50 protein-coding genes, 5 pseudogenes and 1 other annotated feature (1 of these 56 running past the window's edge) are annotated in these 57,671 nt (G+C 41.3%); of the genes and pseudogenes, 19 read left to right on the forward strand and 36 right to left on the reverse strand.

Going from position 1 to position 57,671, the window contains the following annotated elements:
• Positions 1-140: pseudogene (locus M5F03_RS14560) on the forward strand (IS5/IS1182 family transposase); the annotation flags it as partial.
• A gap of 555 nt (positions 141-695) precedes the next feature.
• Here the strand turns inward: M5F03_RS14560 and M5F03_RS14565 are convergent.
• Entirely contained in the window at positions 696-1,868 is a 1,173-nt protein-coding gene (locus M5F03_RS14565; protein ID WP_111885196.1) for a hypothetical protein, read from the reverse strand.
• A 129-nt stretch (positions 1,869-1,997) separates the two neighbouring features.
• Entirely contained in the window at positions 1,998-2,849 is an 852-nt protein-coding gene (locus M5F03_RS14570; protein ID WP_111885197.1) for an ABC transporter substrate-binding protein, read from the reverse strand.
• 168 nt (positions 2,850-3,017) lie between these two features.
• On the opposite strand from M5F03_RS14570, the gene M5F03_RS14575 reads away from it, so the two are divergent.
• On the forward strand, positions 3,018-3,746 hold the full coding sequence (locus M5F03_RS14575; RefSeq protein ID WP_249682337.1) for a class II aldolase and adducin N-terminal domain-containing protein: 729 nt from the start codon (positions 3,018-3,020) through the stop codon (positions 3,744-3,746).
• A gap of 65 nt (positions 3,747-3,811) precedes the next feature.
• Here M5F03_RS14575 and M5F03_RS14580 read toward each other — a convergent pair whose 3' ends face one another.
• The 7 genes from M5F03_RS14580 to M5F03_RS14615 form a co-directional block, all read right to left on the reverse strand.
• Positions 3,812-4,681, reverse strand: coding sequence for a phytanoyl-CoA dioxygenase family protein (locus tag M5F03_RS14580; RefSeq protein WP_111885198.1), 870 nt, complete (start codon positions 4,679-4,681; stop codon positions 3,812-3,814).
• A gap of 19 nt (positions 4,682-4,700) precedes the next feature.
• Positions 4,701-5,546: a transporter substrate-binding domain-containing protein gene (locus tag M5F03_RS14585; RefSeq protein WP_111885234.1), complete on the reverse strand. Its 846-nt coding sequence runs from the start codon at positions 5,544-5,546 to the stop codon at positions 4,701-4,703.
• Between the two features lie 200 nt (positions 5,547-5,746).
• Complete coding sequence (locus tag M5F03_RS16655; protein ID WP_283773903.1) at positions 5,747-7,255, reverse strand: amino acid ABC transporter permease/ATP-binding protein; 1,509 nt, start codon at positions 7,253-7,255, stop codon at positions 5,747-5,749.
• Between the two features lie 258 nt (positions 7,256-7,513).
• Positions 7,514-8,650 (reverse strand): acetylornithine deacetylase, encoded by a 1,137-nt coding sequence (gene argE / locus M5F03_RS14600; RefSeq protein ID WP_171319262.1) that lies wholly within the window; start codon positions 8,648-8,650, stop codon positions 7,514-7,516.
• A gap of 3 nt (positions 8,651-8,653) precedes the next feature.
• A complete protein-coding gene (locus M5F03_RS14605) occupies positions 8,654-9,634 on the reverse strand; it encodes a LysR family transcriptional regulator (RefSeq protein ID WP_111885201.1) in 981 nt (326 codons plus the stop codon).
• A gap of 30 nt (positions 9,635-9,664) precedes the next feature.
• Positions 9,665-10,336, reverse strand: coding sequence for a DUF1028 domain-containing protein (locus tag M5F03_RS14610; RefSeq protein ID WP_078190011.1), 672 nt, complete (start codon positions 10,334-10,336; stop codon positions 9,665-9,667).
• 21 nt (positions 10,337-10,357) lie between these two features.
• Positions 10,358-10,771, reverse strand: a complete 414-nt coding sequence (locus M5F03_RS14615) for a RidA family protein (RefSeq protein WP_249708753.1) — start codon at positions 10,769-10,771, stop codon at positions 10,358-10,360.
• Between the two features lie 575 nt (positions 10,772-11,346).
• On the opposite strand from M5F03_RS14615, the gene M5F03_RS14620 reads away from it, so the two are divergent.
• Positions 11,347-12,078, forward strand: a complete 732-nt coding sequence (locus M5F03_RS14620) for a Fic family protein (protein WP_249682331.1) — start codon at positions 11,347-11,349, stop codon at positions 12,076-12,078.
• A 121-nt stretch (positions 12,079-12,199) separates the two neighbouring features.
• Here M5F03_RS14620 and codA read toward each other — a convergent pair whose 3' ends face one another.
• The 3 genes from codA to codB are packed head-to-tail and all read right to left on the reverse strand — an operon-like array spanning position 12,200 to position 15,976.
• The gene (gene codA, locus M5F03_RS14625) at positions 12,200-13,465 is read right to left on the reverse strand and encodes a cytosine deaminase (protein ID WP_249708754.1); all 1,266 of its coding nucleotides are present in this window, start codon (positions 13,463-13,465) and stop codon (positions 12,200-12,202) included.
• A 20-nt stretch (positions 13,466-13,485) separates the two neighbouring features.
• On the reverse strand, positions 13,486-14,697 hold the full coding sequence (locus tag M5F03_RS14630) for a PucR family transcriptional regulator (protein WP_249708755.1): 1,212 nt from the start codon (positions 14,695-14,697) through the stop codon (positions 13,486-13,488).
• A gap of 4 nt (positions 14,698-14,701) precedes the next feature.
• Complete coding sequence (gene codB / locus M5F03_RS14635; RefSeq protein WP_249708756.1) at positions 14,702-15,976, reverse strand: cytosine permease; 1,275 nt, start codon at positions 15,974-15,976, stop codon at positions 14,702-14,704.
• Positions 15,977-16,285: 309 nt separating this feature from the next.
• Between codB and M5F03_RS14640 the strand changes: the two are divergent.
• Positions 16,286-17,285, forward strand: a pseudogene (locus M5F03_RS14640) (IS3 family transposase).
• A 249-nt stretch (positions 17,286-17,534) separates the two neighbouring features.
• Here M5F03_RS14640 and M5F03_RS14645 read toward each other — a convergent pair.
• Genes M5F03_RS14645 through M5F03_RS14660 form a run of 4 tightly spaced genes read right to left on the reverse strand, consistent with a single transcriptional unit; the run spans position 17,535 to position 23,722 of the window.
• The gene (locus M5F03_RS14645; RefSeq protein ID WP_249708758.1) at positions 17,535-20,675 is read right to left on the reverse strand and encodes an efflux RND transporter permease subunit; all 3,141 of its coding nucleotides are present in this window, start codon (positions 20,673-20,675) and stop codon (positions 17,535-17,537) included.
• The gene (locus tag M5F03_RS14650; protein ID WP_372491157.1) at positions 20,665-21,915 is read right to left on the reverse strand and encodes an efflux RND transporter periplasmic adaptor subunit; all 1,251 of its coding nucleotides are present in this window, start codon (positions 21,913-21,915) and stop codon (positions 20,665-20,667) included. Before M5F03_RS14650 ends, M5F03_RS14645 begins: the two co-directional genes overlap by 11 nt.
• Positions 21,899-23,227, reverse strand: coding sequence for a TolC family protein (locus M5F03_RS14655; protein ID WP_249708760.1), 1,329 nt, complete (start codon positions 23,225-23,227; stop codon positions 21,899-21,901). The genes M5F03_RS14650 and M5F03_RS14655 overlap by 17 nt, the downstream gene beginning before the upstream one ends.
• Positions 23,228-23,275: 48 nt before the next feature.
• The gene (locus tag M5F03_RS14660) at positions 23,276-23,722 is read right to left on the reverse strand and encodes a cation efflux protein, CzcI-like (RefSeq protein ID WP_249682306.1); all 447 of its coding nucleotides are present in this window, start codon (positions 23,720-23,722) and stop codon (positions 23,276-23,278) included.
• 203 nt (positions 23,723-23,925) lie between these two features.
• On the opposite strand from M5F03_RS14660, the pseudogene M5F03_RS14665 reads away from it, so the two are divergent.
• Positions 23,926-25,090 (forward strand): annotated as a pseudogene (locus M5F03_RS14665) (IS3 family transposase).
• Positions 24,214-24,330, forward strand: a sequence feature (AL1L pseudoknot). Its footprint overlaps the pseudogene before it by 117 nt.
• Before the next feature lie 72 nt (positions 25,091-25,162).
• Here the strand turns inward: M5F03_RS14665 and pdxR are convergent.
• Positions 25,163-26,656, reverse strand: a complete 1,494-nt coding sequence (gene pdxR / locus M5F03_RS14670) for a MocR-like pyridoxine biosynthesis transcription factor PdxR (protein WP_249708761.1) — start codon at positions 26,654-26,656, stop codon at positions 25,163-25,165.
• Positions 26,657-26,945: 289 nt separating this feature from the next.
• On the opposite strand from pdxR, the gene M5F03_RS14675 reads away from it, so the two are divergent.
• The 5 genes and pseudogenes from M5F03_RS14675 to M5F03_RS14695 all read left to right on the forward strand — a co-directional run bounded on the left by M5F03_RS14675 (position 26,946) and on the right by M5F03_RS14695 (position 32,152).
• Positions 26,946-27,341, forward strand: a complete 396-nt coding sequence (locus tag M5F03_RS14675) for a nuclear transport factor 2 family protein (protein ID WP_249682302.1) — start codon at positions 26,946-26,948, stop codon at positions 27,339-27,341.
• 11 nt (positions 27,342-27,352) lie between these two features.
• Complete coding sequence (locus tag M5F03_RS14680) at positions 27,353-28,789, forward strand: NAD(P)/FAD-dependent oxidoreductase (protein ID WP_249708762.1); 1,437 nt, start codon at positions 27,353-27,355, stop codon at positions 28,787-28,789.
• Between the two features lie 57 nt (positions 28,790-28,846).
• Entirely contained in the window at positions 28,847-30,286 is a 1,440-nt protein-coding gene (locus tag M5F03_RS14685; RefSeq protein ID WP_249682298.1) for an amino acid permease, read from the forward strand.
• A 59-nt stretch (positions 30,287-30,345) separates the two neighbouring features.
• The gene (locus M5F03_RS14690) at positions 30,346-31,242 is read left to right on the forward strand and encodes an EamA family transporter (RefSeq protein WP_249708763.1); all 897 of its coding nucleotides are present in this window, start codon (positions 30,346-30,348) and stop codon (positions 31,240-31,242) included.
• A 232-nt stretch (positions 31,243-31,474) separates the two neighbouring features.
• Positions 31,475-32,152 (forward strand): annotated as a pseudogene (locus M5F03_RS14695) (IS1595 family transposase).
• Between the two features lie 12 nt (positions 32,153-32,164).
• Here the strand turns inward: M5F03_RS14695 and trpA are convergent.
• Both trpA and trpB read right to left on the reverse strand, forming a co-directional pair.
• Positions 32,165-32,950: a tryptophan synthase subunit alpha gene (trpA, locus tag M5F03_RS14700; protein WP_249708764.1), complete on the reverse strand. Its 786-nt coding sequence runs from the start codon at positions 32,948-32,950 to the stop codon at positions 32,165-32,167.
• Positions 32,947-34,158 (reverse strand): tryptophan synthase subunit beta, encoded by a 1,212-nt coding sequence (gene trpB / locus M5F03_RS14705; RefSeq protein WP_249708765.1) that lies wholly within the window; start codon positions 34,156-34,158, stop codon positions 32,947-32,949. Before trpB ends, trpA begins: the two co-directional genes overlap by 4 nt.
• A gap of 102 nt (positions 34,159-34,260) precedes the next feature.
• Between trpB and M5F03_RS14710 the strand changes: the two genes are divergently transcribed.
• From M5F03_RS14710 to M5F03_RS14725, 4 genes are all read left to right on the forward strand, one after another.
• Entirely contained in the window at positions 34,261-35,142 is an 882-nt protein-coding gene (locus M5F03_RS14710) for a LysR family transcriptional regulator (protein ID WP_004976964.1), read from the forward strand.
• 118 nt (positions 35,143-35,260) lie between these two features.
• Positions 35,261-35,833: a nuclear transport factor 2 family protein gene (locus M5F03_RS14715; RefSeq protein ID WP_249708809.1), complete on the forward strand. Its 573-nt coding sequence runs from the start codon at positions 35,261-35,263 to the stop codon at positions 35,831-35,833.
• Positions 35,809-36,309, forward strand: a complete 501-nt coding sequence (locus M5F03_RS14720; RefSeq protein ID WP_168369528.1) for a chalcone isomerase family protein — start codon at positions 35,809-35,811, stop codon at positions 36,307-36,309. The genes M5F03_RS14715 and M5F03_RS14720 overlap by 25 nt, the downstream gene beginning before the upstream one ends.
• Positions 36,310-36,320: 11 nt before the next feature.
• Complete coding sequence (locus M5F03_RS14725; RefSeq protein WP_005177281.1) at positions 36,321-37,013, forward strand: response regulator transcription factor; 693 nt, start codon at positions 36,321-36,323, stop codon at positions 37,011-37,013.
• On the opposite strand, the gene M5F03_RS14730 is transcribed toward M5F03_RS14725, so the two are convergent.
• The 9 genes from M5F03_RS14730 to nudC form a co-directional block, all read right to left on the reverse strand.
• Positions 37,010-38,332 carry a sensor histidine kinase gene (locus tag M5F03_RS14730; protein ID WP_372491158.1) on the reverse strand — a complete coding sequence of 441 codons (1,323 nt, stop codon included), beginning with the start codon at positions 38,330-38,332 and terminating at the stop codon, positions 37,010-37,012. The genes M5F03_RS14725 and M5F03_RS14730 overlap by 4 nt on opposite strands.
• Before the next feature lie 39 nt (positions 38,333-38,371).
• Positions 38,372-39,421 carry an SAM-dependent methyltransferase gene (locus tag M5F03_RS14735; RefSeq protein WP_249708766.1) on the reverse strand — a complete coding sequence of 350 codons (1,050 nt, stop codon included), beginning with the start codon at positions 39,419-39,421 and terminating at the stop codon, positions 38,372-38,374.
• 8 nt (positions 39,422-39,429) lie between these two features.
• Entirely contained in the window at positions 39,430-40,209 is a 780-nt protein-coding gene (locus tag M5F03_RS14740; RefSeq protein WP_249708768.1) for a DUF1295 domain-containing protein, read from the reverse strand.
• 25 nt (positions 40,210-40,234) lie between these two features.
• Positions 40,235-41,431 (reverse strand): SAM-dependent methyltransferase, encoded by a 1,197-nt coding sequence (locus tag M5F03_RS14745; protein ID WP_249708769.1) that lies wholly within the window; start codon positions 41,429-41,431, stop codon positions 40,235-40,237.
• Entirely contained in the window at positions 41,428-42,222 is a 795-nt protein-coding gene (locus tag M5F03_RS14750; protein ID WP_180024909.1) for a DUF1365 domain-containing protein, read from the reverse strand. The genes M5F03_RS14745 and M5F03_RS14750 overlap by 4 nt, the downstream gene beginning before the upstream one ends.
• 9 nt (positions 42,223-42,231) lie before the next feature.
• Positions 42,232-43,515 (reverse strand): NAD(P)/FAD-dependent oxidoreductase, encoded by a 1,284-nt coding sequence (locus tag M5F03_RS14755; RefSeq protein ID WP_180102710.1) that lies wholly within the window; start codon positions 43,513-43,515, stop codon positions 42,232-42,234.
• Entirely contained in the window at positions 43,512-44,498 is a 987-nt protein-coding gene (locus M5F03_RS14760) for an acyl-CoA desaturase (protein WP_249708770.1), read from the reverse strand. The genes M5F03_RS14755 and M5F03_RS14760 overlap by 4 nt, the downstream gene beginning before the upstream one ends.
• A gap of 136 nt (positions 44,499-44,634) precedes the next feature.
• A complete protein-coding gene (locus M5F03_RS14765) occupies positions 44,635-45,183 on the reverse strand; it encodes a lipocalin family protein (protein WP_249708771.1) in 549 nt (182 codons plus the stop codon).
• A 169-nt stretch (positions 45,184-45,352) separates the two neighbouring features.
• Complete coding sequence (gene nudC, locus M5F03_RS14770) at positions 45,353-46,126, reverse strand: NAD(+) diphosphatase (protein ID WP_249708772.1); 774 nt, start codon at positions 46,124-46,126, stop codon at positions 45,353-45,355.
• A 383-nt stretch (positions 46,127-46,509) separates the two neighbouring features.
• Between nudC and M5F03_RS14775 the strand changes: the two genes are divergently transcribed.
• Together M5F03_RS14775 and M5F03_RS14780 are read left to right on the forward strand one after the other, a co-directional pair.
• Entirely contained in the window at positions 46,510-48,033 is a 1,524-nt protein-coding gene (locus M5F03_RS14775) for a cryptochrome/photolyase family protein (RefSeq protein ID WP_249708773.1), read from the forward strand.
• Positions 48,034-48,036: 3 nt separating this feature from the next.
• Positions 48,037-48,189 (forward strand): DUF2256 domain-containing protein, encoded by a 153-nt coding sequence (locus M5F03_RS14780; RefSeq protein WP_160241406.1) that lies wholly within the window; start codon positions 48,037-48,039, stop codon positions 48,187-48,189.
• Here the strand turns inward: M5F03_RS14780 and M5F03_RS14785 are convergent.
• The 3 genes from M5F03_RS14785 to M5F03_RS14795 all read right to left on the reverse strand — a co-directional run bounded on the left by M5F03_RS14785 (position 48,186) and on the right by M5F03_RS14795 (position 49,499).
• Positions 48,186-48,440, reverse strand: a complete 255-nt coding sequence (locus M5F03_RS14785; RefSeq protein WP_249708774.1) for a TIGR03643 family protein — start codon at positions 48,438-48,440, stop codon at positions 48,186-48,188. The two genes, M5F03_RS14780 and M5F03_RS14785, sit on opposite strands and share 4 nt — an antisense overlap.
• A 158-nt stretch (positions 48,441-48,598) precedes the next feature.
• Complete coding sequence (gene uraH, locus M5F03_RS14790) at positions 48,599-49,000, reverse strand: hydroxyisourate hydrolase (RefSeq protein ID WP_249708775.1); 402 nt, start codon at positions 48,998-49,000, stop codon at positions 48,599-48,601.
• A gap of 10 nt (positions 49,001-49,010) precedes the next feature.
• Positions 49,011-49,499: a GlcG/HbpS family heme-binding protein gene (locus M5F03_RS14795; protein ID WP_249682190.1), complete on the reverse strand. Its 489-nt coding sequence runs from the start codon at positions 49,497-49,499 to the stop codon at positions 49,011-49,013.
• 105 nt (positions 49,500-49,604) lie between these two features.
• On the opposite strand from M5F03_RS14795, the gene M5F03_RS14800 reads away from it, so the two are divergent.
• Together M5F03_RS14800 and M5F03_RS14805 are read left to right on the forward strand one after the other, a co-directional pair.
• Entirely contained in the window at positions 49,605-50,276 is a 672-nt protein-coding gene (locus M5F03_RS14800; RefSeq protein ID WP_180153294.1) for a heavy metal response regulator transcription factor, read from the forward strand.
• On the forward strand, positions 50,273-51,655 hold the full coding sequence (locus tag M5F03_RS14805; protein ID WP_249682376.1) for a heavy metal sensor histidine kinase: 1,383 nt from the start codon (positions 50,273-50,275) through the stop codon (positions 51,653-51,655). The genes M5F03_RS14800 and M5F03_RS14805 overlap by 4 nt, the downstream gene beginning before the upstream one ends.
• A gap of 18 nt (positions 51,656-51,673) precedes the next feature.
• Here M5F03_RS14805 and M5F03_RS14810 read toward each other — a convergent pair.
• The 5 genes and pseudogenes from M5F03_RS14810 to M5F03_RS14830 form a co-directional block, all read right to left on the reverse strand.
• Positions 51,674-51,778, reverse strand: a pseudogene (locus M5F03_RS14810) (ABC transporter ATP-binding protein); the annotation flags it as partial.
• A gap of 138 nt (positions 51,779-51,916) precedes the next feature.
• Positions 51,917-52,153, reverse strand: a complete 237-nt coding sequence (locus tag M5F03_RS14815; RefSeq protein ID WP_249708776.1) for a helix-turn-helix transcriptional regulator — start codon at positions 52,151-52,153, stop codon at positions 51,917-51,919.
• A gap of 78 nt (positions 52,154-52,231) precedes the next feature.
• On the reverse strand, positions 52,232-54,142 hold the full coding sequence (locus M5F03_RS14820; protein ID WP_249708777.1) for a DNA/RNA helicase domain-containing protein: 1,911 nt from the start codon (positions 54,140-54,142) through the stop codon (positions 52,232-52,234).
• Between the two features lie 89 nt (positions 54,143-54,231).
• Positions 54,232-54,645 carry a (deoxy)nucleoside triphosphate pyrophosphohydrolase gene (locus tag M5F03_RS14825; protein WP_249708779.1) on the reverse strand — a complete coding sequence of 138 codons (414 nt, stop codon included), beginning with the start codon at positions 54,643-54,645 and terminating at the stop codon, positions 54,232-54,234.
• A gap of 5 nt (positions 54,646-54,650) precedes the next feature.
• On the reverse strand, positions 54,651-55,490 hold the full coding sequence (locus M5F03_RS14830; protein ID WP_249708781.1) for an HNH endonuclease: 840 nt from the start codon (positions 55,488-55,490) through the stop codon (positions 54,651-54,653).
• Between the two features lie 164 nt (positions 55,491-55,654).
• On the opposite strand from M5F03_RS14830, the gene M5F03_RS14835 reads away from it, so the two are divergent.
• Positions 55,655-57,671: the 5' portion of a Z1 domain-containing protein gene (locus M5F03_RS14835; protein ID WP_249708782.1), read on the forward strand. The gene runs 167 nt beyond the window's last position; 2,017 of the gene's 2,184 nt are visible here — the first part of the coding sequence; the start codon lies at positions 55,655-55,657; the stop codon falls past the right edge of the window.

Raw genomic sequence — 57,671 nt, forward strand, 5'->3', positions numbered from 1 at the left:
GAATTGGGGTTGAGCATGTATTTGGTAGTTTAAAAACTTTCAAAATCCTTGCCGAGCGATATCGTAATCGAGGAAAAAGACTGGGCTTAAGATTCAATTTAATTGCGGGAATCTATAATTTAGAGCTGAGCAAAAAATGAATTATGAAAGAAGTCTAGTTATTTCCCTAAAATAAACATAATACACGTTATAAGAAATCAATTTATTTTATCAATAAATTTCAAAACCTTACACAAATACAAAGAGCACTATTCTACTCAATGGTGCTTTTTCCATGGTTTTTACTGTTATAAGCCTAATTTTAATCAATATTCCACAGTTTTGTGTAATCCCATTCAAAGATAAAGCAAACAAAAGTGTCCAGATAAAATAGTAATCGATATCCAAGTAGTTATTGATATTGCAAACTCTCCCGAAACCATTTTAATTTGCGCAACAAAATTTAATGCAAATTTTCAGATAAAGTCTGATCCCGTACTTCGTGATATGAAGCTTTTCAAATACCTCCTGCTCATTTCTGCTTGTTCGTAATTCATCATCGAACTCAATATTCAGCGATTGAAACAAAATTCACCAAACTTGATACGTAAATTCCACATGTATCCTGAACAGCACTGCAAAAACTAAATTTCAGGCAGATAAAAACACCGTATAAATTGCTTTATACGGTGTGAGTTTAATCGAAAGTATCTGACTTAGAAATTGTAATAGAACTGCAGATTCAACAGTTCATGCGTATCATCATCGCCGCCTTGCGCATACGAGCTACTCGGGCCGCCAATCAGGAAGTCATTTTTACCCATAATATATTCAGCCACAAAGCTCATGTTTTTATAATAAGCCGCTACTCCCAGTAAATTACGCGATGAATCGTCATAACCGTCTTCAGACTTCACATAACTGCTGTACATGGCATACGGCATAACCGCATCCAGTTTGCCTACATTCTTAAACTTATAGCTGACATCTGCGGTATAGAACATCCCCTCATTTGCCACCATAAAATTATCATCAAATGAACCCATTAAAGATGTTTTGGGCGTCAGCGGATCTTTGTTATCCATTTCATTTTTACCCAGTGTTAAGCCAAACCCCAGATTGTTATAGCTCACATTGCCAAATACCGCCCATGCTTGACGGTCACCCGTTTGGCCATTGGTTTTGTTTTCAATATCCGACTGCCAATACGATGCACCAATGTTCCCTTTCATCGGTTCCGGCAGACTTCGGATTTCCTGCTTTACACGGCCAATAAACATATTTTGTTCATCTAAATGTGTCAGGCTTGAATCTTCAGGTTTAACGAAGTTTGTAGTGTAACGGCTGGCATCTTCTGAATAAGGGCCGCTGTAGCTGCCGCCATCTCCAGTAAAGTAAGCCAATTCCACTTGCGTGCCTGTATCAAACTTGCCTTGGTATTTCAGCCCGACATTATGTACGTCTTCTAAGCCAATCTGTGTAATGACACCGCCATAATAGTTGCTTTCCCAAAAGCGCCCCGGCCCAAACGGCACAGGCTGCAAACCTGCTTGAATCAAATGACTGTCGTTAATGTTATAACCTACATAAGCATCGACCAATGTGGAAAAATCGCACAGCTTATTATATTGATAGCAGCGATACTCTAAATGACCAAAAATTTTCGGTGAAGTATAGTCCAAGTTGATACGCGCTGCATCGAAGGTCAACTTATGATCATTTTCCGTCCAGCTTTTGTCTTGGTATTTCACTCTTAAAAAACCTGAGAGTTTTAATTCCCCTAAGTCAGTTTTTGGATCCCCAATGGATAAATCTGCAGCTATAGCAGGTGTAGCCGCACACCCCAACAGCAACAATGAAACACAATAATTTAAAGCTTTCTTTTGCATTATTTAAATCTCTATACCTGTTGTTAAGTCAAGTGTGTACTGCGGGCTTTTTTGCAAAAGCCCCTGCAGCGCTTCGCTTTAAACGAAGCTAGGAAAATATGAGAATGAAAATAGAGGATCGATCTATGCCTATTTCGGCATGTATTTCGCAATTTCTTCAGCGCTAGGCGCTTGCAAGTTGTACTTCACCAGCAGCTTGTCAAATTCACCAGACTGTTTCATGGCATCCAAACCTTGGGTGACTTTTTCCAGCATGGCTGTATCTCCCTTACGGATCGCAATACCGCCTAGAACTGGGAAAAATTGCTCTGTCGAACTGATTTGAACACGGCCTTTCAGCTTTTCTGCAGTGCTCATCGCTACACTGGTATCGTCATAATGCGCATCCACTGCTTTAGACAGCAGCGCCTGCACTGACTCAGGCGAGGTATCAAACTCACGTATGGTGATGGCCGCTTTACCCTTCGCTACACAGCTTTCTGCAGACATTTGGCGCAGCTGCTCAGGGAACATTGAGCCTTTTTGCGCAGAAATTGTTTTACCGCATAAATCATCACGGGTTTTCGGCTGATATTCAGAATCCGCCAATGCGAGCAAAGCCTCTGTCGTCATGTAATACGGAACCATATCCACTTTTTCTAAACGCTCTTTGGTGATGTATAAACCTGACATCACTAAATCAAATTTTTTCGCTTCCAAACCCGTAATCAAGTTAGAAAAACGGCTGTCGATAAAATTTGCTTGAGCATTTGAATGTGCAAAGATTTGATTGGCTACATCAATGTCAAAACCAGCAGGTTTGTCATTTTCCATATATTCAAATGGCGGGAATGTCATATCACTGCCTATCTGATAGGTCTGGCCTGCAGCTGCCGCATCAGAAGCCGATGCCGCTGATGATGCCGTATCCGCACTTTTACTGCATGCAGTTAAACCCCAAACCAAACATGCCGCTGCTACTAATGGTTTCACTTTTAACATTACACTCACTGCAATACTCCTTGAGTACTTTATGTACGTTTTAGAACTGTTATACGTGAGATTTTTCGAGATTGTAATTTTGAAATTCCTACGCAATACTCCAAAAAAAGCGATGCAAGCTTTTGATTAAACAGTAATAGACTTTTCTCATATTCTAAGCAGAGCAATATGATGAAAACAGAACAGCAAATTCGTATAGACCTCGCAGCAGCACTGCGTTTGAGTGCAAAATTAGGCATGCATGAGGCAGTCGCCAACCACTTCAGTGCCGCTGTTTCAGAGGACGGAAAATCTTTTTTACTAAATCCGAAATGGGTACATTTTTCTAAGGTAAAGGCCAGTGATTTAATCTTGGTCCATGCTGATGATGCAGGCAGTTTTGAAAAAGGCAAAATAGACTCAACCGCATGGGCCATTCATGGCCAAATTCATAAGCTGCGCCCTGATATTAAAGTCATCATGCATTTACACCCGATTTATGCAACTGCGCTTTCCTGCCTAAAAAATCCGACCTTGCTGCCGATTGAGCAAAACAGCGCACGCTACTTTAACCGTGTTTCTTATGATTCACATTATTCAGGCATGGCAGATCAGATCGCTGAAGGTCAGCGTCTTGCTCAGCTGCTGCAGACCAATACCCGACTGCTGATGGGCAACCACGGTGTACTGATCGGCTCACATGATATCGGCCTTGCTTTTGATGATATGTATACCTTTGAGCGCTCAAGTCAAATCCTGATTCATGCCTATTCCACTGGCCAAACCTTAAATATTTTGGATGATGCTGTGGCAGAAAAAACAGCGCAGGATTGGGAAAAAATTGAAGATTTCAGCATCGCACATTTCGAAGAAATGAAAGAAATTTTGGCAGCTGAAGATCCAAGCTTTATGGACTAAGAAAACTTAAACAATAAAAAAGAGCTTCAATTGAAGCTCTTTTTTTCACTCTCGTTCTAAATTCGTTAAGCCATTTCTAAACCGGCTTGTTGTACAAAGAAAGAGGCCCCCTTGGGCTTTTGCGGCATTTTCAAATGATTCGCTGTCATACGTACTTGCCCGCTTTCTTGTCCATAAACCAATTGCCCTTGGTGCACGCTTGGCAGCGGGTTATCTGACAATGCAACCGCATCTTCTGCTGCATATACCGTAATGAATAAATAACGCGGCAACTCAGTATTATTTGCACCAGATGCATGCAGCAAACGGGTATGCATGAAACAGACTGAGCCTGCAGGGCCTGTGCAAGACACAAATTTTTGGCACTGCTCCGCCTCGACTTCATCTTCCACTTTGCCTGTGAAACGGCCATCTTGCCAATGGTTATACAACTCGCCCTTTTGGCTGCCCGGAATCACCTGCAGCGGGCCATTGTCTTCTGTCACCTCACCCACCATCAATAACGCTGTGATCATGTCATCATTAGTATGCGGCGTGAATGGAAAATCTTGATGCCATTTCACAGTGGTCGCTGTATGCGGCAGTTTAGCATTTACTTTACTGTGGTGAAAACGGGTGCCGCTGCCTCCAATGAGCTCTCCAGCCATTTGCGCCATATTAGAATGAATGGCTGTTTCAAAATATGCATCTGAAATTTCCGTCGGAGAACTAACACGACGCAGTGCAGGATGTTCTGAGCTGTGATCCGCAGGATCGACATCAAAGCGCGAGCGTCCATCAATGGTTTCTCCATAAGCTTCTGCAAAGCCTCGGCTTTCGTCAATCCATGCTTCCAACTGCTGACGTAGACCCTGTAATTCCGCAGCATCTACGACATTTTCGACAACTAAAAAACCGTCACGGTGAAATTGTTCAATTTGGTTTTGATTTAACATTTGCTCATCCTATTCGCTTTTATTTATTCATGACTGCTGCAATGTCTTCTTCAGTCGGTGCTTTTAAGCCATATGCAGTCAAAATTTCTTCATATTCGCCTGAGGCTTTAATACGATTCAAACCTTCCTCAACGAGCTTATACGTTTCGGTATCACCTTTACGGATGCCAATACCTCCTACTGTCGGGAAGAATTGTTCTGTCGACGTAATCTTCACTTTGCCAGCTAAGCTAGTTTCAGCCGCTTTCATGACTGCGGCATCGTCATATTGGATTTCTACAGCATGCGCTAATAGCGCCTGCGTGGTTTGCGGCGATGTTTCAAACTCACGGATCATCAGCGCTTTCTTACCATTTGCTACACAATTTTTCGCTGAAATTTCATGTGCCTGAGTTGAGAACGCAGTACCTTTCATTACGCCCACTACAGCACCGCACAAATCATTTGGCCCTTTAGGTGCAAGCTTGGAATCATGACGCACCAGCAATGAAATATCTGTTTTGTAGTAAGGGATCATATCAATCTGTTCAAGACGCTCAGGCGTGATGTACATAGATGAAAATAAAATATCGTACTTTTCGCCTTTCAAACCAGGGATCAGATTCGCCCAGCGTGTATCCACCCAGTCGGCCTTATAGCTACCGTCAACTTCAGCAATCTTTTCCATGATTTCAACGCTGACACCGCTTGGCACGCCATCTTTCAAATACTCGTATGGAGGGAAAGTCAGGTCTGAACCTACAGTGACCAAACGTTTTTCTGCTACCGGCGCTGCCGAATCTGCAGTTGGTTCTGACTGTTTCGAGCAGCCAGCCAATAGTAAACCGCCAACGATAGCCCCAATGAACATTGATTTATTTTTCATACCCCATCCACCCAACTCTTTATGTTTATCTGTCATTTGAAGATAGAACAAACATATACAGAATCCGATTTGGATTTTTTTATGCAAAGCTTTATAAAAATAGAATTTAAAATTTAGCGATTAAAATATGAAAAAAGCAGCCAATAATGACTGCTTTCTTTAATTTAAATAGAAATACTACTTAGAGGTTTTATAAAAAGTTAATCCTTGGCAATAAATTTTTGGAACCGCTCATTATCAGACTGCATTAATGCTTCTGGTGTATCATTTAATACCACATGACCGTTTTCCATAAACATTACACGATCAGATACTTGAAAAGCAAAGCGCATTTCATGGGTCACAATAATCATGGTTAAGCCTTCTTGTGCCAATTCTTCAATCACTTTCAGCACTTCATTGACCAATTCAGGGTCTAATGCTGAAGTTGGTTCATCAAACAGAATAATCGACGGCTGCATGGCTAGCGCACGGGCAATCGCCACACGCTGCTGCTGACCACCTGAAAGCTGGTGCGGAAACTTATTGGCATGCATTTTCATACCGACTTTTTCCAACATCGCTAAAGCCGTAATTTTGTTATCCAGCACCGTACCGCGCTTGTGATACAGCGGTGCAAGCATGACATTTTCCAAAATCGTTTTATGCGGAAACAGGTTAAAGCTTTGGAACACCATTCCGACATTTACAATTTGCTGTTTATATGCAGGCGATTCATCAGTTAATTCCTGATCTTTTAAGAAAGGCTGACCCAATAAATTGACTGTGCCTTTATTCAAGCTTTCTAAGCCATTTAAAGTACGGATAAATGTCGTTTTACCTGAACCCGATGGCCCAATAACGGAAATGACCTCACCCCATTTCACTTTTAAATCAATCCCTTTCAGGACTTCATGCTCACCATAGGCTTTATGAATATCAATAGCTTCCAATGCATATTCGCCATTGCGTTCAGTATTGATCTCTTTACGCGCACGCACAGAAGCTTGCGGCAGCTGCAGCAGCGGATCATTTTCTGCCAGCATCCCTGGTTTACGGTTCGTAATATCTATACGGCGTTCAAACCAGCCGAGCAACCAGCCAAAGACAGTCACGATCAGCACATAATAGAATGCTACGGCCAGCATGGTTTCCATCACCAAAAAGTTTTGGGTATATAAACGCTGACCGACCAATAAAATTTCAGTGAGTGAAATGACCGAAACCAAAGATGTGAGTTTTACAATGGAAACATATTCATTACCCAGTGCTGGAAGCGCAACACGAAAGGCTTGCGGAATCATCACTAAACGCTGAATGCCTGAATATTTCATGCCTAGCGCCTTACCCGCTTCAATTTGCCCCTTATGCACCGCTGTTAGACCGCCACGGTGAATCTCTGCAATATAAGCCGCTTCACTTAAAGTCATAGCAATCAGACCTGCAATAAATGGCGACGCCAAAAGCACACTCGAAGCTGGGAAAATTTGCGGCAGGTTATAAACAAAAACCAGCAGCACCAGCAGCGGTAAGCTTCTAAAGAACCAAATATAAAGATCACTCGACCATGCCAAAGGTTTGAATTTAGACTGTTTGCCCAACGCCAGTACAAAGCCCAATACAATGCCGACCACCCAAACCAATACGCTGAGTTCAATGACGGTCCAAGTTGCGGCCCAAAAGTTTTTATGTGAAAACAAACTGAATGTATAAGACCAATTAAAATCCATTCAATACCCCACTCGCATGATTCTGTTCTATTTCCTTTGTTATAGCGAACTTTGAGTGAATAAGTAATTTTGAAAAATTGAGGTCTTAATACAGAAATAATTAAGCAATAAAAAAGGCCAGATAACTGACCTTTTAAAAATTTGCACATCTACGGCATTTATAATAAACACTGTAGTTACCTTTTTATAATTATCTAAAAACAAATATAAATACAAGCTTCATTTTTAAATAACTTAAGCATTATAAATCAAAGCTGATTATACCCTTAAACTCATATAAAGCTTTTCTAAGAAAATATCACACTGCTGCAGCTGATCTATATCTACATATTCATTCGGTTTATGCGCTACAGCGATATCTCCCGGGCCACAAACCATCACAGGACAATGCAGCGCCCCTTGGAACAATCCGCCCTCAGTACCAAAGGAAATATTGCCTATAGAGGTTTCTTCTGGCAACAGGCTTTGAATAAACTGAACCGCCTCAATGGTTTTGGAGGTTTTCAACCCTGGATATTGGTTGACTTCTTCAACCTCAATGTGACTGCGGAAGTCATCCTGTATTTGACTTAATATCTGCTCTTGAATAAGACTGCTGCTGTCCTCCGCCAAATGACGGATTTCATAATCCACCACACAGCTGTTCGGTACAATATTCAGCGCTGTCCCACCATTAATCTTACCCACATGCACCGTGCTGTAAGGAATATCATAGCCAGCGTCCTTATGTCCTTGTTGACGGAGGTTCTGCTGAATGGTTTGCAAAGAAGTCACCAGCTGGCTGGCCACATGGATCGCATTGACATAATTAGGCGCTAAAGCCGAATGCCCCTCTTCACCGCAGCAGCGGGCGCGGAATACCGTTTTGCCTTTATGCGCCAATGCCAACTGCATCATGGTCGGCTCACCAATCACACATAAGATAGGGGAAATAATCGTGGAAGCCAGTTGATCTAAAATCCCACGTACACCAATACAGCCTATTTCCTCATCATAAGAAATACACAAATGCAGCGGACGTTTGAGCTCTAATTTTGAAGCTTTCAACATGGCGATGATGGCACATGCTAAAAAGCCTTTCATATCCGCTGTTCCGCGGCCAATAATTCTTCCGTCTTTATGCGTCGCTTCAAAGGCTGGCGAATCCCACTGCTGCCCCTCTACCGGCACAACATCTGAGTGGCCAGACAAAAGAATACCCGCCTGATCACGCGGTCCCACACTGGCCAATAAATTAGCCTTGCTCTGTTCTGCATTAAAATTCAGTTCTGTAAAAATACCGTTTTGCTCAAATAATTTTTGAACATAAAAAATAAACGCTAAATTGCTTTTATAAGATGTTGTATCAAAAGAAATAAATTTATCTAACAGCTGTATGCTGTTTACATCAGTCACTATTTATGCCTCTTCCAGTACAGGCTTTGTCTTAATATGCGGATCAAAGAAATGCGCATCGCCCATACCGGGTATGTATTGATTGGATAGGAATGCACGGCAGCGGCTGATGAATGCCTGCGACACCGTATTCAGATTTGCATTTTTTGCAGTCGCCAAACCAATTTTCATCGGACGGTTATCGCCTGCTATACGCAAGCGGACGAGTCGTTTGCCGTCTAATGAATAATTATTTTTCGGGCGCACATTTAAAATGGTATAGCCCAGATTATTGGCTACCATCGAACGGACGACATCCACATGGCGCGAAGTATGCGCCACCAACGGGCTTAACTTATGCTTACGGAACAATGAAATAAAGTAATCATTACTGAAAGGCATATCTAAAAGCACCATCGGCAGTTCTGCCAGTTCTTCTAAAGTCACCGCCACATTTTTTGCTAGAGGATGCGCTTCACTGACCAAAACATGCGGCGGCAGCACGGCCAAAGGTTCGAAATTAATCAGGTCATGATCAATATTTAAATCATAAGTCAATGCGACATCCAATTCATTACGCGCCAACTGGCTCAACAAAATCTGCTGATCATCCTCACTTAGCTCCAAAGTGACATTTTTATATAAATTGGCAAAGCCATGAATGATTTCTGCATAAATCATGGGTGAAAATGCAGTAAAGCAGCCGAGCTTTAAGGGCCCACGGATAGAACCTGAAAAGTCAGCAGCCAAAGCATATAAGCTGCTGGCCTGACTTAAAATGAATTTGCATTCCTGCATGACTTTTTCGCCAATGCTGGTCAGCATTAAGCCTTTTGCATGCTGGCGAATAAATAGCTGTACTTGCAATTCAGATTCTATGTGGGCTATCGCCGCTGAAATAGAAGGTGAAGAAACGTGAATTTTTTCAGATGCAATAATAATGCTGCCGCTTTCAGCTGTCGCAACAAAATATTGCATTTGACGTAAAGAAATTCGATTTAACAATGCCGCGTCCTTTTCAGCGCAGGCTAAGCATTATTCGTCGCCCGGTACACCATAACTTGGAGAGCTGGATGGATCTAAAGCCCGTGCAACATAATCCTCAACTTGCGGTTCATACACTTTCCAAAGCTGATACAAGTCCTCAATTGGAGTTTCAGACCAATCAACCCGAAGATTAATCACAGGCCATTCCAGTTTATCGACTACTAGAATACCTGCTGAATGAACTGGGCCAGCTTCGCCGCCTGCATCTAAACCAGCTTGCAGCGCTATAAGCAAACGCTCTGCCAAACTGCCGGATGCCTGATGAAAAGCGTCAACCATGGCCTGAGGAACATCTTCATTTGCAAGCAGATTTCCCGCACCAACAGCATGCTCCCCTACGCACTGAGAATGAACACCTAAGGTATATTTGCCGCTAAATGCAGCAGGCTTTTCATCAAAATTTAAAACCGTCAGCTGTCGATACTCAATAAAGTCGGTATTTTTGACCAATTCAGCAATCGCATCGTCTGGCGCCAGATCATATTTGGTCATATCTAGCAAAATATTTGCCAAGTATGGATCTGTAATGTTCTGAGATGTTGCAACACCCACACCGGCCTTGGCTTGAATGCACCGCGATGCAACAGCTGGAGAAGAAGAGCTGATCGCTCCTCCAAATTGCCCCGTTTTATGACAGCGGGCAATAATTGAAAATGTCATAGGCTGCGTTGCTCCTTTTACTTAGTCAGGAATAACTGCAGTTGCATCAATTTCAACCAGCCATTCAGGACGGGCAAGTGCCGAAACGACAATACCTGTTGAAACTGGGAACACGCCTTTTAGCCATTTGCCAACGACACGGTAAACATCTTCACGGTAGCGCGGATCAATAATATAGATTGTGATTTTGCAAATATCTTCAAGTTCACCGCCAGCTTCTTCGAGCAGCATCTTAATGTTATACATGGCTTGTTCTGCTTGGCCCGAAGCATCGCCAATGCATACGCTTTCAGATGTATCTAGGTTTTGTCCAATTTGACCGCGTAAGAACACTGTGCTGCCGCGTGCGACAACTGCTTGGCATAAGTCATTATCTAAATTTTGTTCTGGGTAAGTTGCTTTTGTATTAAAAGTTCTAATGCGTGTATGTTTCATCTGAAGTGTCCTCTGTTTACTACAGTTTCAGTATGAATCAATCACTTGTGAAGGCAATTTCCCTTTTCCGTGTTAGTGCTTCAAGTTTTCCTTACTAGATATATTTTATTAATTAGCCATATAAGATGTATTTTAAATCTTGAATATTTTTATTTTATAAAATTCACCACTGCATGAAATTTTTATTTTTTTATGTGATAGATGCAGTGATACAAGATGTAGTCTTTTAAGTCGTAAAGAATTTATAAACTGGCAATAAAAAAGCTTTAAATCAATAAGATTTAAGGCTTTTTTTAATTTTGGTGGGATGGCGTCAATTGAACTCAGCTCATAACCTATTCATTCTAAAGCTATTTTATTAAATAAAAAAAATCTTTGACCCAATTTTGACCCAAATTAGATTTAGTGCATTGAATCACTTTTAAAATCTTATTCAAATCCAAATTCAGGATTTGAAGTGGCGTACTGATTATACCAACATCGAACACGCCATAAAATGATATATTATAACATATCATTTCTTTGATTTTCTTTTTTGATGTATCATTCTTTTAGATATATTCAGGGATAAGGTAATGTTTGAAATTATTGATGATTTAAAAAATAAATTAGATCAGCATCGTCCCCTATCACCTGCGATAGTAAAAAATTTACAAGAAGACCTTATTGTACGATGGACTTATCATTCCAATGCTATTGAAGGCAATACACTTACTCTATTAGAAACCAAAGTTGTACTAGAAGGCATTACTGTCGGTGGAAAAGCTTTACGAGAGCACTTCGAGGCAATTAACCATAGAAATGCCATTTATTACGTTGAAGACATTATTAGAAAGGAAGAACCTTTTTCTGAATGGCAAATTCGCAATATCCATCAACTCATTTTAAAGAATATTGACGATGATAATGCTGGCCGATATCGCCAGCAAAACGTATTGATTTCAGGTGCTACAACTACACCACCCGACTATACCCTACTCAATGATAAAATGGCTCAATTGATTGATTGGTATAACAGTGAAGCACATGCACTTCACCCTATCGAACGTGCTGCAAAAGTACATGCTGACTTTGTTGGCATTCACCCATTTATCGATGGCAATGGACGTACCTCGCGCCTCTTAATGAATCTTGAATTATTAAAAGCTGGCTATCCACCTTGTGTCATTACTGTTGAAAATCGATTAGCTTATTATGAAGCTCTTGATCAATGGATGGCTTATGGGAAAACTGACGCATTTAACCACTTAGTTTCCGATGCGGTACTCGAAGGATTTAAACCGTATCAAGTTGTTTTAGGAATTTAGGGGGACTTTGTCTTTCAAAGCTTTGTGCAACAAAGCCCTTAGCTTTTAAAACTTTAGTAAATTAGCTCTATAAAATTAAAAAACCGATGTATAAACATCGGTTTTTTAATTTTTTATTTAGTTATGCAGGCGTAGCTAGATTTGCGACTTTAAGTAAGCTCACTTGGTCCTGTTGTCTTTGCATAATAATTTTACCATTACGCACACTTAAAATAGCTTTTACTTGATTAGCAACAACTTCATAATCATTTTTAGCCGGCATAATTATAAAACTGGCAGGACGTCCGACCTCAATCCCGTATTGATCCCCTAAACATAAAGTCTTGGCTGAATTATCTGAAACAAAATCCAAGCAACGTTGTAAGTCTTCGTAACCCAGCATATGACAGATATGTAAGCCAGCATCCAGAATACGAATAATATTACCGTTTCCTACTGGATACCAAGGATCACGAATTGAATCCTGAGCAAAACAAATATTCATGCCTGCACGGTCAATTTCTGGTACACGGGTCAAACCTCGGCGCTTTGGATAGCTATCAAATCTTCCTTGCAAATGAATACTTTCTGTAGGGCACGAAATAAAGTTAATTTTAGAACGTTTTAGTAAGCGGAATAACTTGTAACAATAGGCATTGTCATAAGATCCCATCGCTGTAGTATGGCTAGCTGTTACACGTTCCCCCATACCTCGTACGTGTGCTTCATCTGCCAAAACTTCCAAAAAGCGAGATGCTGGATCATCAATCTCATCACAGTGTACATCCACCAGACAGTTATATTTTTCAGCTAAATCCATCAAGAAATGAACTGAACTTACACCTTTTTCACGGGTATATTCAAAATGTGGAATGCCACCAACTACATCAGCACCAAGCTTTACGGCTTCCTCCATTAAAGTACGACCATTTTTAAATGACTCAATACCTTCTTGTGGAAATGCTACAATCTGCAAATTCACTTTATCTTTGATTTCTTCTTTAACTTCAAGCATAGCTCGCATTGCAGTTAAGCTTGGATCAGTGACATCGACATGTGTACGCACATGTTGAATACCATGCTCAATGAGCATATCTAGCGTTTTTAAAGCACGTAGTTTAGTATCTTCAAAAGTGATCGTGGCTTTACGTTGCCCCCAACGTTCAATCCCTTCAAAGAGTGTACCTGACATATTCCACTCAGGCTCACCCGCAGTGAGTACAGCATCTAAATGAATGTGTGGATCAACTAAAGGAGCCATGACTAATTGTTGTTGTGCATCGATAGTATCTACATCAACTGTTTGAATGAGACTAGCCTGTTTTTCAATGGCTTCAAAGATGCCATTGTTGTAAATAATACTAAATAGCCCTTCTTGTTGACGTAAAACTGCATTGATAATTTTCATGTTAGTTCCTTTTAAAATAATTAATGACTCATGTGCCAGATCAGTAATGCCATTGAAGCATTTAGACGGAAATTTGCCTCAGTTAAGACCTGATTTGTCAGTGATTCAATTTTTTGAATCCGTTGGTTTAAGGTGTTTCTATGGATACCAAGTCGTTTGGCTGTATCATTTAAGTTGCCATTTTCTTTAAGCCAGGCATCTAACGTTTCGAGTAGTACAAATGGATGCTTTTTATCGCTAATGAGAATACCCAAGGTTTCATGCATGAATTGCTGCAATACGCTTTTGTTCGGAATCGCTTTTAAAAGTTTTAGCACCCCCAAATCACGATATTGGCAAATACTATTTTTCATCTGCATTTCAAAAGCAATTTCCTGAGCTTGGGATGCTTCCCAAAATCCTCGTTGAAATGCCACTGCAGAATTCACTTCATTTGAGAACCCTGCAAAGACCTTAAGTTTATTATCAAGTTGACTCATTTGATCGATCACTTCTATGAGTGATTTTTTCCACGCATCGATATCATGATCATCAAGGTTGAGTACCAAACTAAACTGATCCCCCTGACGGATGACTGGAATTTTCTGCTTCCACTGTTTGGACCATTTTTCCAAGGCTTCATAACACTGTCGTTTAATTCTGAAAAAATAATTTTCATGCACAGCATTAGTATCGGTATGAAACAAGGCATGAATATTGTGTAAGCGCAGTACTGTAATCACATGACGTCCAAGTAAGTTAATTTTTAACTGTTTGGCACGAAGTTGAATTGTATCTACCGATGGAAAATCCCCTGTCAGTAATTGAGAGATTACATCTTCACTCGATTTTTTGACTTGAGAAAACTGAACTAGCTGTGTACCAATCGCATGCGTAACTTCAACCATCTTCAAACTGTAAGGTTGCTCAATTAACGGTAAACCAAGCTCATTTGCGCGTGAAATAAGTTTAGGTGGAATTTCATGGATATATTCCTGACCTGTCATAATGACAAGCGCAGCTACATTTCGTTCATATGCCTGTTCAAGTAAACCTAAGAGATTATTTTCATCACGGGTATAGTTGATTCCCGTAACAAATACAATCTCTCCACCCTCAATCCATTCAGCGATTCCTTCATTTTCTGCTACATAGAACCAGCGGACAGGCCGATGAATATTTTCTGTTCCACCACATAATTTTAGTGGATAAAGTGAAGGTAGATTCAGGATATCTTGAACGGTCATATTCATCGCATTACTCCACTGCATTTACTTTATTTAAGACAGATGATTCCTGACGTAATGGGAATAAATAATTCAACACACTATAAGTGGTACATGCCACCACAATACCCACAATAGGTGCAATCCATGGTGATACATAGGCAATAATTGCGCCTGTGAAATAAGCAATCAAACCAATCCAGTTAAAATTAGGAATATTTGCTTCAGCTAATAATGGATATTTTCCTTTATGACGAATCCAGTAATCCGCCATGATCACACCACCAAGTGGAGGAATAATTGCGCCAAGGAGTAATAAGAACGGAATCAATAGCTCATACATACCAGCAGCAGCTAAAATGATCCCCGCAACAGCAGCTACAAGCACCATGGTTTTACGGCGTTCACTTCTTACCATATGGCAAGCAGCAGTTGAAACACTATAGATTGCTGGGCCTTGGATCGTCCATAAGTTCAGGCAAAGCATCACTACTGCAGCAATAGATAACCCTTGTAAAACTAAGACCTCTACAATATCGGGTTGTTGATAAACGATTGCCATCCAAGCGCCAGCTAGGACCATTAGACCATTACCAATTACAAAGCTCACTAGACATGCCCAAATCGCGATTTTTCCGCTCTTGGACATGCGCGTCCAATTGGTAATTTGTGTTGCACCACTGGCAAAGGTACCAAATACCATGGTAATGGCTGTTGCGAATGTGAGTGTTTCTGTCGGTTGAACACTAGTTAAACCAGTCCATCCACCAATTTCTTTGGTCGCTAAGACAATAGAAGTAACGAGCAAAATAAACATTAAAGGAATCGATACACGGGATAGATATTCAAGTCCTTTAAAGCCGACAATTGCTGTAATGGAAAAACCGAGTCCAAATAGCACCATCAAAGGAATGAGTAAACTGTCAGAAAATCCTAATATTTTTCCAAGTGAAATCGCCAGAGTTGCTGTTCCCCAAGCAAACCAGCCTAATTCAGCAAAACCTAAAATAAAGTCTGATAGTTTACTGCCCCAGTTGCCAAAGCAGAAACGTCCCATTAGAACTGTATTTAAGCCACTACGTGCAGAAATAAATCCCAAGGTCGCGGCATAAGCTCCTAATAGCAAGTTGCCTATGGCTACAATCCACAAAATATCAGTGAACTCAAAAGCTACCCCAATTTTTCCACCAGCAAACATAGTTCCTGTGAAAAAAGTAAAACTAAATAACACTAAGGCTATTGGGAAAAAGCCTTTACGTTGGGAAAGTGGTGTTTCTGTTAAAGGCGACTCTGCATGCACGCTCATATTCAACACTCCTACTATTCAATTAAAATCCTTGAGCGCTGTATTGCAAGAGCTATGCCAATTTTTTAATGCTTAAATTTATGTAGGTTAAATTGTTAAATGTGGGCAATTTGCACATATTTTTACTTTTCATGCAGAGTAAATGGGTAAACTACTGTGCTTTAATAACATTCAGTGATTTTATTTTGTGCATTTTAGAAACTGTAAATATTACAGAACATGCCGATATTAACAGAGATGGATCCGGAAATTTGAACAACTCCTATAAGTGATATTCTGCTCCCCAAATGATGTTATAAACCTCAATATATGGAGTATTTTATGGCACGTAGACCAAAAAGAAATCATTCAAACGACTTTAAGGCTAAGGTAGCACTTGCTGCGATCAAAGCAGAAAAAACACTTGCTGAATTGAGTTCTGAGTTTGATGTTCATCAAAACCAAATTATTGACTGGAAAAATCAATTAATCTCAGCTTCCTCGCAAGCTTTCGATCAATCAAAAGCTCCATCAGCCCCCCCATTGATCTTAAAAAGTTACATGCAAAAATCGGTGAGCAGGCATTAGAAATTGATTTTTTAGAAGGTGTGTTGAAGAAACTGGGCCGCTTCAACCACAAAAGTTAATCGATCACTCACTTCAGATTTCAGTATCTAAACAAGCTAAGTTACTGAAAGTCTCTCGTGGTTGTTATTATTATCGCCAAAAACCTGTTAGCTCATCAGATCTCAAGCTGATGCGATGTATTGATGAATTACATATGCAATATCCTTTTGCAGGCAGTCGTATGATGCGTGATTTGTTGAATCGTCAAGGGCATCATATAGGACGACGTCATACACGTACTTTAATTAAGAAAATGGGTATTCAGGCGTTATATTGCAAACCAAATTTAAGCCAGGCTAATCAAGCTCACCGTAAATATCCATATCGACTCAAAGGATTGGCCATTCAGCGCAGTAATCAAGTGTGGTCTACGGATATAACGTATATCCCTATGGCAAAAGGCTTTGTTTATTTATGTGCTGTGATTGATTGGCATAGCCGCAAGGTACTTGCGCATAGGGTATCGATTAGTATGGATGGTAAAGGTCGATGGGTTGATAATGTGATGGTTGAACGATTATGGCGGAGCGTTAAATATGAAGAGGTGTATCTCAAAGCTTATAGCAGTGTCACAGATGCGAAAAAGCAATTGAGTGCATATTTTGAGTTTTATAATTTGAAACGACCTCATTCGACGCTGGACAAAATGACACCAAATGAATTTTACAATGATCAGCTACCCCAACAAAACAAGGTGGCTTAACTAGAGCGGAATATCACTTATAAATACGCTTTTAGTTGTTCAAACAAGTGGAACAACCTCTAACTCAACTGATGGCTCTAGTCCTCTTATTTGTCAAGTCAATTTCTTATCCGCGATTCAGGTTAAATAAGACTTAGATTATAAAGATGAAGTAATCTCTCCCTAAAAATTTCCTTATTCTATCTATGATTAGCAGAGACGCTTGAGATAGCCTCAATATCTCTGCTAAAAATTAATTAATCTAATGGATTAAGAAACTTTCTTTTCATTTACCCATCTATACAGTACTGGCAATAAAACTAAGGTAAGTAAAGTAGATGAAATAATCCCGCCAATCACTACGGTTGCTAGAGGCCGTTGAACCTCAGCGCCTGTTCCGGTTGCCAGTGCCATTGGTACAAAACCAAGTGAAGCGACACAAGCCGTCATCAGCACAGGACGTAGACGCAAAACTGCCCCTTTCCATACTGCTTCATCTAAGCTGTATTGATTTCGAAGCTCTTTGATAAATGTCAGCATCACCAGGCCATTCAAGACAGCAACACCTGATAGTGCAATAAAGCCAATCCCTGCTGACATGGATAAGGGAATACCACGTAGCCAAAGGAATAAAACACCACCCGTTAAAGCAAACGGTACGCCTGTAAATACCAAAAGACTCTCTTTAACATTATGAAATACTGCCATGAGTAAAATAAAGATAGTCAATAAGGCCAGTGGAATCACAATTTGCATACGTGATTGAGCTGAAGCTAAATTTTCAAATTGGCCACCATATTCAATCCAGTATCCACTTGGCAGATCATAGTCTTTTAACTGCTTTTGCAGTTCAGAAACATAAGAACCCAGATCACGCCCTTCAACATTCGTTGTCACAATAATACGACGTTTACCATTTTCACGGCTGACTTGGTTCACCCCTTCAATTAGACTGACTGTCGCAACATCGGCTAAGACAATTTGCCCTCCACTAGGAAGCTGAATCGGCAACTGAGCAACTGTTGATGTATTTCGATCTTGATCAGTTAATCTAATTTCAAAATCAAAACGTCGATCACCTTCTAAGATTTCACCCACATTTTGACCACCAATACTGGTTGCCACAAGGTCTTGAATTGAACGCACACTTAGCCCATATTGCGCAGCCAAAGCTTTATTTACCTCGACATTTAGTAATGGCAAACCTGAGGTCTGCTCGACTTTCACGGCACTGCTACCCGATATTTGCTGAATGATTTTGGAGATTTTAGTCGCTTCAGTATTGAGGACATCCATATCATCACCGAAGATTTTCACACCAACATCACTACGCACACCTGAGATCAATTCATTAAATCGGAGTTCAATCGGTTGTGAAAATTCACTATTATTGCCTGGAATCGTGGCTAAATACGTCACCATACGGCCACGTAATTCATCTAAACTTTCTTTAGGATTTGGCCATTCTGAACGAGGCTTTAACATGATATAGCCATCTGAAATATTGGGTGGCATGACATCTGTTGCAACCTCGGCTGTACCCGTTCTGGCAAATACTGCCTTAATTTCAGGGAAACTCTTTAAAAGAAGCTTTTCAGTATTCTCCTGAATACGTAAAGACTCTTCTAAGCCTGTACTTGGTGAACGCAACTGTTGTACCGCAAAGTCTCCTTCACTGAGCTGTGGTGCAAATTCACTGCCGAGTTTGGTACTGATGAATCCCGTAATCACTAATAAACACAGTGCAAAAGTCAGCACAACTGCTTTGTATTGGTACGCAATATCAAGAGTTTGCTGATATTTAGCTTTTAGCCATAACATCCAACGACTTTCTTTTTCTTGAATATCGCCTTTGACCCACAATGCCACCGCAGCAGGCACAAATGTGATCGATAAAATAATGGCTGCAACAAGGGCGAGTACCACTGTCAGTGCCATCGGATGGAACATTTTTGCTTCCACACCACTTAAAGCAAAAATCGGAAAATACACCACTAAAATGATCAATTGCCCAAAAATCAAGGGACGTCGAGCTTGGCGTGCGGCTAAAAAAACCTCTTTAAAACGCTCTTGTTGAGTTAATTGTCGCTTTAACTGTTGCTGAGTATGCGCCAAACGACGAATACAGTTTTCAACAATCACCACCGCCCCATCGACAATAATCCCAAAATCTAAAGCACCTAAACTCATGAGATTGGCACTGATATTTTTTTGCGCCATGCCTGTGAGTGTGAATAGCATCGACAATGGGATCACACAGGCTGTAATTAAGGCTGCACGAATATTCCCGAGAAATAAAAACAGAATGACGATGACCAAAATGGCGCCTTCAATCAGGTTTTTTTGTACCGTTTTAATCGCCTTTTCGACCAAACTGGTGCGGTCATAAACAGTTTCAATTTTAACCCCTTTGGGTAAGCTTTTCTGAACATCTTGGATCTTAGCATCTACCGATTTTGATACCGTACGGCTATTTTCGCCCATCGCCATCATGGCAATCCCAAGTACCGTTTCCACACCGTTATAGGTTGCACCACCTGTTCTTAATTCATGACCAATGGAGACTTGAGCAATATCACCCACACGGATTGGACTACCGTTCGGACTTGCAATCATGGTGTTTTCAATATCACTGATATTATTCAAGGTACCCGGCACACGAACCGTGAGTTGCTGACCATTTTCCTCAATGAACCCTGCACCACGATTTTCATTATTTAGTGTCAATGCTTGCTGTAATTGATCTAAACCAATATTCAACTGCTGCATGCGACTAAGATCGGGTGAAACGAGATAGGTTTTATTATAGCCACCAATACTATTAACCTCAGCAACACCTTTAACTCGTTGCAGTTGCGGTCGAACAATCCAATCCTGAATTTCTCTTAAATCCATCGCTGTATAAGTAGAACCATCTACTTTTTTCGCATTCGGTTCGGCTGTAAGCACCCACTGATAAATTTCACCTAAGCCAGTAGATACAGGTGACATTGTGGGTGAAACTTGTGCAGGTAAATCAGCTTGCGCTTCTTGTACACGCTGGTTAATTTGTTGACGTGCCCAATAGATATCAGTTCCATCTTTAAATACAACAGTGACTTGGGATAATCCATAGCGGGAGATTGAACGTGTTAGCTCCAAATCTGGAATACCTGCCATGGCATTTTCAATCGGATAGGTAATCCGTTGTTCTACTTCAAGTGCTGTAAAACCATTGGCTTGGGTATTGATCTGTACTTGGGTATTGGTAATGTCAGGAACAGCATCAATCGGCAACTTCTGATAACTATAAATACCCACTGCAATCCATGTGCAGACAAACAGCATCACCCAAATAGCATTTTGAATTGTAAACTGAATAATACGCTCAAATAATCCTTCAGGACGAGGTAAATCTTGATTAATGCTCATGACTGGCCTCATCTTTTTCTAATTCAGACTTTAATAGAAAACTGCCATCCGCAATGTATTTCTGCCCTTCAGTTAATCCAGAAATGACTTCTAGCCATTGCCCATCCTGACTGCTCACGCCCACTTCTATTAGCTGTGCTTTAAGATGAACCAGTCCCTTTTCTTCAGACTCAATCACAAATACCACAGGTTTTCCTTCAACCTGCTGTAAGGCTTTTTTCTGGACTCTTAACGCTGTTTTTGCTTGTGCATCAGTCACAAAAACATTTACCAAAACATTTGGACGCAGTACATCCGCTTGTGTGGTGACTTTGGCACGCACTTGTAAACGTCCAGTTTGTAAATCTGCCTGTGAATTCAGCGTTTGTACTTTTGCTTGGTAATTTTGATCAGAACCATTGGTTTTAAAGTTTAAAATTTGCCCTGCTTGAAGATGAATATTTGAGGTATTTGGTAGATTAAATTCCAACCAAAGGTCTTTTAGATTTTCAATCACAAAAAGCTGATCCGCCAGTTGGACATTTTCACCTACCACAATGTCTTTTTGACTGATCATGCCTGGAATGGGTGCGCGAATAACAAAACGTCCATTTTGCCCAGTTGAACCTAGAGCGTGTAGACGGGCTTGCTGAGATTGCACTGTAATTTGGGCTTGGCGATAGGTATTTTCAGCACGCTGCAAATCTTGTTTTGCCGAAATACCTTGTGACCAAAGCTGTTGTTCTCGTTGGTATTCTTGTTGTGCCAAACGCAAACTTGACTGCGCAATGCTCAAATTCGCTTGTTGATCAATTAATTCAGGGATGGAAAGTACTGCAAGCGTTTGACCACGTTCCACATACTGACCAAGAGCAACATTAACTTGCTCAACATGACCACTAAAATTCGGTGAAATATGCGCTTGTTGATCCGTATTCACCACCAATTTTCCAGGGAGTATTACAAAGCTGTTTACCTCCCCCTGTGTGACTGTTTCAACTTTAAGGCCATGTTCCACCATCTGTTGCGCTGTAAGCTCTATTTCGCCTTCTTCACTATGCTGATCGTCTTTACTTTCTTTAGCATGATCATCATGCTGTTCAGCTTCACTATCATGCCCATGCTCATCATTTTTTCCATTTTGATAACCCAACCAAATCCATACACTGATTAAAGCCGTTAAGCAGATCAATACACTGATTAAAATGAGTTGAGAGATTTTTCCAAATTGATATTTTTTCACCTTATTCTCCCTGACCATTCAGCAGATTTTGAGTTTCGACAAAGGCTTTTTTATTGAGTTGGCTATAAGCATTAGATTGGCTGATCTCTTCATAACTTGTGCCTAAGCTTAAAGCCTCAACACTGAGGCCGATCTGCCAAGCTTGTTTGAGTATTTGCAGTTGTACTAAACGTAAATTTTGCAACTGAAGAGATGTCTGGTGCATATCCGTGATAGAGAATTTGCCTGCCTGAAAACCCTGTAAAGTTCGAGAATGGACTTTCTCGGAAAGCTGTATTTGCGTATTGATAGCATCAAATTGTTGACGCAACCCTTTCAGCTCATTCAAACGATTAGCAATTTCAAGAATTTGTTGTTTCAATTCTCTTTGTTGGACTTGATTTAATAACTGCTGTTGGCGCTCTGCCATTGGAATCGTATATTGCTGACGATTAAAAATATTTAAAGGAATTTCGACACCCAATGCCAAAGTCTTTTCATCCAAAGATTGAGGTGATTTAGTCTGAGTCATGCCGAGATTCAACGTGGGTTGAGGAAGGTTTTTAATTCTTAAATTCTCTACTTTTTGCTGAGATTGTTGCTTATTCAAGGCATACAGTTTTTCGAGCCAACCTTGTTGGATATTTTTTTCAACTGAACGTTCAATCTCGCTTGGCCAAACCACTTTGTTTGATAGAACACTTAAGGAAGGTTGGGAGTCTCCCCATAAATTAGAAAGTTGTCGCTGCGACGCTTGCAGCTCAAGTAAAGCCTGTTGATATTGTCTTTGACTATCTAAATGTTCAATCTGAGTACGCTCATAATCTACCAAAGCAATACTACCCGCTTGATAACGCTTTTTAGCACTGTTTAAGTTGCTTTGGCTGAGCTTAAGTTGCTTTGCAAAGATAGTCGTTTCAGTTTCAGATAATAGATACTGTGCCCAAGCATACTTCACCACCAACTCACTCTGAGCTTGCCAAAGCTGTTCTTGTAAGTGAAGCTGCTGTTCTGAAATTAAGGCTATTTTTTGATTAATCTTACGTTGGCCAAAAACATCGAGTGGCTGGCTAATACCGATACTTAGTTCTTGTTCCTGATTGGAATCAAATCCATTTTGTTCAATGGAGAACACTGGATTTTGCCACAAACGGCTGTTTTGAATATTTAATGTCGCCAATTGTTGGCGCTGTATCTGCGATTCAGACTGTGATTGATATTGCTGAACTTTGACTAAAGCATCTTGAAAATTTGAAATTTCACTTGCATAGGTATAGCTATTTTGAATACCAACTAGCAAAAGCCCAATAGCGATGCATTGACTTGTAAAAGTCATATTTTGAAAAGACATGGATATTTCCCACTAAATTAAATTTGAAAGTGGTGGGAATATTTAAGGCTACCCCACCATTAGCGGGGAAATTTCGGGAGGCGGGCTTTGTGAACTTAAGTCAGGCGAACGGTAATCATTGTTCCAAAAATACTCTGGTCTAACAGTATATGAAAACAGTATTTGTATAAAAGAAACTTGACGTTGTTCTAAAATCAATTGGTTCATTGAGGGAAGATGATCCTGATGATCCTCACCCAAATCTAATGTATTTGCAATTGATTCTGAAACTTGATGATAATCATGTTGAACATCACTCACACATAAAACATTGTTATGGTGTCCAAAATGATAGTTTTGATTCAGGGGTATGCTTTCTTCATGGATACAGAAAGCAGCTGCCACATTCCAAAGGCTTTGGAACATGAACAAACTTACTAAAACGGTAATCCATGTTGATGAACGCATACGAAGAAAAGTAATAAATTTTAATGGTATTATAAAGTAAATAGCCATCAAAATTCTAGACGCATATAACCATATTTGGGACTGCCAAAAATAACTAGTTTAAGCTTTTCATATCAACGTACAACATTATTCCAGTAAAACCATATACATATTTATTTGAGTAATCTATTATTTTTATTAAGGACACTTAAGATAAAAGACTGAATCGTACCGGGTTTGTCGGAGAGTCAATATTCTGAGAGACTATCCCGATGACAAAATTAAAATATACCCCTGAAATCAGAGAAAGAACGGTTCAATTATTGATTGAATCCGAAAAAGATTATCCTTCTACTTGGGCTGCAATCACAGCAATTGTTCCTGAGCAGCATGCTGCGCAAGGGCTGTACTCCTGAAACACTACGTGTTTGGTATCAAAAATATTTAGATAAACAAAATCCAGTTAAAGTACAGCAGCTTTCAGACCAAGAACGTATTAAACAACTCGAACGCGAAAATAAAGAACTGCAACGAGCCAATGAAATTCTACGTAAAGCAGCCGCTTTTTTCGCCCAGGCGGAGCTCGACCGTCCACACAAATAATGGTGGATTTTATCCATAAAAATAAAGATCGATATGGTGTTGAAGCGATTTGTAGGATTTTACCAATCGCGGCTTCTACCTATTATCGAACACTAAATCTCACAGTAAATCCAGAACATCGAGCGAAACGAGATCTACATGATGAGCATCATGCTGAACAAATTAAACGAATTTGGAAGGAAAGTTCAGGTCGATATGGTGTACGTAAAGTTTGGCAAAAACTGAAACGTGAAGACTATATTATTGCGCCCTGTACAGTTGCTCGATTGATGCAAAAGCTAGGTATACAAGGTGTTATGGTGTTTTAAAACATCAGACTGCCTATCAAAGAGATTATTTATTGGTCGAATAATCTCAAAACCTGATTGACTACCAAGACGGTATCTCAGGTCGCTGACTTCACGTATATTCAAACCCATTCAGGTTGGGTCTATACCGCCTTTATTATTGATGTGTTCTCACGAGCAATTGTTGGATGGAAAGTATCAACACGTATGAATACAGACATGGTCCTGGATGCATTGGAGCAAGCATTGCATGATCGAGGCGTGCCAAAAAACGTGATTCATCATAGTGACAGAGGCGTGCAAGATCTTTCCATTCTCTATACCAATCGCTTAGAAGCAGCAAATTTACAAGCTTCAGTCGGTACAACCGGTGATTGAATATTTAAAAGCGGATTGGCACGGTTTAGTGGATGTACAACTTGCGACATTAAACTGGGTAGATTGGTTCAATAAAGGGCGTGTACATAGTGCACTAGATTATGTGTCACCTTTTGATTTTGAAGCAATGTACTATGATAAAATTAATCCGTTAGGTCAGGTGGCCTAACTTAAATAAAAAGTCTCCGACAAACCCGGTACGGTTCAACCACTACCTCCTTACTAATTAGTACGTATGTATTTAGTTGTATAAATAATACTCTTCAACCGCCATCGCCAAGTTAAAAACACCTTTATTAATTAGATCAGCGCTGATTGAACCTAGACCTAAACGTAGAAAATGCTTCTGCTTATCGAAATCTAAAAAGAAAGATTGTCCCGACTCAATGAATACGCCTAAATTCGCAGCATAGTGAGGTAAGACAGCAGTATCAATTTCAGATGCTGTATCAATCCAACATGCCGAACCGCCATTCAAAGCATAAGGTTTCCATGTTGGAAGATATTGTTTTAATGCCTTATTGAGTATTTCACCCCGTTGTCGGTGTAATTGGTGCTGACGGCGTAACATGCTATGGTAATAGCCTTGATCGATAAACAAAGCAAAGACACGTTGATTGAACACATTTGGATGTCGTAACATCAGCCGGCGTAAATGTCGAAGTTCTTGTATTAATTCAGGTGCGGCAACGATATATCCCAGACGTAACCCAGGTGCCAATGGCTTAGATAGACTTCCAAGATAAATGACTCGTCCATGTCGATCTAAACTTTTTAGCGCGGGGATCGTCGTATTTTGCACCAACACTTGAGCATCATATTCATCTTCAATAATAATGCTGTCGTTTTGTTCTACTAGCTGCAATAAATTTTGTCGGCGTTGTGGAGACATGGTTACTCCTGTTGGACATTGTCGCCCTGGTGTAACAAATAAATAATCACACTCATTTGCCCGAGTTAAAGTCACCCCCTCATGATCCACGGCTAAAGGCACAATATGCTGGGTCTGTAGCAAAAATATATTACGTGCATCTGGATAACCAGGTTCTTCGACACCAATGACATGATTCTGCCGCATTAATAACGTCGCCAACATATATAAACCATGCTGACTCCCTACGGTTAACAAGATTTCGTTTTCTTGAGCCATGATGCCTCGCGTGGGCAAAATATGCTGACGTATTGCATTTATGAGATAAGCGTCGTCCCCCTGTTGAGTAATATCTTGTGACCATATTGAGGCATCTTTTGCAGATAAGGCACGTAATGCACATTCCCTCCAAGCTGAAGCAGGAAAGTTTTCCGCATCTGGCTGACCATAAATAAAAGGATAGGAATAATTCATCCAATCACTTAGTTTAGTTAAATGCCTTTGTGCTGAAGGTCGTATACAAAAGCGAGCACCCCAGGTCGTCGCTTTTGATGTAGTCCGAATGGTTTTACTCTCACTACTATCAATCTGGAAATTTAAACAGACAAAATGTCCACTCCGCTGTTTGGATTCCAAAATTCGCTCAGCAACCAATTGTTGATACGCAATGGTGACCGTATTTCTACCAACACCCAGTTGATCAGCTAAATCTCGGCTAGAAGGTACTACCATACCTGGTTTTAAATAACCTTGTACTAAAGCCGAAAACATCATACGGCAGATTCTGCCCTGTAAATTCAAACCACTCTGTGCCGTATTAGAAAATAATGCTTGCCAAACTGTAGCTGAAATTGCTGAACTCACTAATTAATCCTTATATCTGTGCATTGCTGCGATCCATTTTGATGCTTGCCTACTCAAACTGGTGCAAAGCTCATGGTTTCAGTCCATCTTTAAGCTAAAACTGGACTTACTTGATATAAAGCAAAAGGCATTCCACTCCTATTAATTTAAACTATTTATTTAAAAACAATAACTTAATAATATTAATTGCTGGCTCCATCAAAACTCTAAATCTGGTACTACGCCATATTTCAGTATTTCCGTACATTCATTTCATCAGTTTATAAAACCTAATTTTGGAGCAATACAAATGCAGCAAGCACAATTAATCCAACTTCTTACCGATTTTTCAACAGCTTGGAATCAACATGATGTTGAACAACTCATGGCATGCATGCATCCAGAATGTCGGTTTGAAACTGTGGCTGGAGATGATGTTTTTGGAACCAGAATTGAGGGCTTAGATGCAGTTCGTCAAGCATTTAGCAATACCTTTCAAAGTTTTCCAGATGCTCAGTGGCGTAACGGTAAACACTGGATCAGTGATAACGCGGAGTTCGGTATTTCAGAAACAACTTTTACAGCAACGACTGCTGATGGAGGCTGGATTGAAGCCAATATGGTTGATGTCTTTACATTTAAAGATGGAAAAATTCTCGTCAAAAATGCATTCCGTAAAAATAGACCTGTGCAAGCAATCGCATAAGGAGTCATTCAATGAATCAATCTGTCCAACATGCAAGTTCATTTCGCGAGCGCCTAGAACCGCATAAATCTATACCGCCACAGAGTTTTAAAAGTTACAACTCACAGTTTGACCCTTTAACCACTCCTGTCCTATCAGGTAATGAAAATTATGCGCCAACTTATTGGGTCGGCACAGCAGGTACGCCACCCGAAGATGATGGGCCATTAATGGGTGACACCGAAGCGGACATTGTCATTATTGGTGGAGGCTTCACTGGGCTATCGACAGCACTAACACTGGCTGAACAATTTGGTGCCGCACCTCTTGTGCTTGAAGCAAACCGTACCGCATGGGGCTGTACCAGCCGTAACGGTGGGCAAGGTCAAAATGCTTCGGGTCGTCTGTATCGCTCCCAATGGATTGAAAAATGGGGATTAGACACCGCCAAACGTCTTGATGCCGAAATTCGGGAGGGCTTTGACTACTTTAAAGACCTCGTGAGCGGTATTGAATGTGATGCGCAAGATGGTGGACATCTTTATATCGCCCATCGTGCAAAAAAAATGGCTTTCCTTGAAAATGAAGGTCGCGTCATGAAAGAGGTGTTCGGCTATCAGACTCGTATGTTGAACCGTGAGCAACTGCATGAAGAGTATGTGGCTGATCAGGAAGCTGCCGGAGCCTTACTGGAACCCGATGGTGTTGGCGTACACCCCTTAAAACTGGCTTTTGGCTACTTAAAGCGTGCCCGTGCTGCTGGTGCCAAAGTACACACTTCTAGTCCAGTGCATGGCTGGGAAACGCGCAATGGCATCCACTATTTACGTACCCCAAATGGCATTGTCAAAGCGAAACGTGTAGCGGTTGCAACAGGTGGCTATACGCCTAATGGATTACACCCGCATCTATCTGGAAAAATCATGCCGATTTTATCCAATTCTATTGTGACGCGTCCTTTAACAGCTGCGGAACGTGCTGAAGCAGGCTTACACAGCACCACATTTATTACAGATACCCGAACTTTACGTCACTATTATCGCCTACTCCCTGATGGATCTATGCAATGTGGCAGTAGAAGTTCCTTAACAGGTGCGGATGCAGACAATCCAGTCCATCTCGAACGCTTAAAAGAAGGGCTTTATCGCAAATTTCCAAGTCTACGTGGCATACCTATTGCTTATTCTTGGTGGGGTTGGGTCGATGTGAGTCATGACATGATGCCTCGTATCGTACAACCCAACCCTGAAGAAAGCATTTATTACGCTATAGGTTATGGTGGTAATGGTGTGTCTTTCTCCGCGATGGCAGGACGCCGTCTCGCAGAACGCGTGATGGGAATACAACGCCCTCAATTTGAGCTTCCAATTTATCAATCCCCTTTGCCTTCACATCTGTTTCGACCATTTCGTCGACTCGGGCAAGCACTGTTATATCGCTGGTACCACTTAAGAGATGAAGTGCTTTAAGCGCACATTCAATCATCTGTAATGATTCGGTTATAAAAATATAAGAGGGAATCCATCATGTATGATTCAGATTCAAATCAAAGTTTAAAAAGTACTTTAAAACCCCGCCATGTTCAAATGATGGCACTCGGTGGTGTTATTGGAATGGGACTATTTGTAGGTAGTTCTGTAGTGATTCAATCTGCTGGTCCAGCCGCAATTTTGTCCTTCCTGATTACGGGTGTATTGATTATTTTAGTGATGCGAATGCTCGGTGAACTAGCAACCGCCTCTCCTGTATCAGGCTCCTTCTATGCATATGCACGCCATGCTTTCCAAGATTCGCCTTATTTATCTCGACTCGCAGGTTTCATGACGGGATGGATGTATTGGTATTTCTGGGTCATCGTGATTGCATTAGAAGCGATTGTCGGTGCAAAACTCTTGGCGTATTGGTTACCTGATACACCTCAATGGATTGTCAGTCTAGTTTTACTCGCCCTATTAACAGCAACTAACTTATTCTCCGTAAAATCCTTTGGTGAATTCGAATTTTGGTTCTCATCTATTAAAGTTGCTGCGATTGGTCTTTTCATTTTCCTTTGTTCTTTATATATGTTCGGTCTTTGGCCAAACCATCAAGCCGCGGGATTTGGTGAATTGTTAAATCATGGTGGCTTTATGCCAAATGGTTGGGGACCAGTCTTATCGGGTGCTGTTGCCGCAACTGGATTTTACTTTGGTGCAGAGATCGTCACCATTGCCGCTGCAGAAACTAAAGATCCTGAAAAATCAGTTGCCAAAGCCACACAATCCGTGATTTCTCGCGTCCTGATTTTCTATGTTTGCTCTATTTTATTAGTGGTCTGCATCGTCCCTTGGAACAGTACAGAAATTGCGACACCTTACGTAAGTGCACTAAAAGTATTGAATATTCCGTTTGTTGCGGACATTATGAATGTTGTGATTCTGGTGGCTGTACTCAGTTGCTTAAATTCTGGAGTTTATGCTGCAAGCCGTATGTTGTTTGCTTTAACCCAAAATGGCGATGCACCTCGTAGTTTGACCAAACTTTCAAAAAATGGGGTTCCTATTCGTGCCATTCTGTTCAGTACCTTATTTGGTTATTTCTCAATTTTAGCTTCATACTTCTCACCAGATGCTGTATTCCCTTTCTTGGTCGAATCTTATGGAACTGTAGCCTTATTTGTCTATATCGTGATTGCATTCTCTCAAATTCGTTTGCGTCGCCACTTAGAGCGTGTAGCACCTGAACGTTTAAAAGTTCGTATGTGGTGTTTCCCATACCTGAGTTATTTTGCAATCATCGGCATGCTTTCCATCTTTGCAGCCATGGCTTTTATTCCTAGTCTTCAAAAAGCGTTCTGGTTCGGTATCGCAAGTGCAGGCATCCTATTCTGTATCTTCATTATTCGAGATTATGTAGAGCTAATTAAATTACGTCATCAAAGTACTCAACTGAATACGCTCATCCCTGTCAAACAAACCAAAATTTAATCCTCAAACACAATGATCTGTACTTTGTAAAGGTCATCCTTGTCTTTAGGAAATCACACATGCTTTTAAAAGATAAACTTGCTGCATTTGCAGTGGTGTTCATCTGGGGTATTAACTTTTATTTTATGAAAGTTGGGGTCAGTGAGTTACACCCTATGCTCCTCGGATGTTTACGCTATCTACTGGTTTTATTGCCTGCTCTCTTCTTTATCCGAATTCCAAGCGTCGGGTGGAAATGGTTATTACTTTATGGCTTTATTAGTAACTTTTCTCAATTTGCATTTATGTTCAGTGCAATTGCGACTGGAATGCCTACAGGTCTAGTCGCTTTGGTGGTTCAATCCCAAGCATTTTTTACTGTCGTGATTGCAGCATTTTTATTACGTGAACAAGCCTTCTGGAACCAGTGGTTGGCCATAGCGATTGCCTTTATGGGCTTAATGCTAATTGCATTCGGTCAAAAACATAGTCATGTGCCATTAATGGGGCTAGCATTGGTTTTATGCTCTGCAATTTCATGGGCCTGTGGCAATATCGTAGTCAAAAAAATGGGGCCTGTTAACCCAATTGGTCTGGTCGTATGGGGCAATATTCTTACCCCTTTATGGTTTTTACTTTTAGCGGTACAAGATATTGGCTGGCAAGGTATCATAGCCGATTGGCATGCGCTGACATGGAAAGGATTTGGTGCTGCAGCATTTCTCGCTTACTTTGCCACTATTGTCGGATATGGCTTATGGATCTACCTACTGACACGTTATCCTGCTGCTAAAATTAGCCCATTGTCACTCTGGGTACCTGTTATAAGTATGATTTTTGCCTATTTATTTTTAGATGAAAAATTAAATACTTTGCAGTGGTTGGGTTCATGTATTGTTATGCTGGGTTTAATCGTGCATTTATTAGGATCAAAAATTCAAACTCTATTGTTAATGCAAAGAGCATCAAACACTTAAATAATTATAATTTTCCCATATACACTCAAAGGCTTACTCAAAAGAGTAAGCCATATTCTGAACAGCCATTCATTCGAGTTAATCCTGTCCTTTTGAGAATCATCTTAGTATAACAATAAGTAAAATTTCAGAACCTACAGAGATGGGGGCATTTTAACTCAACCTCCGTTTCCTTTAAAAACTTAGGGGCTTAGGAAGTTAAGCATATTAAAAACTATGGTAACTTCCTAATATGAAAGCAAAAAATAGATACTATTCTCGTTCAAAAATCACAGAAGCAAAATTCAGGCAGATCATTCGCTTTTTTGCCATGGATTTTACCGCATCAGATACAGCTAAACTCACCGATATTTCTGTGCGTTCCATTAATACGATCTATATTAAATTGCGTAAAAAAAATTGCGATTCAATGTGAAGAAATATCCCCTTTCAACGGTATTGTTGAGCTGGATGAGTCCTACTTCGGTGCGCGTCGTGTTCGTGGTAAACGAGGTCGTGGCGCATCAGGGAAAACCATTGTGTTTGGACTACTCAAACGAGATGGGAATGTATAACAGAAATTGTCCCAGATTGCTCCAAAGCCACGCTACAAGGCATTATCCGTGGGCATATTGAGCTTGATTCAGTGATCAATACAGATGGCTGGAGAGGCTATGATGGTTTGGTTGATATTGGCTTTGACAAGCATTTGAGGGTGAATCATGGCAACAATGAATTTGCTTGTGGGGAGCGACATATTAACGGTATAGAATCCTTTTGGGGCTATGCCAAAAAGCGGCTAATCAAATTTAATGGAATTGACAAAAAGATGTTTTATTTGCATCTTAAAGAAACGGAGTATCGCTTCAATCATCGGCATAGTAATTTATACCTCGATTTGCTTAAACTACTCCGTAATAACCCTCTTTAACTTCCTAAGCCCTTATTTATTTTCTCTAAGTATCTGTGCAAACAATTTGACCTTTTCTAAGGTCTCATTTATTCCCTTATTAAAAAAATTATCGACGAGTGCTGAACCGATAACAATAAGATCTACTTTATTTACTAGTGCTCTAACATGGCTTTCATTTTTGATCCCAAAACCAATTGCAACAGGTATATTAAAAATCGGCTTAATTTCAGTCATCTTTTTCTCAAGATAAGATAAATTGAAGTCTCCTCCTGTTAAGCCATTTTCTGCAACATGATATAAAAACCCTGTCGCGCGCGCTGAAATTTGCTCTAACCTTTCAACTGGGGTAGTCGGCGCGGTCATTGCAATTAAATGCATATTTTTTTCATTTAACTGCACTTCAAAGTTTTCTCGATATCCATATGGAGCATCTAAAATCAATATTCCATCTATAAGATTTTCTGTTTCGGCGATAAGTGTCTCAAAACCATATTGCATAATCGGATTTAAATAAGTCATGAAAATTATTGGTGTCTGGTCATCATGCAGCCTGATTACTTTTACCAACTCAATGGTCTGTTTTACCGTTTGACCTGCATCTAAAGCCCGAAGATGCGCTGCCTGAATGATCTCTCCATCTGCCACTGGATCAGAAAATGGAATACCCACTTCAATAATGTCAGCCCCTGCTTGACCCAATTGGCTTAACAGACGACAACTTTCTGTAAAATTAGGATCTCCAGCAGTAAAATAACAGACCAGACCGCTTCGATTTTTCAGTTTCAATTGCTCTAATTTTTGATCTAGACGGTTCATGCTGTAGCTCCTGCAAGATATTTTTTGACCGTGTTTAAGTCTTTGTCTCCTCTGCCACTTAAATTGACAATAATGATCTGTTCTGGCTGCATTTCTTGAGCAAGTTGAATCGCATATGCAATCGCATGAGAACTCTCAAGAGCAGGAATAATACCCTCCTGTTGACTTAAAAGCTGAAAGGCATTTACCGCTTCTTGATCGGTGATCGCCGTATATGTAACACGTCTTGTTTCAAACAGAAGACCATGCTCAGGACCAACACCAGGATAATCTAAGCCAGCTGATATAGAGTGCCCCTCTAAAATCTGCCCATCTGAATCTTGTAATAAATAAGTTAAATTGCCATGCAGCACACCGACTTGACCCTTGCAAATAGAGGCGGCATGTTCACCGCTATTTGTTCCTTTTCCACCCGCTTCAACGCCAAACATTTTGACATTCAGGTCTTCTAGAAAAGGATGCATCAACCCTAATGCATTTGATCCTCCACCAACGCAAGCAACAAGAGCATCAGGCAGTTTATTTTCTTTCAGGAGTATTTGGTTTCTGGCTTCTAAACCAATAATTTTCTGAAATTCTCTGACCATGGTGGGATATGGATGAGGGCCCGCACCCGTACCCAATAGGTAATAGGTTGTATCCACATGACGAATCCAGTCACGTAATGCTTCATTCATGGCATCTTTTAAAGTCCCACGCCCTTTTTGAACACTTCTGACTTCAGCACCGAGTAATTTCATACGTTCAACATTCATTTGTTGCCGCTGAATATCTGTTTCTCCCATAAAAATGGTACATTTCATCTTAAACAGCGCGCAAACCGTTGCTGTTGCAACACCATGTTGCCCAGCACCCGTTTCTGCAATGATTCTGGTTTTGCCCATAAATTTGGCTAATAAGATTTGCCCTACACAATTATTGATCTTATGCGCACCCGTATGGTTCAAATCTTCTCGCTTGAAATATATTCGAGCGCCGCCTGCATAAGCTGTTAGGTTTTTTGCATAAAAAAGAGGACTAGGACGACCGACAAAGTCCGTTAAAATCTGATGATATTCAGCCCAAAATTCAGGTTTGTGCCGAACAGTATTAAAGGCTTGTTCTAATTCTTGAAGTGCTGGCATTAAGATCTCTGGCATGTAACATCCGCCAAATTTACCAAAAAATCCTAAGTCATCAGGACCATTACCTGCATAAGGGGTTGTCATCTCATATCTCTTTTACTATCAAAACTTGTTCGATCTTAAAATATTTTCATTTTTATGATAATTGATATATTTTGAGCTTATGGTGTTAGAGAATTTTACAACATGAAACGCAGAACATTACCTCCCCTTAATGCTTTAAAAGCATTCGAGGCTGTCGCTAGAAATAAAAGTTTCAGTTTAGCTGCGGAAGAATTGTGTGTAACCCATAGTGCGATTAGCCATCAAATAAAGCAGTTAGAAGAATGGTTGGATAAAAAATTGTTTATTCGACATTCCTCGACCATCTCTCTGACGGCGGATGCCGAAGAATTATCGCTAGTTTGTACGCAGCTTTTTAATCGTTTAGAACAATGCGTCTTTGAGTTAACAAATAAAACTTCAGAAGTAGAAGTTGTAATAGGCGCTTCTCATAGTTTTATGGCAAATTGGCTGATTCCTCGATTAGAAAAGCTCGAAGTCATTTATCCCAATATCCATATCAAATTAATGACATGTAATGACTTAAAATTGTTAGAAAAAGAGAAAGTTGACATATTTATCAATAGCGTCAGTGAGCATCATCTACTTCCCAACTTTTTGAATAAATATCTGTTATTTCCCGATAACATGGGTCCTATTTGTAATCGTGAAATAAATCTTCTTCATTCCGTAAATGATCTTTTAAACTATCCATTACTTCATACCCACTCAAATAAAAGTGCATGGCATACATGGTTTGATCAGTTTCAAATAAGCTTTTCCCCAAAATCCAATGACCGTTATTTTGATAGTCTGAATTTAATGATAGAAGCTGCAGTGTCTGGGTTAGGAATTGCCATAGCACCTCAAATTCTAGTAGAAAAAGAAATGTTAAATGGAAAGATCATTGCCCCTTTTGGTTTTATCTATTGTGACTATAATTTTTATGCAATGGTCAGAAAAAATAACGAAAATCGTGATGTTATGAATATCATTGATTGGTTAATGGCCGAAGAAAAAAGTTAAACATTTAATCTTTGATTTGAAAAATTCTATTCAATTGCTCATCTATAACGTCTATTTCACATTCTGTTCACGCTGTGCTGCCTAAGGTATAAAGATACACTTCATACGGACACTGATGATGAGACTTGTAAAAACACTTATTGCTACAGCCTTATCCTTGCCGCTTCTGTTGTTAGCCGGATGTAAAAGTATTCCCAGTTATTCAGCCGATTATGCCCAATCCAGAAACGGTATTCAGGGGATAGCGCTGGATCAGGCTAAAGCTCAGGATATCGGCCTCCGCTTTACCTCAGCCTTTAATACCTTGGGCACACCGGAATTTGTGGAAAGAGCCGGATCGCTGTATGCCGACCAGCTGTTTATTAACGATACCCTATCGCAATTTTCATCCCGTCAAAATCTGCTGGAGCACTTTCAAAGCATGAACAAACGGGTCAGCAAGGTCAGCGTCAAGCTGTTAAACGCTTCTTATCATCAGGACTCTGCCTATGTGCACTGGCATATGACCTATGATTTTAAAATGTTCGGCACGACCCGCAGTATGGACTCTTATGGCATCAGTGAAATCAAGATCAACGAAAACAACAAGATTATTTTCCAGCAGGATTTCTGGGACCCTGCGAATGGCCTGTATCGTTCCCTGCCTTATGTTGGAGGGGGCTACTCATGGCTACTGCCTTTCAAAAAATAGCGATTAGTACGGCGTTAGTGATGGGATGTAGCTTCAGTCCATGGGCCCAGGCACAAAGCCTGAATCAATGCGGCAATGGTCCGCTGATGGTGGGTCAAAAACAGGTCGGTATGGCAAGTTATTTTGCACAAAACTGTAGCCAGTCCTGGGAAAAACAAAATATACAGATGGACTTTTCCTATACACAGAATATTCCGGAATGGGCATTTAAGCGTGCGGCCACACATTTACTGAAACGTAATGTTAAAGACGCAAAAATACATGCTCTATTCAACCCAATCACTGATTTGTATCGTCCGGTCAGATCAGGCGACCTGTACCGTTTAAAATACAGCCATGCTACACAGACCCTGAGCTTATCTTTGAACCAGCAAAGTTTAGGGCAGCTTAAACATCCTCTGGCACAACAATATTTTAATATATGGCTGGGTCCCCAGCCATTTAGTGTTAAATTAAAACAGCAATTATTAAATTAGTATCTGCCGCTATGTCGAAACATTTTATCCTGATGGTTGAAGACCATTATGAACTGGCCTCTACCCTATGCGAGTTTCTGGAAGAACATGGCTTTGTGGTCGATCATGCCCGCAATCTGAGTGCTGCTAGACAATTACTGAAACAGCAACGCTACCATATCTTACTACTAGACATTAATTTGCCTGATGGTTCTGGTTATGAATTGTGCGAGTGGTTACGCAATGAAGAGGGGTTAGACTTACCTGTCTTGATGCTTACCGCTCGGGATACCTTGGATGACAAACTCAAAGGCTTCAATTCAGGCACGGATGATTATCTGGTCAAGCCCTTTGACTTTAACGAGCTGGTAGTTCGGGTCAAGGCCCTGATCAAACGTTCCCTGGGTGAAGTATCTAGCAGTCGTCTGCAAATTCATGACCTAATTTTAGACCCGGCAACACAGCAGCTAACTCGAGCTGGGCAGAACATTGAATTGCCTCCGATTCAGTTTAAACTTTTGAAGCTACTAATGCGACATTCTCCTAAAGTACTGACCAAACAGGAAATTATGATGCAGCTTTGGGGTGACGAAGAGCCAGAAAGTGATGCTCTGCGCAGTCATATCTATAATTTACGCAAAATGGTCGATAAACCCTTTGAACAAAAGCTGATTCACACCATATCTGGGATTGGTTTAAAGATTGCTTTCGAAGATGAAGCCTAATTTAGGTACACAACAACAATCAGTCCAGTGGTCATTGCTAGATCAACATTCTGATGAGTGTCAAGATAATATTGCCTGTCAAACAGCTCCACACGCCAACCTAGCTGTTTGCATAGCTTTTGCACCAATTGCAATCCAATACCATGCCCTTTGATTTCCAGTTGTAGCTGCTGACCAGACAGTTCCTGAACTTTAGAATTGTTAGGTAAAGGCATGCCGACCCCATTGTCAGCAATCAGCACTTTATTTTTTTCCAGAATCACATCAATTTCTGTGCCCTGTGAATAGTTCAGCGCATTGCGCAGAATATTACCAAACACCATTTTGGTCATGGATGGATAAAGTTTACGCGGCTGTTCATCGAGGTCTTTTTGCAGGTCAATCTGCATGCCTTTGTTATGACTGACACTCTCTAGATCCTGCACCAGATTGTCCAGACATTCTGAAAGCATGGTCGGTTCAGCAGTTAAAGTATTGGTGGTATTGCGGGCAATGGCCAGCAAGGTATCGACCAGCAGCTGCATGTCTTCAATGGTGTTATGCAGGCGGGTAAAGGACTTGTTGTCGCCATAGCGTGCCTGACACAGCTGCACATTGCCTTTTAAAATGGTCAGTGGCGTGCGCAGCTCATGGCTAACATCTCCGGTAAATTCACGCTCACGCTGAATAAATTCGCTTAATACCTGATGATATTTTTCCAGCGCCTGCTTGAGGTATTCAGCTTCCAGATTGGAGTCGGTGCGGATGTCCTGAAAAGGCGAAGCCTGATTTTTCTGATGTTCCCAGTCGATATGTTCCAGCGCATTGGCCAACCGGGTAATCGGGGAAAAATAACGTCGGGCCCGACGGTTCCACCACCACAATACGCTATATAGCACAAACAGGCTGACCATCAGCGGTGCCAGACCAAACAGCCAGACCAGCTTGTTGACGTTGCTTTCGCCAAACACCAGCAGCACATGCTGTCCGTCTTTTTCACCATACACGGTCATGCGCTCCTTGCCATCGACAAAATGCCGGTTCACCCCTTGCTCAAGCTGCATGTGGCGAAATTGGACTGGCGGCACATTGCTCCAGCGGTAACCATACAGGTTTTTGGTGTCGGGCAGTTCAGCAGCCGGATTACGTTCCAGCCGCTGCCAGTAGTGTGACATTTCCTGTTCTAGCGCAGTTCTGAGCAGGGAACCCTTGATTACCCAAGCACTACAGCCAATCCCGATCACCACAGACAGGGCAATGAATCCGATTTGCAGCCAGTAATAGCGGTTAAACACCTCACCCAGAGGATGATCGTGTTTGTCCCTGAACAGCTTTAACATTGGTGCATTCCCCGCTGGCCCATCCGATTCGCCATTCAATTATACGGTTTTCTTTTTAAACAGAAAGTGACCGATCACCCACTCGCGTCCATGCTCATAACCGAACAGCTCGGCACAGGCCATAAAGAAAATCCGCCAGCGTTGCCACCAGATGGAGGCATCTGCACCATAGGTCTGTTCAAACAGGGGCTGCAGCTCGACCTGTTTCCGGTCCATGTTCTCCAGCCAGGCATTTGCGGTGCGTTCATACTGCGTGCCGGCCCATTGCCAGTGCTGCTCTAATTGCAAATGCTGCTGGAAATGCAGAAAGGTCGAAGCTGCCGGCATCAGTCCGCCACTAAAGAAATATTTCGACATCCAGTCGAATTCATTTTTCACTTCAAACGGATAATGCAGGAAACGGTGACAGAAAATATGGCACCAGAGCAGACCATCCGCTTTCAGCCAGCTGCTGATATTTTCAAACAGTTTCTGGTAATTACGTACGTGTTCAAACATTTCCACCGAAACTACGCGGTCAAAGGACGCGGGTTCCAGTTGCAGTACATTGACGTCGCAGGTGATCACCGTCAGGTTCTGCAGTTTTTTCAGACGCGCCTGTTCCTGAATATACTGGCGCTGGGTCGAGGAATTCGACACCACCGTAATGCGGGCCTTGGGATAATGCTCGGCCATATACAGACTCAACGATCCCCAGCCACAGCCAATTTCCAGAATATCCTGTCCATCTTTTAACTGTGCACGCTGGCAATAGCTGGCCAGTGCGGCTTCTTCCGCCTGATCCAGGGTGGTATGAGTATGTTCAAACAGGCTAGCGCTGTATTTCAGACGCTTGCCCAGCACCGCCTGGAAAAATGCGGTGGGCAGTTCATAGTGCTGTTGATTGGCCTTTTCGGTCTCGATGGCAATCTCGCTGTTTTTCAGCATATGCAGCACATCCATATAGCGCCGAGCTGCCAGTGCCGGGTCAAAGCGTCCTTCCTGTGCCAGACGTTTTTTGCTTAGGCTGCGAATGCCGGCGCGAATGACTGAATCGGGCAGCTTGCCGCTTTCGACCAGTTTTAAAGATTGTTGAATCATAAAGTCCATGTATTTACCTACTGTTTGGGTGGCCACGGAATAAACATTGAAGTTCGTCGTTGATAGTCTTTATAGTTGTCGCCGCGATGTTCCAGCGCCTGTTGTTCACTAAAGGGAATCCCGGTGATGTAGTACAGAAACAGCCACATCAGCAGCGGATAAATCCATAATCCATAGGCACCTGCTGCCAGACCAAGGACCGGATAGGCAAACCAGTGCAGCCATTCAAAAAAATAATTCGGATGGCGCGAATATTTCCAGAGTCCCTGATCCATGGTTTTACCTTGATTCTGTGGATCTAGCTTAAAACGGTAAAGTTGTTGGTCGGCAGTGCTTTCGCCTATCAAAGCGGATAGCATGATCATGCCCGCCACAATCACAGTGACCAAAGTCCAGTCATTCCATTGCTCGGTCGAGATACTTACCAGCTTCAGCATTGGGTAAGAAAACAGTAGAGCCAAACCTGCCTGAAATATAAAAAACATCAGAAAACCAAGATGCTGATAATCCCCCATCGCTCGGCGCATGTTGGCATAACGCGTGTCTTCTTGGGTTTCACTGGCATAGCGCCGTAACAGATGCCAAGTCAGCCGTGAAAACCAGATCCCACTCGCCAGTCCCAGAAATAAGCGAACCAAGATCGGTGCACTGTCAATCGCCCAAGCGGCAATAATCACATTGAGGGCAATACTGAAACTCCAAGCGACATCGACCAGCCCTGCTCTGCGGTTATAGGTCACCAACACCCAGCTACAGAGCATGATAAAGACATTCAGCATCAGTAAATTCAGCAGCATTTCGGCCCTCCTGTTTTATCTTGGCTTAGTAGGCACTGGCTTCGAACAGCAGATGTACATCACTGATCACGCCTTCGCGGAAGCCACCTTCGCAATAACACAGATAAAAATCCCACATGCGGATAAAACGCTCATCAAAACCAAGCCCAAGTACCTGATCATGCTGCTGCAAGAAACGCTGACGCCAGCAGTGCAAGGTCTGGGCATAGCTCTGGCCGATATCTTGCAGATGTTTGAGTCGCAGTTTTTGTTCGGAAGCGGTCTGGGTCATGACACTGATACAGGGAATAAAACTGCCCGGGAAAATATAGCGCTTGATATAGTCCACGGTATTCAGGGCTTTGGCATAGCGTGCATCTTCAATCGTAATCGCCTGTATCAAGGCTAGACCATTCGGCTTGAGGAGCTCGCGGCATTTTCGGAAATAAGTTGGTAAATACTGCTCACCTACGGCCTCGATCATTTCAATCGACACCAGCTTGTCGTATTTGCCTTCCAGTAAGCGGTAATCTTTCAGCTGCACAGTCACACGATGTGACAGTCCGGCTGCAGCGACCCGGGCCACGGCTTCATCATACTGTGCTCTGGAAATGGTGATGGTGGTGACTTTGCAGCCATACTGCTGCGCGGCATAAATGGCAAAACCGCCCCAGCCGCTGCCAATTTCGACCAAATGATCCATCGGTTTGAGTTGCAGTTTCTGGCAGATCAGCTCTTTTTTATAATCCGAAGCCTGTTCCAGGCTCATGCCCGGCTCTTTAAACACCGCACTGGAATACATCATGCTGTAATCCAGGAACAGCTTGAAAAAGTCATTACTCAGGTCATAATGCTCGGCAATATTTTTGCGGCTGCCATCAATCGAATTCTTGCGCGATTTATACCAGACCTTTAACAGTAACTGGCTGGCTTTGGCCACTGCATTCTGATTCATCAGATCCAGCACATCGCGGTTACGTGCCAAAATGCGGATCACATCGACCAGATCTTCACTGCTCCAGTAGCCACGGATAAAACCTTCGGCAGCACCCAGTACACCATTACGGAACAGTAGATCCATCAGACGGACATCATGCACCTGTATCACCGCCTGTAAATCGCTATTTTCCCCGACAGCCCCGTTCCAGACACCTTTAAAAATCAGCTGACCATGGCGTAATTTCAGCAGGTGGCGCAGTACCACCGGCAGTGTGCTTTGCTCTCCCATGAATAGTGTTTTCATCGCAATGTATTTCCTTTTTCTTTTTTAGGATGTCGGTAAAACGGAATTTTCTTTTTCCATAAACGAAAGGCGTGCAGATAAATTCCGCTGACCATCCTGAAGGGTTCAAGAACTTTCAGTACAGCATAGCGATGCTGCTGTGAAGGAACCGTGATGGCCTGCAAGGAAAATTTCAGGGTGGCATCGAATTGCAAGATTCCCTGCTCAAACAGCTGCATATGAATCACGTTCTGCCTATCCGAAAAGCTGAAGCGCCAGCGATAATCCAGCCCCATCGGCATGAACGGCGACACATGAAAGGCCTTTTTAAAGTCAAACTGGTGACTCTGGTACGGCGCATGTTCGTCTGCATTGTTCCGGCAGTCGTGAATGTAGACCTGTCGTTCATTCCACGGTGTGTTGGTGATTTCACTCAGCACAAAGAGCAACTGGTCGGTGGCACCAAAGACCAGATAAAACACTACGGAATTGAAACGGAAACCCAGTGTGCGCGGCAAGGCCAGCACCCGGATGGAAGCGGCATGCGGTAACAGATAGTTTTCCCGCTTGATTAGCAGGCGTGCAACTTTCTGCCGGATTGAACCACATTCCATGCTCAGAAAATCGCGCTCATCCAAGGTCAGAAAATTCCAGCGGCTGGAAGACCAGAGCCAGGATTTACCGGTAAAGGTCGCGAGCTGATCCGGATCAAACCATAGATAGGTTAGCTGGGTCTCAAAAGCATGGGCTTTGGGCAAATAACGTCGGTGCCGGATTTCGGCAGAGGCAATCGCCAGTGGATACATCTGCATCATGTGCTCCTAGGCGGCCTGTTCGGCCTGTTTCAATAGCTGATCGACTACCCATGATGCGCTACGCGCCCCATCCTCATGAAAGCCCCAGCCCCAGTAAGCACCACAGTATGAAGTGCGGTTCTGGCTATTGATCTCGGCCCAGCGTTGTTGGGCTTCAATTGCGGGGGCATCAAACACCGGATGACGGTAATGCCGTTCGACCCAGACCTTTTTCGGATCCAAGGCAAAGTTAGGATTCAGGGTGGCAAAGACCTGAGTCTTGCATTGCAGGTTTTGCAACTGGTTCATCCAGTAACTGAAACCATAGTGCATACCGCTGTGCTGGAATGGCGTCTGTTCAGCTGCCTGACTCGGGGTGACATGCACATGCCAGCTGGCCCATTGACGACGGGATTTGGGCATGATGCGGGTATCAGAATGCACCACCATACGGTTAGCCTGATAGCGGAACTTGCCCAGCACGTCCAGCTCCTGCGCTGTCGGATCTTTAAGTAGTTTCAGGCTGTCGTCAGCATGACTGGCAAAGATTACCCAGTCAAAACGCTCACTGCCCTGTGCTGTTTCAACCAGTACACCATTGGAACTACGGGATACATGAAGCACACCCGTTTTGCGGAAGATAATATTCGTCTGGGACTGAATCGCACGAACGTAGCGAGCCGATCCACCCTTGACCGTGAGCCATAACGGCCGGTCTTTCAGTTGCAACATGCGATGGTGCTGGAAAAAGCTCACCACAAATTTATAGGGAATCTGTCCGGCCTGTTCCACCGGACAGGACCACAGCGCTCCACACATCGGATAGAGATGTTCCTGACGGAAGGCATCGCTATAACCATGTTGATTTAAATACTCATCAATACTGAGCTGTGCATCGACCTGTTCCACATCCAGATCTTTATTGGCCGCATAGAAACGGAACAAATCCGACAACATCGCGCGAAAATCTGCATTAAAAAAGTTTTGAGGTCGGAACAATAACGAGAATTTTTTTGAAGGATTGTACTGTAAGCCACTGACCTGATTATTCACCGAAAAGCTCATGTCACTGCTTTGCGATTGAATCCCAAGTTCTTTTAGCATCGAGCAAAACAGCGGATAGTTATGCTCATTAAAGACAATAAAGCCACTGTCCACCGCAACCTGTTCACCATCGATATTCAGCTGATGGGTATCGGTATGACCACCAAAGTAGTTATTCTTTTCAAAGACTATGACTTCATGCGCTTTGCTGAGTTTCCAGGCAGCGTACAGACCGGAAATACCTGAACCAATAATTGCAATTTTCATGGTGATTCCTTTGAATGAATAGTCGGAGTGCCGGTCTTGGCAGCTTTTTTCTGTTTTCGAGCCCGGGCAATTTTACTGACATCATAGACACGTGCGGGAATGGGCTTGAGTCCCCAGACCAGCCCGAACAAAGACATGAGTTTCAGCAGGTAATAGGTCACATCAATCTGCCACCAGTAAAAACCCTGCCGTGTACTGCCGGCATAATAATGGTGATTGTTGTGCCAGCCTTCGCCCAAGGTAATGATGGACAGAAATAAGTTGTTGCGGCTGTGATCTTCAGTGTCAAAATCCCGGCCGCCATAATGATGCGCCAATGAGTTAATACACAAAGTGGCATGGAGCAGCAACACAGTGGAGACCACAAACCCCCAGACCAGCAATTGCAGGCCGGAGGTACCGAGTTGCGGCCAGGTCATAGCCAACCACTCCCCTAGCGCATAAATACCGCCCGCGGTCAGCACCACCACAATTAAACTGAAACGGTCCAGCCAGATCAGTTCCGGATATTTCAGCCAATCTCTAATGACTTCTTTACGCGTGGCAAAGTTATATTCGTTTAAAAACCAGCCAACGTGGCTGTACCAAAAACCATGTGTTGAGGAGTGTGGATCTTGTAGTGTATCGGTATAGCGGTGGTGATAACGGTGATGGGCCGCCCACCATAGCGGACCACGCTGTGCACTCATAGTTCCAATTAACACAAACAGGAATTGCACCGGACGCGAAGTCTGAAAAGTTTTATGTGACAGATAGCGATGAAAAAAGGCCGTAATGGAAAACATACGGATTAGGTAGAATGCGAGCATGAAACCCAGTGCAAACCACGATACCTCCACCCAGAATACTGCCAGACAGGCCAGATGCAGTAGAATAAAGGGTAAAATTCTGAACCACTGAATTTTACTATTTTCAGCAGTCAGGGTTTTGGGCGCTGTGGGTGTAGACCAGCTGTCTATCCATCGAATTAGACTTTTCAACATGGACTCATCCTATTTTCAAGCGATTGTCTTTATTCTATTTGATGAGTGTAATCAGTCAGATATGAATTTTATGTGAAGTAAATAAAAAAAAGCCGAACTGTAGAGAGACTAGGCAGTTCGGCAAAAGGGTAACAGATTAATGCGGCAATTTGATCAGTTTTGTCACGTCATAACCATAATGTTTTGCGGTTTCCAGATAGGACTGATAGGTGGCTTCATCGAGTTGTGGTTCACGCGATAAGATCCACAGATATTTATTACTCGGTCCACCCACCAGCGCCACTTTATATTCCGGATCCACTCGTAATACCCAGTAATGTCCTTTAGTAAATGGAATCCATCTTAAGCCTGGAGGCAAAAAACTGACCTTCAGTTTGCTGTTGCCTGCATTTTGCGGATAGGCAACCCCTTCAGAGCTGATCATCTCACCGTTGCCAATCCGGCAACTATTCAAGACCCGCATGGTCTGATCGGCATTGAGGCTATATTGCGCCGTGATATTTGAGACGCATTTACGCTGAAAATACATCGGTAAATGCGCAATTTCATACCACTTGCCTGCATACTGCTGGATATCCACCTGATCGACTGCCTGAGATGCAGCAGTTTCTGCTCGGATCGTGGTACTTAAGCTGATGATGGCCAGTGCCGTCACTGCAAAAAAAGACTTGAATCGCATGTTCATTTTTTAGCCTTGTTTGATTCCAGCCTTAAGATAACCCAGCTGGATGTGAACAAAGTGTGAAGATCAAATGATGCGATTCAGGGTCTATTGGTCAGGAAATGCCATCTGAATATTCAGGACCCAGGGCGTTAGCGCAGTTTATTTGAGAGACCCAAACAGGATTGCTGTTTCAAAGCCATTCTTTGCTGTCATCTGCAACAGGCGTTCCATGCATCACATGCTGAATCATGGCATAGGCGATACTGCCCTTGAACGGAATTTCGGGTAACTGGTCAAACTTGAAAAACTGCGCATCGCTGAGTTCATTTTCCTGAATCTGGATGTCCCCGGCGTGATATTCCGCCTTGAAAGCCATCATCAGGTTGCTGGGAAACGGCCATGGCTGGCTGGCCAGATATTGAATATTCTTGATCTGCAGCCCCACTTCTTCCAGTGTTTCACGGCGGACTGCCTCTTCCAGGGTTTCCCCGACTTCAACAAAGCCGGCAATCAGGCTGTACATCTGGGTTTTGTGGCGGGCATTTTTTGCCAGCAGAATTTCATCTGCACCCCGGGTAATGATGGTAATTACACAGGGATTCACCCGCGGATACTGGTTATAGCCACAGGATGGACAGACCATGGCATACTGGCTGGCGTGCTGCTGGGTGGCGTGACCGCATTTACTGCAAAAGCGGTGATTACGGCGCCATTCCAGTAACTGTACCGCACGGCTGGCCTGTTCAAACTGCGGTCTGCTCCAGACTTGCACCAGTTGTCTAATTGGCACCAGCTGATAACCTTGCGGCACCGGTTCGTCTTCTTTCAGGTCACGGGCAATGACCTCGCCATTTTCCGTCAGGTTCAGGTCGTGTTGCAGTCTGGCTACCTGCGGCAACTGAAAATGCTCATCCACCAGTAATTGCTGCTGTCTAAAAATATACGCTTTTGAATGCATGCTCATGACAATTCCCTGATTAAAAAAAATCCCATACAGAGGGGTGTATGGGACAAAACTAAGGAAGCTTACATGGAGTAACTTCTAGCCAGATACTAGGTGCAAGCTGCCTGAATTACAATCATAATAATTTGTATCTTTTTGATTAAAATCACATAATTTTCACACTGCCTATGCATCTCGGAATCATGCAACGTGAGTTTCATCTACGGGCTTGGGCGTTATAGGGATGGCTGTCTTTTATTGCAGCAATCATGATTCCTGTGCAATGCCAGCTGGTCATCTGGTCGAGTTGAATTGATTCAACATGCGCGTTGATCTTTATTTTCACAAAAAATTGAACTGTTCCGCTTTACACTGCGCTCTCTTTCACTGGTTCTGAGATAGGTATGCGTTTCGGTTTAATTCTGGGTGACCAGCTTCATCATCAGCTTGCTACGCTCAAAGCGCTGGACCGTACCCAGGATGTGATCCTGATGGCCGAAGTGGTTGAGGAAGCCACGTATGTCGCGCATCATCCGCAGAAAATTGCCCTGATTTTTAGCGCCATGCGTCATTTTGCCAAAGAGCTCAAGGCCGAGGGCTGGCGTGTACGTTATCATGCTTTTCAGTCCAGAAGTCCGATTCGCAGCCTGCTAGATTTTGTGCAGGGACAGCAACAACTGTTCCCTGTCACAGAACTAGTCATGACCCAATGCGGAGAATACCGCTTGCAGCAGCAGATTGAACAGCACTGGAGCCAGCAGCTGCAACTGTCGGTACAGTGCCTGAATGATGAGCGTTTTTTCTGCAGTCCGGAGCAGTTCCGGCACTGGGCCAGCCGTTACCAGACGCTGCGCATGGAATATTTTTATCGGGAAATGCGCAAGCAGACCGGCTACTTGATGCAGGGACAACAGCCGCTTGGACAACAGTGGAACTATGACAGTGCCAATCGCAAGGCCTGGTCTGGCAGTCCGCCATTGCCTCCAGCACTTCATTTTGAACGCGATCAGATTGATCTGGATGTACTGGAACTGGTTGAACGCGAGTTTTCCCATCACCTCGGAAGCCTCGCCGATTTTCGCTGGGCCACCACGCGCAGCAATGCCCTGCTTGCATTGAAGCATTTCATTACCCACAGTTTGCCGTATTTTGGCGATTATCAGGATGCCATGGTTCAGGGCGCAGATATGCTGTTTCACAGCCTGCTCTCGCCTTATTTGAATTGTGGTCTGTTGCTACCCAGAGAAGTCTGTGATGCGGCAGAAGCGGCCTACCAGGCTGGTCATGCACCATTGAATGCAGTGGAAGGTTTTATCCGGCAGATTCTCGGCTGGCGCGAATATGTCCGCGGAATTTACTGGCTGTACATGCCGGAATACGCCAGCCGCAATGCACTACAGCACTCAGCGCCGCTGCCGCAGTTTTACTGGACTGGCCGTACCCGGATGAACTGTATGGCGGAGTGTTTCCGTAATACCTTTCAGCATGCCTATGCACATCATATCCAGCGTCTGATGGTGACAGGCAATTTTGCCTTATTGACTGGTATAGACCCGCAGCAGATCAGCGAGTGGTATCTGGCGATCTATGCTGATGCCTATGCATGGGTAGAACTGCCGAATACGCTGGGCATGGTGATGCATGCCGATGGCGGCTTGATGGCCAGCAAACCCTATGCGGCTTCGGGCAATTACATCCATAAGATGTCGGATTACTGCAAGCACTGTAGCTACAATGTCAAAACCCGTACCGAGCTGGACAGCTGTCCGTTCAACAGCCTGTACTGGTATTTCATGATCCGGCACGAGATGAAATTCCGTACTCATCCACGTATGGGCATGATCTATCGGCAGCTGGACAAACTGAAAGATCGGCAGCAGATCATCAGCCATGCCCAGCAGCTTCTTAGCCGGATCAATGAGTTATAAACGATGAAAAAACAGCATCTCCCTGAAAAAATATGTATCCACTGCTTGCGCCCTTTTACTTGGCGAAAAAAATGGCAACGCTGCTGGGAGGAAGTACGATACTGTTCTGAACGATGTAAACGTGAGTCCAGACAGCGTTCAAAATCAAACGCTTAGAAACGCTTGTATTGCCGTGAACAATATGCCCGTATTACATCGGGTGAACGCAGCTGCAGATGCTTGGTTTTTCGACCGGTCACGCGTTCACGCCACATTTTAAAGCTACTGGGTTTCATATTTTGCCGCATCAAGCGGATCACCGCCGCTTCATTTAAACCATACTCACATAAAATAGCTTCAAAAGGAGTTCGATCTTCCCAAGCCATTTCTATAATTCTGGATAAGTCCTCTTCAGAAAATTGATTCATACCATTCTCGTTTTTAATCATCACGAAGCGTTAATAAGCTTTATCGACTTTAATCTGACTAAAAGAATAACAATACAATCATGAATTTTTTGTGATTTTTCTGTAGTTTAGGGACTCAGCACGAATGAAAGGGCTAGTTAAACTAGCCCTGTTAAGTCTTAGTTACCTCTATAAGTCGAATATCCATAAGGACTTAAAAGTAGAGGAATATGATAATGGCTGACACTTCCATCTACCTTAAAAATTACAGGAACTTCAGGAAAGAAAGTATCTTGCTTATTTTTTTTAAACCAGTCCTCAGTTTTAAAAGTAACTTTATAAATACCTGCTTCAAGCTTCTGATTTTCAGGAAACAATCTAGTAATACGGCCATTAGTACCAGTATATTGCTGATTTAACTTAACCCATTTATTCCCAGTACTTTTTTCGAGTACTACTTCGACTTGAGCTGAGGGTAGACCATTTTCTAGATTCAACACATGCACACTTAAAGGGTTAGTTTGTGCGAAAGTGATTGAGGTCAACAATAGTGTTGAAAGTGGCAATAATTTTTTAAACATGATGAATTCCTTAAGGATTGAAAATAGACTTAACAGCTGTTTCAGCGCAGTAATGGTCATTTTTTGCACCCCCTGCTCCGGCAACGCCAATGGCACCGACCACCTGATTTTCATAACGCACAGGTACGCCGCCACCCAACAGCAGTAGATTGGATAAAGTGGTTAAATTTTTTGCATCTTTGTTTTCATGGGCATTTTGACTTAACAACATGGTCGCCGTTTTGGTCGATAAGGCGGTATAGGCTTTCTTTTCAGCTGCGCCCAAATTATGCGGTCCGACAGTTTCATGCCTGTTTGCCATTAACGTATTTCCGCCCCGATCCATCACCACCACGGCAATTTTGTGCTGTATTTTTTGACACGCAGTCACCGCAGCATCGACAAGAGTTCGTGCTGCCTGAGAATCAAGTGAATAAACTTGATTCAATTGAACGGATTGTGCAAAAGTATTGCTACTCATCAGCATTACTGTTGCAATAAGCACTTTGAGGTTATTCATCATGATTACCCTGAATTAAGTTTTAAAGATCTTATACAACCTGAATGATTTGACGGATGACAATCACATTACAAAGTTGTCATCTTCAAAATGAGCCTAAACAAAATGTGTATTCTAATTATCGAAGATGAAGTGAAAATCGCTTCATATCTGGTTAAAGGCTTAAATGAATCTGGCTATGAGGCGCAATGTGTCCATTCAGGGCTAGAAGGCTTGGAAAGGTTAAAGATGCATGCATATAGTATGGTTATATTAGACGTGATGTTGCCCGATATTGATGGCTGGGCAGTCCTGAAAGTCTTAAGACAATTTTCCCAAATTCCAGTCATTTTTCTTACCGCAAAAGATCAGGTGATTGATCGGGTCAAAGGTCTGGAACTGGGTGCCGATGACTATCTGGCCAAACCTTTTTCCTATATTGAATTACTCGCACGTATTAAAAGTCTGCTGAGACGACAACAGTATGTACAGAAAAACCAATTAGAAATTGCCAATCTGAAATTGGATTTAATTCAACATAAAGTCTGGCGTAACGAGCAGCTGATAGAACTCAGTAAAAAGGAGTTTAATTTATTGCACTTTATGTTACGGCACCCAAATGAAATTATTACGCGTAGGCAAATTGCTTCCGAAGTTTGGCATATCAATTTTGATACTGATACGAATTTTATCGATGTCGCAGTACGACGCTTACGCAGTAAAATTGACGAGGGGCATGAGATAAAATTAATTCATACTGTTCGTGGCTTGGGCTATAAAATTTCATTGGAAGCATAATGTTCAAGCCCATTCGCTCTTTAGAACTCCGACTAACACTATTAGTTACAGGGTGTGCTGCAATGGTCTTGTGCGCTGTAGCATTTATGACCTATCTGGGTATCAACCAAATTTTAATTGCTCAGCAAGATCAGGCTTTGGTTGAGCGAATTGAGCGACTAGAAATATTGCTACAAGACAGTAGTAATATTGAACAGATTATTGCTCGCCCGAAGCTGTATCAGAACATGCTCGGCAATCAGGATAATTTGTTTTTATTGATTAAGCGTGATCAGGCGCTGATCAACATCAATCCTTTGGGTATTCCGCTGCCTGAATTTACCCCTCAGCCCCAGATTCAGTTTCGTGATTTATCGGCGCATGCACATCCCACTCGCATTGCCTGGAAAACCATTCAAATTAATCGCCAGCCGTATCTGTTAATTGCAGGCAAACAGTGGTCTGAACGTTTAGGCATCATTGCACCTTTTCAAAAGAGACTCGTCATCTATGTTTTCACAGGTATCTTGGCGATTTTCATCCTTTGTGCGATTGCTAGCCATCTGGGATTAAAAGCATTAAGAACCTTGCGAGAACAAACCCATGCGATAAATATTCAGCAAATTGAACAGAGACTCAATCTGCCCTATCCCCCTCAAGAGATTGCACAACTGGCATCCGATATCAATGCCATGCTTGACCGAATTGAAATGGGGTATATTCAACTAAGTCGTTTTTCAGAAGACATTGCACATGAATTTAGAACCCCATTGAATAATTTAATCGGGCAAACCGAAATTTTACTCATGAGTGAGCGTAGCCCAACACAATATCAGGAAGTCATGATTTCTAACTTAGAAGACTATCAACGTTTAAAACGAATGATTGACAGCATGTTATTTCTAGCCCGAGCAGATACACAAAAAGTTTGCTTAAACAAGCAGAAGATTCAACTTCAATCATTTATAGAAGAGATTTTTAGCATCTTCGAGTATCAAGCCGAAGAACAACACTGCAATTTTGTTTTAAAACTTGATACAGCTGAATTAGTGGCAGATCCAGAATTATTACAACAAGTACTATATAATTTAATCTCCAATGCACTGATTCATGGCGGAAATCATAGGATCATTTATATTCATAGTCATCGAAAAACTATCCATAACATGTCTATGATCGTATTATCCGTAACTACGAGGGGTTTAGAAATCTCTCAGCAACATTTGCCACATATCTTTGAACGTTTTTATCAATGCAGTTCTAGTAGACAAAGCACCCATCAAACGGGTGGTTTAGGACTATCCATTGTGGCATCCATTATGACACTTCATCAAGGGATGTATCAGGCGAGCAATAGCATAGAAGGCATATGCTTTGAACTGCTTTTCCCAGAAGTGTAATTCAAATTCACACTGAGTTTATCTCATTTTGGAATCACTGTGAATTTCCCCATCCACCAGATTAATGGTTCGGTCACAGGTTCCATACAAACACGAATCATACCTGACAAAAAATACGGCACAAAATCACCGAAATTAAAAGTAAAAATGGTGGAAGTTAGAATCAAAGCCGATGACAATAAAAATTTTTAACCCATTTCAACTCAAATAAAATTTTAGGAACTAAAGATTACTACTGTAATCTTTAGTTCCTTATAAAAATCATCGGTCTCTTAATTTAAGTTGTTGATTGTGCCACTCTACAATTTCTAAATAATCAAAATAAACACCTGCTTGACGTTTCGTTCCCGTTTTTATTGGTTTAGGAAAGCTGTCATCGAAGATTGTTAGGTTTCTTAAATGATTTACAGATATCCCTAATAATTCACAAACAATTTTTTTCTTAACTCGTAAAGGATAAAGTTTCTTTTCAATTAACAAATTTTCAAAATTTTTCATTAATTTAATCCATGTATTAATTTTTTGAGTGCGCAATCTATATCAAATTTGATAAATCTAAGTTCATAACAATAGCTATTAAGAAATATCTAACGTCTTTACACCGCATTGAATTAAATAATTATAAGTCATCACATCTTCAGCATTAATAATTAGCCCATTTTTACCACGGCTTAATAAAACGCGGTAAGCACCAAACGTATATTCATCTTTAATACGTTTATTGGGTTGTGGCTGTAATCTCCCATCTCTAAACAATAAGTCATTACCCCAATGGAATAATGCCAACGATATTTCTAGACCTTGACATACAAACTCTGTGCTAGAAGTATTCAAAGCACAACAGGACTGCGGATCTTCCGGCTGGTGAACATACCAAGGACCGATTTGCCCTTTACCTTTTTCAATCTGTTTTAAAAAGCTTTGGCCAAAAGAGTTTCCACGACTAGACTCTAACCATCCCATTCTAAACTTAGTTGGATGTTGTTCATTTTCATGCAATACAGACTTTAATTTACATGCATAAAACTCCGCAGTTTCTTTACTTTGCGTGATATATAAGGGATAGGACTCTAATAATTTCGAATACTTATACGCTAAAACTGCATCGCCACTAAGAACTGCTTCAACCCATAGATCTAATTTCTCAGTATAATGCTGCCGAATTGGCGTCTTTAAATTAAAAATTTCTTTTATTGACGGCGTATAACCAATACAACAATGACTGTGTAATGTAGGCATAATGACGTGAAAATCTTGCCCATATTTGGCAATCGCTTCATTAAACTTAGTCATGAATTCATTCATGGACATTTCTTTATTATGTATGGCTTGCCCATCACCTATCAGTAAAACGAGTACACCAAACTCTTTTTGCTTTAACCATCGACATAACAGATGCAACTCCGATTCAGACTCATTTTCATGCTGACCAATATAGTCCCATGCTCGTTGTGCCTCATCAAAAAAAATGTAATTTTCTTGCGCTGCATTACCACGTGTATTTAATTTAAATTGTCTTTTAAAGTTAATTAACTTTTCAATAATGGTTGCACCGTCAATTTCTGCATGCTTATTTTGTTGCTTACCATAATAGTCTAATGTGTATCTTAAGACTTCAACTAGAGGATCATTCCCCGAGATAAATAAAGGTGCTAAGTTCTCATTTCTATATTTTCTAGCGAGTTCTGTTACTACAGTCATTCCCAATAAAGTTTTCCCTGCCCCTGGCCTACCATTTACCATCACAACATAGTGTTTCTTTTTATCTCTAGCATGCTCATAAAGTTTAATTAAAGCATCACCTGCTTCTTTAAGATTTTCCGCTGCCTCATTTTTTAAATTTGGCATTTTATGATGATAAAACAAATCTACTGTGCCACTAAGAATACCGGGCTGCCGATAAAACACACCTTTTTGCCATTTACATACATCGTATTTTTTACCTTTAGCTATTGATGCCAATAAATCTTCTTTCAGGTTATGCAATATTTGATTCTGTGCAATATCACACACAATAAACTCATCAAAAAAAGGCTGTGCATCTTCACGAGTTAATACTAAATATGCTTTACCATGTAAATTTATCGATTCACTATGAAACTTAAGTAGAGTACTCAAATCAAAACCAGCACGCGTAATCTCTTCAGGGCTTGCTCGCTTCTTATGTTTAAATTCAATCAGAAATAATTCGCCTGATGGCAACACTAAATTTACATCTGCTGCTCGTTTACCACTCTCTCCAAACAATTCATGTTCAAACGAAATCCAAGCTTCATTTAAAAACGAAGCTTCTATATTCTCTGAAAGTTTTTTTAGCGTTTTGTACATGACATCAAACTCGTGATGCCATGCCATGATTTGCTGTTCTGAAACAGTTTTTGCCCAATCAAATTCTCGGCAATAATTACTCAACTGTTCAATAAACCTCTGTTTATCTACTTGTAAGAACTCGCCCCAATACCCCGCCCACCCAGAAAACTGTTGCATTGTTTATCCTAAAATTATTCTTAGTTGCTAATTAGCTTGAAAAATTACTAAAATTAATTATAAAAATCATAAACTTAAGCATAAAAAACTCAATAAGACCTTTTACTTAATAGATAGTTTTTTATTTCAGGAATAACTGGAATATCTGCCTCAGCCCAATCCAAATGATGAAGCTCTGCGATGTCTAACCATACAGCTTGAATATGCTCATTCAGTATCAAATTCCCTTCAATTTTATTACATATGAAACAATGCATTACTAAATGAAAATCTGGATAGCTATGTTTCACAGTGATGAGTAATTGCTCCGGTATCACATGTATATTCAGCTCTTCGAGGATTTCCCTTGTTATAGCTTGTTCTAAGCTTTCATCAATTTCGACCTTACCACCTGGAAACTCCCACTTGTAACTCACATAATCAAACTTAACTTTACCCTTTTGCACAGCCAAAATTTTTTCATCATTAAGAATGATGGCTGCGACAACTTCAATATTTTTCATTGCATTTAGTTCTCTAAAGCTGAGTTCTGTATTTTGGACAACAATTGAGCCTTATCTTGTTCTAAATCTAAAACATGCATACGTTTATGACAGTTTGGGCAGAGTGCAACTGTGTTAAAAATCGTATCCTCTCCGCCTCGTGCCAACCAAGCAATGTGATGTGTTTCTAAATACGGCATTCCTTTGTTATCTTGAAATGGTGCCGCTTGATTACATAATTGACATATACCATTGGCTAGACGTTTTGCATATTCACTAACGTATTCATTACGAGCATATTGTTTAACTGTAGTCTTGTATTCATTGCTTTGTGGATTACTTTTTAAAGCACGGTTTAGAAGTTCTTGATGTGACAATTTCTTTGCTTGTTTGTGTTTCTTTTCTTGCCAGGCTTTAACATCATTCTGATCAATATAACGTTCACCGGTCTTTAATTTTAGTGGAAAAATATACACTGTACGGAGACGACCATTTTGACCTGGCTGCTGCTCTGTATAAGGTTCGCTGATTAATTCAACTGGACCTAAATAGGTATATTTATTGACCTTAAATTGCTCAAATAAGAAAACTTGAACACCATTTACCTTAGACTGGCCCAATGTTTTATTTTGGTTAAAGTCGAGAGATTGATCTCCATTTTGTCCCATACCAGTATAGAACAATACGTTTCCATCCCATCGATCATCATAAATCGATTCGACATGACTTGAGATAAGAATCAAACTATTGGTCTTTTTAGAGCGGCGCATTCCGCCAGAGTTGCCACAACCAAAGACTTCAGACAGTTCCTTATTTGTGAGTTTTTGGCCAATATTTAAAGTATCTCTTAATAGACTATTACTCACATTACCATCCATTAATAATTTAAAAACTTCCAACCACAATACCTAATACAAAAAATAGTCAATGCAACACACTAATTAATATATATTTATTCCATAAAATCAACAAAAAACAAATTTAACTACTATACTAAACTTCATTATTTTATTTTTAATAAGTTTAAACTATGCAACTAAATGGACCATTCTATACTCAATTTAAAGAAAGAAATACCGACTTCAGCAGGGATACATTTACGTGTGCTGAAGAGACTATTAAGGAACTTTTGAACACAAAAACCTCTTCAGAACACCCTGGTATGTTATTGGGTAAAGTTCAAAGTGGTAAAACTCGTACATTTATCAGTACGCTAGTCCTAGGCTTTGATAACGAATATGATATCGCTATCGTTCTTAGTAAAAATTCAAAAGCATTAATTCAGCAAACTTATAAACGGTTAAGCAAAGATTTTGAAGGTTTCATCGATGAAAAAGAATTAGAAATTCATGACATTATGCAAGCACCTACAAGCTTTAGTAAGTTTGAACTTCAATCAAAACTAATTTTTGTAGCAAAAAAACAAGATGACAACCTACGTCGATTAATAGATCAATTTCAAAATAATCCAATGATGATCACAAAACGTGTATTAATCATTGATGATGAAGCAGACAGTGCTTCCATTGGTTACACGAAAAAAGACGATCTAATTAATGCCAATAAGATTGCAACACAAATTAGCAGTTTAAGATCAATAATCAAGGATGTCTCATTCTTACAGGTCACAGCTACACCTTATTCTTTATATTTACAACCACAAGAAATCGAAACTGATAATGTAATTGACTTCAAACCTATGCGACCTGCTTTCACAAAGTTAGTACCGGTACCTAAAGAATATGTTGGCGGGGATACTTACTTCGGTGAACAGTCAAAAATCGAAAATACCATAGAGAATCTAATTCATAAACAAATAGATATAAAAGAGTTTAATTGTCTAAAAAAACAAGACAATAGAGTGTTTAAATTAGATGATGTGCTTACTACAAAGAAAATCCAAGGCTATCGCAATGCATTAGTTAGCTTCATTGTAGCCGGCTGCATTCAGCGTATTAATGGTGCTAAGAATAATGAAAACCATAAAAAACTTTTGTACTCATTTTTAGTACATTCGGAGTCAGGCAAACCTGCACATAATTGGCAAGAGACATTAACAAATGCAATCATAGATAAACTGCGATTAGCTGCAGAATCTAAGAACGGTGACTCTGCTTTTATCACATTGATCAAAGATTCCTACGATGATTTCTTGAGCTCATTACAACTCGATGAAAAACCTATTCCAACTTTCCAAGAAGTTTTAGATGAAGTAAGTAAAGCACTTTCAGAAGAATATATTACTGTAACAAAAGTCAACTCTGAAGAAAATGTGATCAATATGCTAGATGATAGTGGACAACTTAAATTGCGCAGTCCACTTCATATCTTTATTGGAGGGCAAGTTCTCGATCGCGGAATAACATTAACTAATTTGATTGGTTTTTATTATGGACGTAGACCAAATAAATTCCAACAAGACACAGTTTTACAACATTCTCGTATGTTCGGTTATAGAAGAGAATTACTCGCTGTGACTCGTTTCTATACATCAATAAATATACGTAATGCAATGGAGCTCATGGAAGAGTTTGATTCAGCTTTGCGTACAGCGATTAGCAATGGTGCTGATGGAGCTGTTCAATTTATTCGACAAGCCAAAGATGGTAAAGTTATTCCATGTAGCCCAAATAAAATTTTAATTTCACAGACAGAGACTATTCGTCCACATAAACGTATTTTACCAAAAGGTTTTCTACCTAAAGGTAAAACTGGCAAAAATAATATTCTTCCTATTATTCACAAATTAGATCAAGATTTAGAAGCCCTAATAGCGTTTAATTCTTCCTCACCAAAAATTATTGATTTAGAAACTGCCTTAAAATTTCTTAAAGACATCGAAAATACACTAAAATTTGACGAAGATAGCGAAATTCCACTCTTTAATTGGAATATGGCATACTCCGCTCTGATTCATCTAAGTCATCAAAATCAAAATGCGTCACAAAGAGGGAAAATTTTGTTATGGACTGCAAAAGACCGTAATTTAAAAAAACCAACCACAAACTCTAACGCACACATTGCAGATTCGCCAGACTCCAAAACGG

The organism is Acinetobacter amyesii (genome assembly GCF_023499985.1).
Lineage (GTDB): Bacteria > Pseudomonadota > Gammaproteobacteria > Pseudomonadales > Moraxellaceae > Acinetobacter > Acinetobacter amyesii.

Excerpts from the sequence above, each read along its gene's own strand:
- M5F03_RS14565 (WP_111885196.1), bottom strand. The coding sequence starts at position 1,868 with ATGCAAAAGAAAGCTTTAAATTATTGTGTTTCATTGTTGCTGTTGGGG.
- M5F03_RS14570 (WP_111885197.1), bottom strand. The coding sequence starts at position 2,849 with ATGTTAAAAGTGAAACCATTAGTAGCAGCGGCATGTTTGGTTTGGGGT.
- M5F03_RS14575 (WP_249682337.1), top strand. The coding sequence starts at position 3,018 with ATGATGAAAACAGAACAGCAAATTCGTATAGACCTCGCAGCAGCACTG.
- M5F03_RS14580 (WP_111885198.1), bottom strand. The coding sequence starts at position 4,681 with ATGTTAAATCAAAACCAAATTGAACAATTTCACCGTGACGGTTTTTTA.
- M5F03_RS14585 (WP_111885234.1), bottom strand. The coding sequence starts at position 5,546 with ATGAAAAATAAATCAATGTTCATTGGGGCTATCGTTGGCGGTTTACTA.
- M5F03_RS16655 (WP_283773903.1), bottom strand. The coding sequence starts at position 7,255 with ATGGATTTTAATTGGTCTTATACATTCAGTTTGTTTTCACATAAAAAC.
- M5F03_RS14610 (WP_078190011.1), bottom strand. The coding sequence starts at position 10,336 with ATGACATTTTCAATTATTGCCCGCTGTCATAAAACGGGGCAATTTGGA.
- M5F03_RS14615 (WP_249708753.1), bottom strand. The coding sequence starts at position 10,771 with ATGAAACATACACGCATTAGAACTTTTAATACAAAAGCAACTTACCCA.
- M5F03_RS14620 (WP_249682331.1), top strand. The coding sequence starts at position 11,347 with ATGTTTGAAATTATTGATGATTTAAAAAATAAATTAGATCAGCATCGT.
- codA (WP_249708754.1), bottom strand. The coding sequence starts at position 13,465 with ATGAAAATTATCAATGCAGTTTTACGTCAACAAGAAGGGCTATTTAGT.
- M5F03_RS14630 (WP_249708755.1), bottom strand. The coding sequence starts at position 14,697 with ATGAATATGACCGTTCAAGATATCCTGAATCTACCTTCACTTTATCCA.
- codB (WP_249708756.1), bottom strand. The coding sequence starts at position 15,976 with ATGAGCGTGCATGCAGAGTCGCCTTTAACAGAAACACCACTTTCCCAA.
- M5F03_RS14645 (WP_249708758.1), bottom strand. The coding sequence starts at position 20,675 with ATGAGCATTAATCAAGATTTACCTCGTCCTGAAGGATTATTTGAGCGT.
- M5F03_RS14650 (WP_372491157.1), bottom strand. The coding sequence starts at position 21,915 with ATGGTCAGGGAGAATAAGGTGAAAAAATATCAATTTGGAAAAATCTCT.
- M5F03_RS14655 (WP_249708760.1), bottom strand. The coding sequence starts at position 23,227 with ATGTCTTTTCAAAATATGACTTTTACAAGTCAATGCATCGCTATTGGG.
- M5F03_RS14660 (WP_249682306.1), bottom strand. The coding sequence starts at position 23,722 with ATGGCTATTTACTTTATAATACCATTAAAATTTATTACTTTTCTTCGT.
- M5F03_RS14675 (WP_249682302.1), top strand. The coding sequence starts at position 26,946 with ATGCAGCAAGCACAATTAATCCAACTTCTTACCGATTTTTCAACAGCT.
- M5F03_RS14680 (WP_249708762.1), top strand. The coding sequence starts at position 27,353 with ATGAATCAATCTGTCCAACATGCAAGTTCATTTCGCGAGCGCCTAGAA.
- M5F03_RS14685 (WP_249682298.1), top strand. The coding sequence starts at position 28,847 with ATGTATGATTCAGATTCAAATCAAAGTTTAAAAAGTACTTTAAAACCC.
- M5F03_RS14690 (WP_249708763.1), top strand. The coding sequence starts at position 30,346 with ATGCTTTTAAAAGATAAACTTGCTGCATTTGCAGTGGTGTTCATCTGG.
- trpA (WP_249708764.1), bottom strand. The coding sequence starts at position 32,950 with ATGAACCGTCTAGATCAAAAATTAGAGCAATTGAAACTGAAAAATCGA.
- trpB (WP_249708765.1), bottom strand. The coding sequence starts at position 34,158 with ATGACAACCCCTTATGCAGGTAATGGTCCTGATGACTTAGGATTTTTT.
- M5F03_RS14710 (WP_004976964.1), top strand. The coding sequence starts at position 34,261 with ATGAAACGCAGAACATTACCTCCCCTTAATGCTTTAAAAGCATTCGAG.
- M5F03_RS14715 (WP_249708809.1), top strand. The coding sequence starts at position 35,261 with ATGAGACTTGTAAAAACACTTATTGCTACAGCCTTATCCTTGCCGCTT.
- M5F03_RS14720 (WP_168369528.1), top strand. The coding sequence starts at position 35,809 with ATGGCTACTGCCTTTCAAAAAATAGCGATTAGTACGGCGTTAGTGATG.
- M5F03_RS14725 (WP_005177281.1), top strand. The coding sequence starts at position 36,321 with ATGTCGAAACATTTTATCCTGATGGTTGAAGACCATTATGAACTGGCC.
- M5F03_RS14730 (WP_372491158.1), bottom strand. The coding sequence starts at position 38,332 with ATGTTAAAGCTGTTCAGGGACAAACACGATCATCCTCTGGGTGAGGTG.
- M5F03_RS14735 (WP_249708766.1), bottom strand. The coding sequence starts at position 39,421 with ATGGACTTTATGATTCAACAATCTTTAAAACTGGTCGAAAGCGGCAAG.
- M5F03_RS14740 (WP_249708768.1), bottom strand. The coding sequence starts at position 40,209 with ATGCTGCTGAATTTACTGATGCTGAATGTCTTTATCATGCTCTGTAGC.
- M5F03_RS14745 (WP_249708769.1), bottom strand. The coding sequence starts at position 41,431 with ATGAAAACACTATTCATGGGAGAGCAAAGCACACTGCCGGTGGTACTG.
- M5F03_RS14750 (WP_180024909.1), bottom strand. The coding sequence starts at position 42,222 with ATGCAGATGTATCCACTGGCGATTGCCTCTGCCGAAATCCGGCACCGA.
- M5F03_RS14755 (WP_180102710.1), bottom strand. The coding sequence starts at position 43,515 with ATGAAAATTGCAATTATTGGTTCAGGTATTTCCGGTCTGTACGCTGCC.
- M5F03_RS14760 (WP_249708770.1), bottom strand. The coding sequence starts at position 44,498 with ATGTTGAAAAGTCTAATTCGATGGATAGACAGCTGGTCTACACCCACA.
- M5F03_RS14765 (WP_249708771.1), bottom strand. The coding sequence starts at position 45,183 with ATGAACATGCGATTCAAGTCTTTTTTTGCAGTGACGGCACTGGCCATC.
- nudC (WP_249708772.1), bottom strand. The coding sequence starts at position 46,126 with ATGAGCATGCATTCAAAAGCGTATATTTTTAGACAGCAGCAATTACTG.
- M5F03_RS14775 (WP_249708773.1), top strand. The coding sequence starts at position 46,510 with ATGCGTTTCGGTTTAATTCTGGGTGACCAGCTTCATCATCAGCTTGCT.
- M5F03_RS14780 (WP_160241406.1), top strand. The coding sequence starts at position 48,037 with ATGAAAAAACAGCATCTCCCTGAAAAAATATGTATCCACTGCTTGCGC.
- M5F03_RS14785 (WP_249708774.1), bottom strand. The coding sequence starts at position 48,440 with ATGAATCAATTTTCTGAAGAGGACTTATCCAGAATTATAGAAATGGCT.
- uraH (WP_249708775.1), bottom strand. The coding sequence starts at position 49,000 with ATGTTTAAAAAATTATTGCCACTTTCAACACTATTGTTGACCTCAATC.
- M5F03_RS14795 (WP_249682190.1), bottom strand. The coding sequence starts at position 49,499 with ATGAATAACCTCAAAGTGCTTATTGCAACAGTAATGCTGATGAGTAGC.
- M5F03_RS14800 (WP_180153294.1), top strand. The coding sequence starts at position 49,605 with ATGTGTATTCTAATTATCGAAGATGAAGTGAAAATCGCTTCATATCTG.
- M5F03_RS14815 (WP_249708776.1), bottom strand. The coding sequence starts at position 52,153 with ATGAAAAATTTTGAAAATTTGTTAATTGAAAAGAAACTTTATCCTTTA.
- M5F03_RS14820 (WP_249708777.1), bottom strand. The coding sequence starts at position 54,142 with ATGCAACAGTTTTCTGGGTGGGCGGGGTATTGGGGCGAGTTCTTACAA.
- M5F03_RS14825 (WP_249708779.1), bottom strand. The coding sequence starts at position 54,645 with ATGAAAAATATTGAAGTTGTCGCAGCCATCATTCTTAATGATGAAAAA.